The sequence below is a fragment of the Allobosea sp. GW823-FHT02B03 genome, assembly GCF_058797755.1.
This window is the reverse complement of record NZ_JBXAJY010000008.1, coordinates 1-57,671: the sequence shown is the minus strand read 5'-3', so window position 1 is coordinate 57,671 and position 57,671 is coordinate 1. Positions and strand designations below refer to the sequence as shown.

The 57,671-nt window shown below is 68.1% G+C and carries 47 protein-coding genes (1 of these 47 running past the window's edge); 27 read left to right on the top strand and 20 right to left on the bottom strand.

Going from position 1 to position 57,671, the window contains the following annotated elements:
* From AC1REK_RS25125 to AC1REK_RS25100, 6 genes are all read left to right on the top strand, one after another.
* A protein-coding gene (locus AC1REK_RS25125; RefSeq protein WP_492269876.1) for an ABC transporter substrate-binding protein crosses the window boundary here: on the top strand, positions 1-754 show its 3' portion. 212 nt of this gene lie to the left of the window's left edge; 754 of the gene's 966 nt are visible here — the last part of the coding sequence; the start codon falls outside the window, past its left edge; the stop codon is at positions 752-754.
* A gap of 4 nt (positions 755-758) precedes the next feature.
* Positions 759-1,568, top strand: a complete 810-nt coding sequence (locus AC1REK_RS25120) for an ABC transporter permease (protein WP_492269875.1) — start codon at positions 759-761, stop codon at positions 1,566-1,568.
* The gene (locus AC1REK_RS25115; protein ID WP_492269874.1) at positions 1,565-2,305 is read left to right on the top strand and encodes an ABC transporter ATP-binding protein; all 741 of its coding nucleotides are present in this window, start codon (positions 1,565-1,567) and stop codon (positions 2,303-2,305) included. Before AC1REK_RS25120 ends, AC1REK_RS25115 begins: the two co-directional genes overlap by 4 nt.
* Complete coding sequence (locus AC1REK_RS25110; protein WP_492269873.1) at positions 2,302-3,513, top strand: NnrS family protein; 1,212 nt, start codon at positions 2,302-2,304, stop codon at positions 3,511-3,513. Before AC1REK_RS25115 ends, AC1REK_RS25110 begins: the two co-directional genes overlap by 4 nt.
* 179 nt (positions 3,514-3,692) lie before the next feature.
* Positions 3,693-4,253: an HdeD family acid-resistance protein gene (locus tag AC1REK_RS25105; RefSeq protein WP_492269872.1), complete on the top strand. Its 561-nt coding sequence runs from the start codon at positions 3,693-3,695 to the stop codon at positions 4,251-4,253.
* Between the two features lie 45 nt (positions 4,254-4,298).
* Positions 4,299-5,786: an alpha/beta hydrolase gene (locus tag AC1REK_RS25100; RefSeq protein WP_492269871.1), complete on the top strand. Its 1,488-nt coding sequence runs from the start codon at positions 4,299-4,301 to the stop codon at positions 5,784-5,786.
* Positions 5,787-5,851: 65 nt separating this feature from the next.
* On the opposite strand, the gene AC1REK_RS25095 is transcribed toward AC1REK_RS25100, so the two are convergent.
* Genes AC1REK_RS25095 through AC1REK_RS25060 form a run of 8 tightly spaced genes read right to left on the bottom strand, consistent with a single transcriptional unit; the run spans position 5,852 to position 13,182 of the window.
* A complete protein-coding gene (locus AC1REK_RS25095; RefSeq protein WP_492269870.1) occupies positions 5,852-7,663 on the bottom strand; it encodes an SLC13 family permease in 1,812 nt (603 codons plus the stop codon).
* Positions 7,664-7,699: 36 nt separating this feature from the next.
* Positions 7,700-9,331 carry a complex I subunit 5 family protein gene (locus AC1REK_RS25090; RefSeq protein ID WP_492269869.1) on the bottom strand — a complete coding sequence of 544 codons (1,632 nt, stop codon included), beginning with the start codon at positions 9,329-9,331 and terminating at the stop codon, positions 7,700-7,702.
* On the bottom strand, positions 9,328-10,863 hold the full coding sequence (locus tag AC1REK_RS25085) for a complex I subunit 5 family protein (protein ID WP_492269868.1): 1,536 nt from the start codon (positions 10,861-10,863) through the stop codon (positions 9,328-9,330). The genes AC1REK_RS25090 and AC1REK_RS25085 overlap by 4 nt, the downstream gene beginning before the upstream one ends.
* On the bottom strand, positions 10,860-11,210 hold the full coding sequence (locus AC1REK_RS25080) for an NADH-quinone oxidoreductase subunit K (RefSeq protein WP_492269867.1): 351 nt from the start codon (positions 11,208-11,210) through the stop codon (positions 10,860-10,862). Before AC1REK_RS25080 ends, AC1REK_RS25085 begins: the two co-directional genes overlap by 4 nt.
* Entirely contained in the window at positions 11,207-12,148 is a 942-nt protein-coding gene (locus AC1REK_RS25075; protein WP_492269866.1) for a hydrogenase subunit MbhD domain-containing protein, read from the bottom strand. The genes AC1REK_RS25080 and AC1REK_RS25075 overlap by 4 nt, the downstream gene beginning before the upstream one ends.
* Positions 12,145-12,438: a monovalent cation/H(+) antiporter subunit G gene (locus AC1REK_RS25070; RefSeq protein ID WP_066479749.1), complete on the bottom strand. Its 294-nt coding sequence runs from the start codon at positions 12,436-12,438 to the stop codon at positions 12,145-12,147. Before AC1REK_RS25070 ends, AC1REK_RS25075 begins: the two co-directional genes overlap by 4 nt.
* The gene (locus tag AC1REK_RS25065; protein ID WP_492269865.1) at positions 12,435-12,725 is read right to left on the bottom strand and encodes a monovalent cation/H+ antiporter complex subunit F; all 291 of its coding nucleotides are present in this window, start codon (positions 12,723-12,725) and stop codon (positions 12,435-12,437) included. Before AC1REK_RS25065 ends, AC1REK_RS25070 begins: the two co-directional genes overlap by 4 nt.
* Positions 12,718-13,182: a Na+/H+ antiporter subunit E gene (locus AC1REK_RS25060; protein WP_492273829.1), complete on the bottom strand. Its 465-nt coding sequence runs from the start codon at positions 13,180-13,182 to the stop codon at positions 12,718-12,720. The genes AC1REK_RS25065 and AC1REK_RS25060 overlap by 8 nt, the downstream gene beginning before the upstream one ends.
* Before the next feature lie 399 nt (positions 13,183-13,581).
* On the opposite strand from AC1REK_RS25060, the gene AC1REK_RS25055 reads away from it, so the two are divergent.
* A complete protein-coding gene (locus AC1REK_RS25055) occupies positions 13,582-15,333 on the top strand; it encodes a metallophosphoesterase family protein (RefSeq protein WP_492269863.1) in 1,752 nt (583 codons plus the stop codon).
* Here AC1REK_RS25055 and AC1REK_RS25050 read toward each other — a convergent pair.
* The 11 genes from AC1REK_RS25050 to AC1REK_RS25000 all read right to left on the bottom strand — a co-directional run bounded on the left by AC1REK_RS25050 (position 15,323) and on the right by AC1REK_RS25000 (position 30,626).
* Positions 15,323-16,378, bottom strand: a complete 1,056-nt coding sequence (locus AC1REK_RS25050; RefSeq protein WP_492269862.1) for an AI-2E family transporter — start codon at positions 16,376-16,378, stop codon at positions 15,323-15,325. The two genes, AC1REK_RS25055 and AC1REK_RS25050, sit on opposite strands and share 11 nt — an antisense overlap.
* Before the next feature lie 42 nt (positions 16,379-16,420).
* The gene (locus tag AC1REK_RS25045; RefSeq protein WP_492269861.1) at positions 16,421-17,488 is read right to left on the bottom strand and encodes a patatin-like phospholipase family protein; all 1,068 of its coding nucleotides are present in this window, start codon (positions 17,486-17,488) and stop codon (positions 16,421-16,423) included.
* A 36-nt stretch (positions 17,489-17,524) separates the two neighbouring features.
* Entirely contained in the window at positions 17,525-19,261 is a 1,737-nt protein-coding gene (locus AC1REK_RS25040; RefSeq protein ID WP_492269860.1) for a hypothetical protein, read from the bottom strand.
* Positions 19,258-19,776 carry a DUF1269 domain-containing protein gene (locus AC1REK_RS25035; RefSeq protein WP_492269859.1) on the bottom strand — a complete coding sequence of 173 codons (519 nt, stop codon included), beginning with the start codon at positions 19,774-19,776 and terminating at the stop codon, positions 19,258-19,260. Before AC1REK_RS25035 ends, AC1REK_RS25040 begins: the two co-directional genes overlap by 4 nt.
* Complete coding sequence (locus AC1REK_RS25030; protein ID WP_492269858.1) at positions 19,776-21,338, bottom strand: leucyl aminopeptidase; 1,563 nt, start codon at positions 21,336-21,338, stop codon at positions 19,776-19,778. The genes AC1REK_RS25035 and AC1REK_RS25030 overlap by 1 nt, the downstream gene beginning before the upstream one ends.
* 89 nt (positions 21,339-21,427) lie before the next feature.
* Positions 21,428-22,576: an efflux RND transporter periplasmic adaptor subunit gene (locus tag AC1REK_RS25025; RefSeq protein ID WP_492269857.1), complete on the bottom strand. Its 1,149-nt coding sequence runs from the start codon at positions 22,574-22,576 to the stop codon at positions 21,428-21,430.
* Complete coding sequence (locus AC1REK_RS25020) at positions 22,573-25,656, bottom strand: efflux RND transporter permease subunit (RefSeq protein ID WP_492269856.1); 3,084 nt, start codon at positions 25,654-25,656, stop codon at positions 22,573-22,575. Before AC1REK_RS25020 ends, AC1REK_RS25025 begins: the two co-directional genes overlap by 4 nt.
* Positions 25,653-26,759: an efflux RND transporter periplasmic adaptor subunit gene (locus AC1REK_RS25015; protein WP_492269855.1), complete on the bottom strand. Its 1,107-nt coding sequence runs from the start codon at positions 26,757-26,759 to the stop codon at positions 25,653-25,655. The genes AC1REK_RS25020 and AC1REK_RS25015 overlap by 4 nt, the downstream gene beginning before the upstream one ends.
* 247 nt (positions 26,760-27,006) lie before the next feature.
* Positions 27,007-28,215 (bottom strand): MFS transporter, encoded by a 1,209-nt coding sequence (locus AC1REK_RS25010; RefSeq protein WP_492269854.1) that lies wholly within the window; start codon positions 28,213-28,215, stop codon positions 27,007-27,009.
* Positions 28,212-29,258: a helix-turn-helix domain-containing protein gene (locus AC1REK_RS25005; RefSeq protein ID WP_492269853.1), complete on the bottom strand. Its 1,047-nt coding sequence runs from the start codon at positions 29,256-29,258 to the stop codon at positions 28,212-28,214. Before AC1REK_RS25005 ends, AC1REK_RS25010 begins: the two co-directional genes overlap by 4 nt.
* 255 nt (positions 29,259-29,513) lie before the next feature.
* Positions 29,514-30,626, bottom strand: a complete 1,113-nt coding sequence (locus AC1REK_RS25000) for an alpha/beta hydrolase (protein ID WP_492269852.1) — start codon at positions 30,624-30,626, stop codon at positions 29,514-29,516.
* 416 nt (positions 30,627-31,042) lie between these two features.
* On the opposite strand from AC1REK_RS25000, the gene AC1REK_RS24995 reads away from it, so the two are divergent.
* From AC1REK_RS24995 to fabI, 19 genes are all read left to right on the top strand, one after another.
* Positions 31,043-32,593: an AbgT family transporter gene (locus tag AC1REK_RS24995; protein ID WP_327521809.1), complete on the top strand. Its 1,551-nt coding sequence runs from the start codon at positions 31,043-31,045 to the stop codon at positions 32,591-32,593.
* Positions 32,594-32,641: 48 nt separating this feature from the next.
* Positions 32,642-33,853 carry a M20/M25/M40 family metallo-hydrolase gene (locus tag AC1REK_RS24990; RefSeq protein WP_492269851.1) on the top strand — a complete coding sequence of 404 codons (1,212 nt, stop codon included), beginning with the start codon at positions 32,642-32,644 and terminating at the stop codon, positions 33,851-33,853.
* A 55-nt stretch (positions 33,854-33,908) separates the two neighbouring features.
* Positions 33,909-35,747, top strand: coding sequence for an SLC13 family permease (locus AC1REK_RS24985; protein WP_316020243.1), 1,839 nt, complete (start codon positions 33,909-33,911; stop codon positions 35,745-35,747).
* Between the two features lie 258 nt (positions 35,748-36,005).
* Positions 36,006-36,794, top strand: coding sequence for an enoyl-CoA hydratase-related protein (locus AC1REK_RS24980; protein WP_492269850.1), 789 nt, complete (start codon positions 36,006-36,008; stop codon positions 36,792-36,794).
* Position 36,795: 1 nt separating this feature from the next.
* Positions 36,796-37,632, top strand: coding sequence for an ABC transporter ATP-binding protein (locus AC1REK_RS24975; RefSeq protein WP_492269849.1), 837 nt, complete (start codon positions 36,796-36,798; stop codon positions 37,630-37,632).
* Entirely contained in the window at positions 37,632-38,510 is an 879-nt protein-coding gene (locus tag AC1REK_RS24970; protein WP_327521805.1) for a branched-chain amino acid ABC transporter permease, read from the top strand. The genes AC1REK_RS24975 and AC1REK_RS24970 overlap by 1 nt, the downstream gene beginning before the upstream one ends.
* Before the next feature lie 4 nt (positions 38,511-38,514).
* Positions 38,515-39,555, top strand: a complete 1,041-nt coding sequence (locus AC1REK_RS24965) for a branched-chain amino acid ABC transporter permease (RefSeq protein WP_492269848.1) — start codon at positions 38,515-38,517, stop codon at positions 39,553-39,555.
* 70 nt (positions 39,556-39,625) lie between these two features.
* The gene (locus AC1REK_RS24960) at positions 39,626-40,807 is read left to right on the top strand and encodes an ABC transporter substrate-binding protein (protein WP_492269847.1); all 1,182 of its coding nucleotides are present in this window, start codon (positions 39,626-39,628) and stop codon (positions 40,805-40,807) included.
* Positions 40,808-40,837: 30 nt separating this feature from the next.
* Positions 40,838-41,647, top strand: coding sequence for an ABC transporter ATP-binding protein (locus AC1REK_RS24955; RefSeq protein WP_492269846.1), 810 nt, complete (start codon positions 40,838-40,840; stop codon positions 41,645-41,647).
* An 11-nt stretch (positions 41,648-41,658) separates the two neighbouring features.
* Positions 41,659-43,482 (top strand): AMP-dependent synthetase/ligase, encoded by a 1,824-nt coding sequence (locus AC1REK_RS24950; RefSeq protein ID WP_492269845.1) that lies wholly within the window; start codon positions 41,659-41,661, stop codon positions 43,480-43,482.
* A gap of 12 nt (positions 43,483-43,494) precedes the next feature.
* Positions 43,495-44,676 carry a beta-ketothiolase BktB gene (gene bktB / locus AC1REK_RS24945; protein ID WP_492269844.1) on the top strand — a complete coding sequence of 394 codons (1,182 nt, stop codon included), beginning with the start codon at positions 43,495-43,497 and terminating at the stop codon, positions 44,674-44,676.
* 5 nt (positions 44,677-44,681) lie between these two features.
* A complete protein-coding gene (locus AC1REK_RS24940) occupies positions 44,682-45,350 on the top strand; it encodes a TetR/AcrR family transcriptional regulator (RefSeq protein WP_316020235.1) in 669 nt (222 codons plus the stop codon).
* A 248-nt stretch (positions 45,351-45,598) separates the two neighbouring features.
* Positions 45,599-47,899 carry a DUF3141 domain-containing protein gene (locus AC1REK_RS24935; protein WP_492269843.1) on the top strand — a complete coding sequence of 767 codons (2,301 nt, stop codon included), beginning with the start codon at positions 45,599-45,601 and terminating at the stop codon, positions 47,897-47,899.
* A gap of 8 nt (positions 47,900-47,907) precedes the next feature.
* Complete coding sequence (locus AC1REK_RS24930; protein WP_492269842.1) at positions 47,908-48,894, top strand: phosphate acetyltransferase; 987 nt, start codon at positions 47,908-47,910, stop codon at positions 48,892-48,894.
* A 3-nt stretch (positions 48,895-48,897) separates the two neighbouring features.
* Positions 48,898-50,112, top strand: a complete 1,215-nt coding sequence (locus AC1REK_RS24925) for an acetate/propionate family kinase (protein WP_492269841.1) — start codon at positions 48,898-48,900, stop codon at positions 50,110-50,112.
* Positions 50,113-50,234: 122 nt separating this feature from the next.
* On the top strand, positions 50,235-51,215 hold the full coding sequence (locus AC1REK_RS24920) for an HlyD family secretion protein (RefSeq protein WP_316020257.1): 981 nt from the start codon (positions 50,235-50,237) through the stop codon (positions 51,213-51,215).
* On the top strand, positions 51,215-53,953 hold the full coding sequence (rbbA, locus tag AC1REK_RS24915) for a ribosome-associated ATPase/putative transporter RbbA (RefSeq protein WP_327521798.1): 2,739 nt from the start codon (positions 51,215-51,217) through the stop codon (positions 53,951-53,953). The genes AC1REK_RS24920 and rbbA overlap by 1 nt, the downstream gene beginning before the upstream one ends.
* Position 53,954: 1 nt before the next feature.
* A complete protein-coding gene (locus AC1REK_RS24910; protein WP_492269840.1) occupies positions 53,955-55,139 on the top strand; it encodes an ABC transporter permease in 1,185 nt (394 codons plus the stop codon).
* Positions 55,140-55,143: 4 nt separating this feature from the next.
* A complete protein-coding gene (fabI, locus tag AC1REK_RS24905; RefSeq protein WP_492269839.1) occupies positions 55,144-55,920 on the top strand; it encodes an enoyl-ACP reductase FabI in 777 nt (258 codons plus the stop codon).
* A gap of 71 nt (positions 55,921-55,991) precedes the next feature.
* Here the strand turns inward: fabI and AC1REK_RS24900 are convergent, their stop codons facing one another.
* Positions 55,992-57,404: a short-chain fatty acyl-CoA regulator family protein gene (locus AC1REK_RS24900; RefSeq protein WP_492269838.1), complete on the bottom strand. Its 1,413-nt coding sequence runs from the start codon at positions 57,402-57,404 to the stop codon at positions 55,992-55,994.
* Positions 57,405-57,508: 104 nt separating this feature from the next.
* Between AC1REK_RS24900 and AC1REK_RS24895 the strand changes: the two genes are divergently transcribed.
* The coding region (locus tag AC1REK_RS24895; RefSeq protein WP_492270081.1) for a carboxyl transferase domain-containing protein at positions 57,509-57,671 on the top strand (163 nt) is incomplete at its 3' end.

Sequence of the window (57,671 nt, the reverse complement as noted above, 5' to 3'; positions counted from 1 at the left end):
CTCCTCCGGCACGATGAAGGCGGTGGTGATGCCAAGCTATGCCGCCGCCAATCTCCATAATCGCGGCCTCGGCCTGAAGCTCGTCAACATCCTGACCCACGGCCTGCTCAGCGTCGTCGCGCCTGCCGGCACGGTGAAGACGCTCGATGACCTCAAGGGCAAGCGGGTCGTCGTGCCGTTCAAGAACGACATGCCGGACTTCATCTTCCGGCGTCTGCTCGCCGCCCGCCGCATCGCGCCGGACGCACTGAGCATCGATTATTCCGGCACGCCGCCCGAGGCGGTGCAGCTCCTGCTCGCCGGCCGGGCCGATGCCGCGCTGCTCTCCGAGCCGGCATCGGCCGGCGCGCTCCTGCTCTCCGGACTGCGCGGCAAGGGACTGGAGCGCGCCATCGACACGCGTCTCGCCTGGCGGGAGGCGACCGGCGCGGAGAGCCTGCCGCAGGCCGGGCTCGCGGTCAGCGACGTGCTCGGCCGCGCGATCGGCGAGGCCGGCATCCGCGCCTTGCAGCAGGGGATGGAGGACGCGCTCGCCGCGGTGCTCGCCGATCCCGCCACTGTCGCCTCGGAGGCCGCGACATTGTTCCAGCTGCCGGGCCCGGTGCTGGCGCGCGCCGTGCCGTTCAGCAATCTCGTCGTCCAGCCCGCCTCGGCGGCGCGCCCCGATCTGGAGAAGCTGTTCGCGGCGCTGGCCGAAGGCGATCCCCGCATCATCGGCGGCAAATTGCCGGCCGACGGCTTCTACGCCCTCTGACGGCATGGCCTCGCTCCTCGCCTTCCTCGGCTGGCTCGGCCGCTATCTCTGGTCGGGCTGGGCCGGGGCCGCCGGGCTGTTCTGCCTCGCCGCCGCCTGGCAGGCCGGGCATGAGAACTACGGCTCCTTCGTGCTGCCATCGCCGCTGGAAACCGGGCAGGAGGTCGCCAAGCTGATCGGCGAGCCCGATTTCCGCGTCGCGGCGCTGGAGACGGCGCAGCGCGCCGGTCTCGGCTTCCTGCTCTCGGTGGCGATCGGCACGAGCGCCGGCATTGCCGCGGGCTATTCCTTCGCGGCGATGCGGCTGATGCGGCCGATCGTGACGGTGATCCTCGGCGTGCCGCCGATCGCCTGGATCGTGCTCGCCCTGATCTGGTTCGGCGCCAAGGGCGGGACTGCGGTGCTGACGGTGGTCGTCGCCTCGCTGCCGATCTCCTTCGCCGGCGGGCTGGAAGGCGTCGCGACGCGCGACCGGGCGCTCGAAGCCATGGCGAAGAGCTTTGGCGCCGGCCGCTTCATGCGGCTGCGCACGGTGACGGCGCCGCATCTCGTCTCCTATCTGTTTCCCGCCTGGACGACGACCGCCGGCTCGGCCTGGAAGGTCACGGTGATGGCGGAGCTGCTCTCCAATGCCGGCGGGCTCGGCGGCGATCTCGCCAGCGCGCGGGCGCTGTTCGACATTCCGCGCGTCACCGCGCTGGTGCTCGCCGTCGTCGGTTTCGCCCTCTTCACCGAATACGTCCTGATCCAGCCCCTGCGTGACCGGCTCGAGCAATGGCGCGAGGCCGGGCGGCCATGGGGCGTGAAGCGATGAGGCTTGCGCTCGAACGCGTCGGCCATGCCTTTCTCGGCCGCGCAGTCTTTGAAAATTTGACGCTCAATCTCGACACGGGCGAGGTGCTGGCGCTGGTCGGCCCGTCCGGCTGCGGCAAGACCACGGCGCTGCAGATCGCAGCGGGCCTCGTCGATCCGCTGCGCGGACGGGTGCGGCGCGACTATCGACGCCATGCCGTGGTCTTCCAGGAGCCGCGCCTGCTGCCCTGGCAGCGCACGGTCGACAACATTGCCTACGGGCTGGCGGCGCGCGGAGTTGGCCGCGAGGAGCGCCATGTCATCGCCGCGGCACGCGCCGCCGAGGTCGGCCTGCACCCGCGCGATCTCGACAAGTACCCGGCCGAGCTCTCCGGCGGCATGCGCCAGCGCGCGGCGGTGGCCCGTGCGCTCGCCGTCGATCCGGAGGTGGTCTTCTTCGACGAGCCGTTCACGGCGGTTGATGTCGGCCTGCGGCGGGTCCTGCAGGATCTCGTCATCACCGCCTCGGCGCGCGAAAAATTCTCGGCGCTGTTCGTCACGCACGATCTCTCGGAGGCGGCGCGGCTGGCCCACCGCATCGTCGTCATGTCCGGCCGCGACGGCAGCATTCTCGTCGACCGAACGATCGTAGGCACGCCCGGCGCGCGCGACGACCGGGCGATCTTCGAGATGGTCCAGGGCTGGATGCACGAGCCCGCCTTCGCCGAGCTGTTCGACCCGGATCGGGACAGGGCATGAGCCAGCACAGCATCGACGCTGCCACGGGCGTCCGCCATCCCCTGCTCGCCGAAGGGCTCAAGCTGTTCTTCCCGCTCGCGGCCGCCCATGCCGTGTTGCTGCCGCTCGCCTGGGTCGCGCTGTTCGGCCTCGGCCTGCCCTTAGCGCGGGAGGTTCCGCCCGGGCAATGGCACGCCCATGAGATGATCTTCGGCACCTATGGCGCGGCACTCGCCGGCTTCCTCGCCTCGGCCATGCCGGAATGGACGGATACGAAGGCCCGCAGCGGCAGGGCCTTGCTGCTGCTCGCCGGGCTCTGGCTTCCGGGCCGATTGATCGGTCTCGTCGGCGCCGATGCGCTGATCATCGTGGCTACGGCGACCGACCTTGCCTTTCTCCTGCTGCTGCTCTTCTTCGTCGTCGCGCCGCTGATCGCGCGCCGCAGCACCCGCCATGGCTCCTTCGCGCTCTGGGTCTTCCTCTTCGCGCTGCTCGAACTCGCGATCCGCGCCGCCTGGCTGACCGGCGCGACGGCGCTTTCCGGGCGGCTGCTGCATGCCGCGCTCGCCGTCTTCCTGGTCTTCCTCTCGCTCGCCATCGCCCGGATCAATGTCGTGGTGGTCAACCATGCGCTCGATCCGAGCGGCGAGACGACGCCCTATCGCCCGCATCCCGGCCGCCAGAACCTGACGGCCGGCCTGGTCGCGCTCCAGCTTGCCGCGGCGCTGCTCTGGCCGGACTCGGCTGTCCCGGCCTGGCTCGCTTTGGCGGCGGCGGCGGCCTTCTTCGACCGCCTGGCCGAGTGGTTCATCGGCCGCGCCGTGCTGCGGGCGGAGGTGCTGGCACTCGCGGCCGCCAACGCCTATGGCGGGCTCGGCTTCCTCGCCATCGGCCTTTCCGGGCTCGGCGCCCCGCTCTCGCCGACGACGGGCCTGCACCTCCTCTCGGTCGGTGCGCTCGGGCTCGCGGTGATGGCGGTCTTCGTCATCGCCGGCCTGCGCCATAGCGGACGCGACCTTGTGCTGCCGGCCTCCGCGAAACTCGCGCTGGCCGTAATGGCCGCAGCCGGCCTCGTCCGGACCCTGCCGGAACTCGGCATCGGCGCCGGCCTGGCAGGTCTGCACTACACGCTGGCGGCCTTGCTCTGGTCGGCCTCCTTCGCGACCTGGCTGATCGGCTTCTGGCCGATCCTCAATGCGGGCAAGGGCGAGGACAGTGGCTGCGGCTGAACGCAGGAGCTGCGCCGACCAAAACGGGACTCCGTGACTAGCTTTGGGATTCCCTGCTGATCCATCTTCAGCTGCGCCAGGCCATAACTGCAAAATGGCGGTATAATGCGCCCGAAGCTCGTTGCAGGTCGCGGCGGCTCGGCGGCGAGCCGGCTTGGCAACGGCAGATGGGGCAGATCATGGCGCAGCATTCAGGAAACCCATCTGGCGCAAGCCTCGCCCGGCTGGTCTCGGGCAAGCTGATCGCGCTCGGCATCGTCCTCATCGTCGCCGGCATCGCGGCGATCGCGAGCCCAGCGCTCTCGACCATGGCCGTGACCCTGTTCCTCGGCCTGCTGCTCGCCATCGTCGGGGCGCTGAAGGTGTTCCACGCCTTCTCGGTCAAGGAATGGGGCGGCTTCCTCTGGCAGTTGCTGATCGGCCTGGTCGAGCTGCTCGGCGGGCTCCTGGTCTATTTCAACCCGATGAAGGGGGCGATCGCCATCACCCTCGTGATCGCGCTGGTGCTGATGGCCGAAGGCATCGCCCAGCTCGGGCTCGCGATCAGGATGCGGGCGCAGAACGGCGTCGTCTGGATGTTCCTGTCGAGCATCGTCACCATCCTCGTCGGCGTCGTCATGGCGATGCAGCTCCCCGGCGGCGGCATCTACACGCCGGGCACGCTGGTCGGCGTCTCGCTTCTCTTTGCCGGCTGGGCCTATATCGCGATCGCGCTCGCCACGAGGCGGGCGGCGGCCTGAGCTTGGCGCCCAGCCAGCATCGACAAGGTCTCGAAGGTCCAGGGCATGCGCAGGTTCATCGGCAAGACGCTGAAGCGCGGGGGCGCGGTCCTCGCGATCGTCGCGCTGTCCCTGCTGGGGCTGCGGATCTATGACACCCAGAGGGGCGCGCCGCTCGAACCGTGGCACACCTTCGTGCCCGAAGAACTCTCGATCAAGCAACTCGACCGTGCCGGCTGGGCCGAGTACCTCAAGGCCGAGGACAAGGCCTTCGCCAGCGTGCGAGCCGAGGTGACGCAGAAGCTCGATCCGGAGGAGCGTGTCCCGGTCAACCGCTATTTCGACGGCAGCGCGATCCACCCCGCCCATTTCAAGCAGGACTGGAACCGCTCCTATGTGATGGAGCCCGACGGCAAGCCGGTCGGTGCCGCCGTCTTCCTGCATGGCCTGACGGATTCGCCCTACAGCCTGCGCCATGTCGCGCGGCAGTATCGCGACCGCGGTTTCGTTGCCATCGCCATCCGGCTCCCGGGGCACGGCACGGTTCCGGCCGGGTTGACCGAGGTCGAATGGGAGGACTGGCTGGCGGCGACGCGCCTTGCGGTCAGGGAGGCGCGCAAGCGGGTCGATGCCGCCGCGCCGCTGCATCTGGTCGGCTTCTCCAATGGCGGTGCGCTCGCGCTGATGTATGCGCTGGAAGCGCTCGAAAACAAGGAGATGGCCCGGCCGGAGCGGCTCGTCCTGATCTCGCCGATGATCGGCATCACCGCCTTTGCGCGCTTCGCCGGGCTGGCGGGCCTGCCTGCGATCCTGCCGGCCTTCGCCAAGGCGGCCTGGCTCGGCGTGCTGCCGGAGTTCAACCCGTTCAAGTACAACTCCTTCCCGGTCAACGGGGCCCGGCAGTCGCACCTCCTGACCCAGGCGCTGCAGCAGAAGATCATACGGCTCGGTCGGGAGGGGCGGCTGAAGGACCTCGCGCCGACGCTCACCTTCCAGTCGGTGATGGACTTCACCGTGAGCACGCGGGCGATCATCAACTCGTTCTATGCCCATCTCCCGGCCAATGGCAGCGAACTCGTGCTGTTCGACCTGAACCGCGCGGCCAAGTTCGGGCCGCTCCTGAGCACCACCTCGGACACGCTGCTGACCCGGATACTGCCCGCACCGCCGCGGAACTTCCGGCTGACGGTGATCACCAACGCCAGCGAGGATTCCAGCGACGTGGTCGAGCGCGTGACGGAAGCCGGCGCCTCGACCGAGACCGTGCGCGATCTCGGCCTGTCATACCCGTTCGACGTCTTCTCGCTCTCCCATGTCGCGCTGCCGTTTCCGGTGACGGACGGGCTCTACGGGCTGAAGCCCGACCCGGCCGAGGATTTCGGCATCAAGCTTGGCTCGGTCGCGGCGCGCGGCGAGCGCGGCACGCTGATCGTCAACCTCGATTCGCTGCTGCGGATGTCGTCGAACCCGTTCTTCCCCTATCTGATCGACAGGGTGGACGAGCAGCTGCGGGCGGGCGCTCCGGCCTCCACGGCGGTGCCGGCGAAGAACTAAGCCTTGTTCTTTCCGCACTTTCTTCGAGCGAACCGGTACCCGCTTCGCTTGAAAATGCTCTGGCCTCAGAAGCGCCAGACCAGCGGCACGTAGAACACCGCCATGATGAAGAACCAGATCATCAGGGGCGTGCCGAGCTTCCAGTAGCTGTTGAAGCTGTAGCCGCCCGGGCCCATCACCATCATGTTGGTCGAGGTCGCGATCGGCGTCAGGAAGGACGCCGCGCCGGCGATGCACAGGCTCATCAGGATCGGGCGCGGCGAGACGCCCATGCCGGCCGCCGCCGCCATGGCGATCGGGATGACCAGCATGGTGGTTGCGGTATTGCTCATGATCTGGCCGAGGCTGGCTGTCAGCACGAAGAGCCCGGCGAGGAAGACGACCGGCCCGGCCCCGCCGGTCAGGGCGACGAGATGGTCGGCGACGAGCTGCGCCGCGCCCGACTGCACCATGGCGGTCGAGAGCGGCATCATCGCGCCGACCAGGATCACGGTCGTCCAGTTGATGGCGCGGTAGGACTGCTCGACGGAAATCGTGCCGGCGAGGATCAACAGGCCGGCGCTGACGAGCCCGGCCACCGCCGGCGGCACGATGCCGGTGGCGAGCATGACGACGAGGCCGGCCAGCACCGCGACGGCGACGCCGGCACCGGCGCCCATCGGTACGGCCTGGCGCCGGACGAGGTCGGGCGAGTTGACGACGAGCACGTCGGGGTCGGCGAGATGCAGGTCGAGCGCCTTCCAGCTGCCCTCCAGCAGGATGGTGTCGCCGGGCTGCAGCACGTCCCCCGTTTCGAGATCGACGCCCGCGCGCTGCACCGCCAGCACTACGAGATCGCCGCTATCGGTGATCATGCCCGGGAACATGGCACGGCCGATCAGGGCGGAACGGGGCGGGATGACGACCTCGGCGAGGCCGGAGCGGCGGTTGAACAGGCTCGGCCCGGCTTCGTCCTCGGCACCCTCCTCGCGGAGAGCGAGATGCTTCTCGGCGGCGAGGTTGGCGATCGCCTCGGCCTCGCCCTTCACCAGGAGATAGTCGCCGACCGAGATGGCCGGGGCGCGCAGCGGCTTGCCCGTGGCGCCTTCCTGGACGGCGATGAGCTGGAGGCGCGGATCGCCGGCGAGATCGAGTTCGGCGGGCGCCTTGCCGAGATAGAGCGAGGTCGAGCGCACGCGCAGCCGGAAAACGCCGTCGCTGAGCCCGTAATGCTCGACGAGCGTCTGAGCGTGACGGCTGAAATCGGCGGGCAGCCGGGCGCTGGTCTGGGCCGGCAGCAGGTATTTTCCGAGCAGGAGGATGATCAGCATCGTGCCGGCGAGCAGCGGCAGGCCGACCAGCGCGAATTCGGCGAAGGCAAAGCCCTTCATGCCGGCATCCTCGAGCGCTTCCGAGACGAGGATGTTCTTCGGGGCGCCGGTCAGCAGCAGGTTCGAGCCGGCATGGGCGGCGAAGGCGAGCGGCATCAGGAGCTGGGAGGGTGACTGGCGCAGGCGGATCGCCGCCATCACCACGACCGGCATCAGCGCCGCGACCGCGCCGCCGCCGCTGATCAGCGCGCTGAGGCAGCCGACCGCCGCCATGATGATGACCAGCAGACGGGTGCGCCGGTTCTCGCCGGCTTTGGCAATGAGCAATTGCCCGGCCCAGGCGGTGACGCCGGTCTTCTCCAACGCGGCGCTGACGATGAACAGGCTGGCGATGAAGAGCACGGCGCGATCGCCGAAGCCGGCCATCGCCTGTTCGAGCGTCACCGCGCCGGTCGCCCATAGCGCCAGCGCGGCACCGATGGCGACGATGATCACCGGCAGCCTGTTCCAGGCGAACAGGGCGATCGTGATCGCGGTGACGACGGCTGTGCTCTCGATCGGGGTCAAATCGGGTCCAGTCCTGTACTTGCTCTGCGCGGTCCGTCAGGCCTGGAGCATCAAGGCGCCGCCGATGAGGATGGCGAGCGCCAGCAGCAACAGCCCGGCCACCGGCCAGCGGCGCAGATGAGCATCGGCCCGCTCGATGAAGGCGGCAAGACGGGTAATGGCGGGCGTCCCCGCTTCGGCGAGGACGACGATGTCGCCTTCCGGAATGGCTCCCGGCAGGCGCTCGAAGCGCCGGACGAGCAGCAAGGCGAGGGCGCCGAGCAGCATCGGCCAGATCAGTTTCCAGAGCGCATCGGGCTGGATGAGGCTGGCCAGCGGTTCTCCCGAGATCGCCGGGTAGAGCGACCAGGGCAGGATGAGCGAAGCGGCCGCAACCGCGAGCCAGGGGATGAGCTGTCCTGCCGGCGCGACCGAGGCTGGATTGTCCTTGACGTCGCGGGCGACGACCAGGGTGAAATGTAGCATCAGCATTGTGCTGCTGGCACCGGCCAGCGCCATGGCATGGCTGACGAGCCCGTATCCGAGCATCGGCTTGCTGGCGAGCTTGGCGAGCGCGCCGCTGGTCAGCGGCATGCCGCCGAGACTGAGCGCGAGGATGGCGGTTAGCAGGAGCACCGGCCGCAGCCGCGCCCCGCCGGTTGCGGCGAGGACGCCGACCGCCAGGAAGAGCGCGCCCTTCACCAGCGTGTGGTGCACGGCGTAGTAGGCGACGAGACTGGTCGCGCCCGGGTCGGCGTTCTCTACCCCTACACCGAGCAGCACGCCGAGCAGGCCCATCTGGCTGACCGTGGAATAGGCCAGGATCGTCTTGGCGCGGGTCTGGGTGACGCCGACGATAGCGGCGTAATAGGCGGTGACGAAGCCCGCGCCGATCAGCAGCGTGCCCCAGAAGGGCAGGCCGGCCTCGAAGGGCAGGAAGCGGATCAGCCCGATCGCGCCGGCCTTGACCACGACGCCGCTGAGCACCGCCGAAGCCGGCATCGGCGCGGCCGGATGCGCGAGCGGCAGCCAGACATGCAGCGGGACGAGGCCGAGCTTCAGGGCGAAGCCGAGGATCAGCAGTGTGACGATCGCGTCGCGCAGCGGCGCGGTGGGCAGCGTCGCGACCACCTCGCGGATCGCCGGGTTGGGATCGGGATGGCCGGCGGCGAGCATCACGAAGGCGAGCAGCAGGAAGGCCTCGGCGAGCAGCGCCAGCACGACATAGACGGTCCCGGCCCGGTGCGCGCGCGCGGTCTGCTCATGGACGATGAGGCCGTAGGCGGCGAGGCTCGCCAGGGTGAAGAGCAGGTAAAAGTTGGCGATGTCGCGGACGATGAACAGGCCGAGGCTGCCGGCGAGGGTGAGCAGCCACCAGACCGCAAAGCCCGCTTTGGCCGGGTCGCTGCGCATATAGGACGCGGCGAAGGCGCCAGCGGCACTCCACAGCAGAGCGGCGCCGCCGAGCAGGATCGCGCCCGGCCGGTCGAGCATCAGCGACAGGCGAAAGGGCGCTGGGAACAGGGCCGAGCTCCCGTCCGGCACCAGAAGCGCGGCGAGCAGCCCGGGGAGCGGGGCGAGGACGAGCAGGGACGGCGCCCGTGCCCGGAAAGGGCAGGAAAGGCAGCAGGTCGCCATGGCGAGCGGCAGCAGGATGGTCGCGGCGAGGAGCGAGCCGGAGACGGTCATGGCGCCACCGCCGTGGCCAGGCCGGAGCGGCCGATCTGCAGCAGGCCGAAAGGCTCGAGCGGGATGAAGCCGAGCAGCACGGCTGCCACCGCGAGGGCGAGCGCCGTCATCTCGAGTCGCCGCGGGATGACCCTTTGCGCGGCGAGCGGCAAAGCGGGGCTGGCGAGGGCGGTGTTGATCACCCGGAAGACATAGCCGCCGGCGAGCAGGCCGCCGGCCAGGATGGTGGCCGCGAGCCAGGGATGACCGTTGATCACGGCCGCGGTCAGCAGCAGGCATTTGGCGATGAAGCCGCCGCTCGGCGGGATGCCCATCAGCGAGAGGCCGGCGAGGCCGAAGGCGGCGGCGCTGAGCGGCAGGGCGCGACCGAAGCCGCCGAGATCGGCGATGCGGTCATGGCCGAAAGCCTCGGCGACCACGCCGGCCGCCAGGAACATCGCGGCTTTGGCGAGCGCATGCGAGACGAGCTGCAGCGTGCCGCCGGTCCAGGCGATGGTCTCCCAGGGTGGCATCCCGTCCGGCCCCGAGGCGAGCGGGAAGACGATGAAGAGATAGCCGATCTGCGCCACCGTCGAGTAGGCGATCATCAGCTTGAGCCGCGCCTGCCTGAGCGCCATGACACTGCAGAACAGGATCGACGAGGCCCCGAGCACGGCGAGGAGCTGTCCGGCGAAGGCTGCGGCCTCTGGCGGCGCGATATCGAGCACGAGGCGCAGGATCAGGAAGACCGGCGCCTTGATCACCAGCGCCGAGAGTACGGCGCTCGCGGCCGCCGGAGCTCCGGCGTGGGCGGGCGGCAGCCAAAGATGCAGCGGGAACAGGGCTGCCTTGGCGAGGAGCCCGGTGATCATCAGCGCCAGCGCAACGGAAAGGGCTGGGCCGCCGTCGCCGAGCCCGGACAGGATCCTGATGTCGAGCGTGCCGAAGGTGCCGTAAATCAGGCCGACGCCGAGCAGATAGAGCAGTGATCCGAGCAGCGCGAACATCAGATAGCGCAGCGCTGCCGCCATGGTCTCGGCCCGGCCGTCGAGGCAGACCAGCGGCACGGCGGCGAAGGTCAGCAATTCCAGCGCGACATAGAGGTTGAAGAGGTCCTCGCCGAGGAAGACGGCGTTCAGCGCGCTCCAGGTCGCGAGCAGCAGGGCCCAGAAGGTCGTCGCCGCCCGGCCATCGCGCGTTTCGGGCGAAAGATCCTGCATGCCCCGCGCGAACAGGCCGGTCGCTGAGATCACCAGCGCCGTCATTGCGATCAGCGCAGCCGAAAGCCCGTCGGCCCGCAGGGCGATGCCGAGCGGCGGCTGCCAGCCGCCGACGACATAGGTCAGCGCATCTCCGGTGCGCAGGAGCTCGGCGAGGATCGCGATGGCGACGGCAAGGCCCGCCGCCATGCTGGCCAGGGCGACCTGCCTCGCACGGCGCGGTGCGAGGGCCAGGATCGCCAGAACGCCGAGGACCGGCAAGGTCAGCGCCAGCACGAGCAGGTAGCCGCCCGGTGTCGCGACATGGACAGGGGCCAGGGCGAGCGGCGTCATGTATCGGCTCGCGGCGTTTCGCCGGCTGCCGGCGGTTCGAGCCTTTCGCGGCCGGTGAGATCGAACAAGCGTCGCAGCAGCGCCACGGCGAGTGCGCTGGCCGAGAAGGCGACGACGATGCCGGTGATCACCATGGCCTGCGGGACGGGATCGCCCGGCAGGCCGGCCGCCGCGCCGCGCCGCGCCACCGCCCCGAAGACCATGAAGATGCCGGCGCCGAGGATGTTGAAGCCGACCAGCCGGCGCAGCAGCCCGGGATGGGCGATCACGACGAACAGGCCGATGCCGGCCAGCGCCGCGCCGCACAGGCCGAACAGGGTCGCGGTGTCGTAGATGCCGGAGGTCACGGGGCCGGTGCCCTGTTGGCCGGGCCGGCGACGAGCAGGCCGAGCGCCAGCGCGATAGCGACCGTCAGGGCGGCTTCGATGCCGACGATCAGCGCCTTGGCCAGGGGCTCGGGATAGGCGAGGAAGCCGCCAGCGACGGCAAAGCCGAGGAAGCCGATCGCGAAGAATAGCGCTGGCCCGCCGACCAGGAGGAGACGCAGCATCAGGCTCCGCGTCTCGGGCGCCGGGCTGAGCCCGGCCAGCATGACGAGTAGCCACATCGCCGCCAGGATGCTGCCGGCCTGGAAGGTGCCGCCCGGCGCGTCGGCCCCGACCCAGACCATGTAGACGGCGATCAGAACCCCGAAGGGGGGCAGCATGCGGGCGAGATAGAGCAGCGGCTGCGGAGGGTTCGCCTCCTTCAGCTCAGGCGCGCCGCCCCAGAGATGATCGGGGGTGAGTGCCCAGACGCCGAGCAGGGCGAGCAGCACGACCACCTTTTCGAGCAGCGTATCGAGCGCCCGGTAGGCGAGCAGCACTGCCGTCACCGGGTTGCCGAGCCCGGTCGCGTCGATCGCCGCAAGCGCCAGCGGCGCCAGAGTCGGTGCTGGCGAGGGGAAGGCGAGCACGGCGAAGCCAAGGCCGAGGGCGACTGCGATGCTGGTCAAAGCAGCGACGATCGTCGTGACACTCTTGCCTTGGCGCGCGGTGCTGCCCGCCTGCCTGCCACGGCGCAGATGCGCTTCGGCACGCAGCAGCAGCAGGCCGGTGATGCCGCCGCCGATCGCCGCCTCGGTCAGCGCGACGTCGATCGCTCCAAGGCGTGTCCAGGCCAGGCCGAGCAGCAGCCCGAAGGCGATGAAGGCGATGATCGCATTGCGGTCGTCGCCGGTCCGGGCGACATGGATCGCCAGCACGACGAGCCAGGCGACGAGCGCGAGGTCGAGCAGCAGGGTCATCGGCCGGACTTGCGGCGATGGAGGGCGCCGGCGATCAGCTGGCTAGCGGTCGCGGCCGAAAGCTGGGCGAGCAGCCAGACGCAGACCAGCTTCAGCCCGCCAGCGATGCTGCCGACCTGGGGTAAGAGCCCGAGCACGATCAGGCCGAGGCCGAGATTGTCGGCCTTGCTGAGCGCGTGCAGCCGGCTCAGCGTGTCGGGAAAGCGCAGCAGGCCGAGCGTTCCGGCGAGGAAGAGCAGCGCGCCGCCGGCGACCATGACGAGCGTGAAGAGATCGGCGAGCGCGCTCATGGCTCGTCGCCCTTCGGCGCTGACGCGTCGCCCGGCTCATCCGATTGGCCGAGGGCGAAGGCGGCGCAGGAAAAGGCCGCGAGCAGCATCAGCAGCAGCGCGACATCGGTCATGGCCGGGGCGTTCGAGGCCGTGCCGAGCAGGAGGAGCGCGGCGGCGGCGCCGGTCCCGAGCAGTTGCACCGACATCATGCGTTCGACCGCGAGCTCCGAGCGCAGCACCCTGAACAGGCCGAGCGCCGTGACGGCCAGGATGAACAGCGCCGCGCCGGTGAGGAATTCAGCCATTGCGGCCTCCGTCCTGCAGCGTCTCGCAGAAGGCGGCCTCGTCGGCGGCGAGCTGCTCGGCAACGGGCTCGCGCAGGTCGAGGCAGTGGATGTGAAGCGTGCCGTCTGCCTCGGCCGCGACAGGGAGCTTGCCAGGTTGCAGGCTCATCACGGCGCAGCAGGCCTGGCGCGCCATGCCGGTGGGCAGGGCGGTCCGGTAGGTAACGAAGCCCGGCTGGAGTGGGGGAACGGGCGCGAAGGCGCGGCGCGCGACGTCGAGCCCGGCTGCGACCGACTGGGGCAGAAAGCGGACGAGGAAGCGCAGGATGCCGGGCAGGGACAAGCCGCCGCGCGCCGGCCAGAGAATCGCGCTCGTCCAGGCTGCCGCGGCTGCCGCGACGATCCCGACCGGCAGGTCCTTCAGGGCGGGGCCCATCAGGACCAGCCACAAGGCGAGAAAGCCAGCCCCGCGGGTCAAAAGCACATGCCTCGGGGCAGGACTGTCGGGCATCGGTGCCGTTTCTCGCGAGCCTTCATGCCGGCGCGTTGCCATGTCGAGCGCGACGGCGTCTGACCGAAGGTCTGCCGACGCTGCGTCAAACTGCAGCTTCACAGGCCGGGATCGGCCTGATGATCCGAGCCAAGGGTACCGTTCGGTCATGCCATGGGCATCAGCCCCCTGTCTCAATCCTGTGCCCGGCGTCCCATTCTCGCCTTCTGCCGTCCGGACGGGCGGCAGGGAGGTGCAACGCCGCGTGAGGCCGGCTATCCCTTAGCGCGTGCCGGTCGGAACGAGCGGCAGGCCGGGGGAGCGAGAGATGCGGATCAGACAGCCAGGCATGCCGGCCAGAGCCGATCATGGGCGGGGCGTCTGAGCATGGCGCCAATCATCGAGCCGCGCGACGGCGACGCCGAGGATGACTTCAGCAGCACCAAGAAGCGTTCGCTGCTGGCGATCGCGGGCAGCCTGCTCGGCGAGATCAACTTGCCGAAGCTGGCGTTGGCCTGGGTCATCCTCGCGCTGGTGCCGGGGGTGCTGCTCGGGCTGGCGCCCCTCGTCGCGACCGCCTGGTTTACCTCGGTCGCGGATCGGCTCTTCGCGCTCGCGGGCATCGGCTCGCTGCTGCTGCTCGCGCTGATCGCGGTGGTCGGCTGGTACGGTTTCAGGCCGCTGCTGCGCCTGGCCGAACGCAGCTTCTGGTCGCTGAACTCGCTCGCCGTGCAGCCGGTCTACGCCCTGTGCCGCGAGGGGCTGCGCCATCTCGCCGAAGGCTTCCTCTCCGCCGGCGCGAACGAGGACAAGCGAGCCTTCCTGCGGGCTGCGACCGCGGTCGGCGCAGGGCTGCTCGCCAGTGCGGGCGCCGCCGCCGTGGCGGGCCTGGCCTGGCCGGCGACACGCTGGTCCGGCGAGTTCGCCGACCTCGCCCAGCCCTTGCGGCTGATCGTGCCGTCGCTCGCCAATACGGTTACGGTCATGGCGGGCTATCTCGCGCTCGCCTCGCTCGTCTGGGGCCTGGCCGACGGGTTGATGGACCAGCCGCGCGATCTCGGCGGTTTCGACGAGGCTCCGGCGGGGGCGCGGCGCTGGCGGGTGGCGCATCTTTCCGACATCCATGTCGTCGGCGAGCGTTACGGCTTCCGGATCGAGAGCGGCCGCGCAGGCCCGCGGGGCAATGAGCGCCTCGCTTTGGTGCTGGACAGGCTGGACGCGATCCATGCCGAGGAGCCGCTCGACCTCCTGCTGATCACCGGCGACATGACCGATGCCGGGCGCTCGGCCGAATGGGCGGAGTTCCTCGACGCGATGGCGCGCCATCCGGCGCTGGCGGAACGTTGCCTGATCCTGCCGGGGAACCACGACGTCAACATCGTCGACCGCGCGAACCCGGCCCGCCTCGAATTGCCGACCAGTCCCGGGAAGCGTTTGCGGCAGATGCGGACGCTCTCGGCGATGGCGGCGATCCAGGGCGAGCGCGTCCAGGTGCTCGATCGCGAGCGGGCCGGGCTTGCAAGCACGCTCGCGGCTGCTCTGGAGCCGCACCGCGAGGCGATCGGCGTCTTCGCCGATGCCGGCACGCTGCGGCTGTCGGCGGGGCTTTCGGCGGTTTGGGCCGATGTCTTTCCGATGGTGCTGCCGCCGGCCGAGGAGGACGGGCTCGGCGTCATCCTGCTCAACTCCAATGCCGAGACGCATTTCTCCTTCACCAATGCGCTCGGCCTGGTGGCGGAGGAGGATCTGCAGGCGATGCTCGCCGTGCTGCGGCGCTTCCCGAAGGCGCGCTGGATCATCGGCCTGCACCATCACCCGGTCGAATACCCGCAGCCGGCCAAGGCCTTCTCGGAGCGGATCGGCACGGCCCTGATCAATGGCAGCCGCTTCGTGCGCCAGCTCAAGCCGATGGCGCACCGGCTGGTCGCGATGCACGGGCACCGTCATGTCGACTGGATCGGGCGCTGCGGGCCGCTGAAGATCGTCTCGGCGCCGTCCCCTGTGATGGAGGCGACGGATAACATGCCGACGGGCTTCTACATCCACACCCTGGCCGCTGCCGCCGATGGCGGGCTCGCCTTGCTTGCGCCGGAGCGGATCGAGATCGTGCCCCGGCCGGCCGCCACTCTCAGTCCCTGAGGGCGGCGGCTTCCGGTGCTTCGTCCTTCTCCGGCGATCCGAACAGCTCCGCGAGCCAGAGGCTCGACGGGTGCTGGGCGCAGAAGGTCAGGAAGGCGATGGTGATCGGCACGCCGATGAAGGCGCCGAAGACGCCCCAGAGATAGCTCCAGAAGAACACCGAAAACAGCACCATCGCCGGCGAGATCGAGAGCGCGCTGCCGGCGACGCGCGGCTCGATATAGCTGCCGACGGTGAACTGGATCAGGTTGAGGCAGGCGAAGACCCCGAGCATCGCCTGCCAGGAGCCGAACTGCGTCATCGCAAACAGGGTCGGGAACAGCGTGGCGACAAGCGGGCCAAGGAAGGGGATGTAGTTCAGCAGGAAGGCGATGAAGCCCCATTCCTCGGCGAGCTGCAGGCCGATGAGCTTGGCGAAGGCCCAGACCAGGACGCCGGTGATCACGCTCATCCAGGTCCGGACCAGCATGTAGCGGCGGATCTTGCGGGCGGTCGCCATGGCACCGCCGAGCAGGACCTGGCTGGTCTCGCGGTTGCGCATGCCGCGCAGCTTGCGGCCGAAATCGTCAACCTCGAGCAGGCCGAGGATCACATAGACCATCACGACGATCCAGAAGCTCATCGTGGTGTTGAGGCGCCCGGTGATCGTCTGGGCGGTGCGCAGCATCCAGGAGACGTTGAAGTTCTCCGACCAGACGCCGGCGACCGCGATGCCATGGCCTTCGAGCCAGAGCACACCCTGGTCGTAGAACATCTGGAAGCGGGCGGCATCATTGACGATCCAGCGGCCGACGCGGCCGAAGGCCCAGGCGATCAGCCAGCCGAAGGCGAAGAAGACGACGATCATCACGGCGATGCTGATCACGAGCGCCAGCATCCGCGGCAGCACGGACTGCAGGCGCTTCTGCAGCGGCCAGACCAGCGCGATGATGAAGAGCGCGAAGGCGACCGGCGCGAAGACCGAGCTCGCGATCGAGAGCGCGGCGACCGCCAGGATTGTGGCGATCAGGATCTGCGCGCCGTGAAAGATCTTGCCGGTCGTCATCTCTTGTCCTGGTTAGGCTTTTCGTTGCGGCGGGTGGGCGTTTCAGACGCCCTCGGTCAGCTCGTCGAGATCGAGTGTCGAACTCTTGCCGATAGCATCGCGGTGCTCCCGGTAGAAGGTTTCGGCTGAGCGCCGGCCTTCATTGTGGAGCATGGTGAGGAATTCCCATTCGGCGTTCAGCTTGGAGGAGTAGCCGAGCTGCGCCATGGTCTCGCCGGTGATGCGGTGCAGGCGCATGCGGGCCCAGCGCGCGCTCTCGCCGGTCGCGGCCTCCGCGCTCTGGCGCAGCAGCGCCATCATCCGCAGCTCCTTCAGCAGTACGGCGTTGAACGAGACCTCGTTGAGCCGGTTGAGGATATCGCGGGCGGTGCGCGGCGTGCCCGGACGCTCGACCGGGTTGATCTGGACGAGGATGGTGTCGAGAGCGTCGCTCTCCCGGATCAGCGGCGTCATCGTCGGATTGCCGGAATAGCCGCCATCCCAATAGCTCTCGCCATCGATCTCGACGGCCTGGAACAGGGTCGGCAGGCAGGCCGAGGCGAGCAGCACGTCGGGCGTGATCTCGGCATTGCGGAAGACGCGCCCGCGGCCGGTGCGGACATTGGTGGCGGTGATGAAGAGCTTGATCGGGCTTTTCGCGAGGCCGTCGAAATCGATGACCTCGGCGAGGATGTCGGTCAGCGGGTTGGTGCCGGCCGGGTTGAGGCTATAGGGCGAAACCACCCTCGACATCATGTCCATGGCGACGAAGAGCGGCGAATTGTCGAGCGTCCAGCGGCCGAGCAGGATGTCGAGCGGGCTGCGCTGGAAGGGGCTGAAGCGCGCCGCCTCGGAGACCTTGCGCCAGAACAGATCGAGCGCCTCGCGCGCGCCGGCCCGGCCGCCTCTGGCGAAGCCGGAAGCCAGCACCGCAGCGTTCATGGCGCCGGCCGAGGTTCCCGAGATCGCCTCGATCTCGAGCCATTCCTCCTCGAGAATGCGGCACAGCACCCCCCAGGTGAAGGCTCCGTGCGCCCCGCCGCCCTGGAGCGCGAGGTCGATGCGCAGGGAGGGGCGCGCGGAAGGCTTGCCGTTCTTGCCGGAGCGGGCCGGTGAAGGAGTGCTGGTCACGTCGTACCTATCCTGATTGCAGGGCTTGCCGGGGCCTCACGCTGACTTCACCAGACCGGAGAACCCGGCGACGGCGAGCAGGCTCAGCGCCCAGCCAACGACCGACTGGAAGTAGAAGTAGTTGATCGCTACGCGCCCGCCCGGCTTGGCGGGGTTCGGCCGCCAGAACGTCCGCTGTCCCATGTCGAGCACCGGCAGCAGCGTGTCGAGCGAGTACATCCAGGGGCTGAAGGCGGGATAGCTCGAGGCCTCCCAGCGCTCGCGGAAGCAGGCGAGCTGGGTCTGTCCGGGCGCTGCCAGCCCCTGCGTCTGGTTGCTGGCGAGGAGTGTGCGCTGCTCGCTGGTCTCGATGCCGCAGAGCGTCCATTCCGGGGCGCGCAGCACGACGGCGCTGTTGGGCATCACTGCGCCCTGGCGCTCGGCATAGGCGAAGATGCCGACCCCCAGAAGCCAGAACATGAGCAGCCAGACGAAGGCCAGCAACGGCTGACGGCCATAGGCGAGCGTGATGCCGAGAACGCCGTCGGTGGCGGTCAGCAGTGCCCGTAGAACCGGATTCTTCGCGCGCTTGCGCCTTGCCTGGCGTTGCAGGCGCTCCTTGACGATGAGCACGGCGCGCGCGTCCTCGCCATGGCCCATCTCTCGGAATACCGAGGCGAGCTGCTCATAAGGCTGCGGCCAGAAATCCTCGCTCCGGCGCTCTGGCGCCTGGCGCGCCAGCCATTCGAGCCGGCTTTCGGCATCGACCGGCCCGTCGATGAAGGCGCCGTAGCGGCAGCGGTTCAGCAGCAGGTCGCCCGGCCCCGGCCAGCTTTCGGGCTCGTCATGGATGGTCCCGATGGTGGCTCCGGTCAGCGCCAGGGTACCGTTCACGGCGGCGCCTTGGCGCAGAAAGAAGGCGCCCTTGATCATGCTGCGGCTCAGCTCCAGCGCCGTGCCGCCGGCAAGGCCGAGGGTCGCGCCGGAAGCGTCGACATCGCCGCCGATCTGCGCGACGCCCAGGCGCGTCTCGCCCTCGATGCGGGCGCTGCGCAGCACGACGCTGCCGCGTACCTCGACTTCGCTCGCCTCGATCGCCGCGCCTTCGTCGCGGGTGATCGCGGCGCCGGCGCAGTCGAGATCGGCCGTCAGGACCGCGCCGGAGAGATTGATCCCGCCGCGCATCGTCGCGCCGCGGGCAAGGACGTTGCGGACCTCGAGGCTCGCCGCGAGCAGGGCATAGCCGTCGGAGACGCGCAGGGTCGCGCCATCGCATTCGAGATTGCCGCCGAGGCGCGCCTGGACGAGGTTGACCTCGCCGCCGACCTCCGCGCCACGTAGATAGACGCCGCCGCGTGCTTCCAGCCGCTCGGCCTGCAGGCCCGGAAGCTGCGAGCCGTCGAGGAAGAGACGGTTGATGATCGCCGCCCGCAGCACCGGCGTCGCTTCGAAATGGCAGTCGTTGAGGCCGATGTCGCGAAAGACGCGGCAGGCTTCGAGATCGAGAATGTCCCTGATCCAGGCGCCACTGATCCGGACACCCTTCTCATGCGGCCGGCAGCCTTCCTCGCCGCCGAGCATGAGGAAGCGTAGGAAACCGGCGCGGACGACCCGCGCCGGATCGGGCTCGCTCGGGCGCGAGCCGTCGCCCAGCCGGTCGAAATTGCCGGTGAGCAGCTTGGCGACGACTTCCTCCTCCGCCGGCAGGAGCGGCCGAAAATCGTCGAGGCGCGCCGTCGGGTTGGCCCATTGGGCCAGCTCGCCTCCCGCTCCGGCGCCCCATTCCAGCGTCATGGATTGGAAGGCGCCGCCGTCTCGGTCGCCGCATGCGCCGCCAGCGCCTCGCGCAGCGCCGCTTCCTTGGTCTCGTCGAAGGAGGTGCGCATCAGCGTGCCGCCGACGCCCTTGAGATCGGCGAGAACCTTGTCGGTGGTCATCTTGCGGATCAGCAGGAAGAGGCCGGCCGAATTCGGCTGCAGCGCTGCCGCGGCATCCTTCATGAACTGGTCGTTGATGCCGACATCGCTGAGCTTGCCGCCGAGCGCGCCCGAGGCGGCGCCGAGCGCCGTGCCGAGCAGGGGAGCCAGGAAGATGAAGCCGATCAGCGTACCCCAGAGCGCGCCCGAGGCGGCGCCGGCGGTGGTGAGATTCAGCATCTGGTTGAGCTTGACCTGGCCCTTTTCGTCCTTGGTCACGACGACGGCGTCGCCAAGCTCGATCAGATATTCGCGCTGGAGAGAAAGGACCTTCTGGCGGACCTCCTCGGCCTTCTGCTCGGTCGGGAAGGCGATGAAGACGAGATCGCTCATCAGTGCAGCTCCATGTTTGCACGGGGGGGACGGCCCTGCATCGCCGCTCCGGCGGCGCGGCCGATGAGAAACTCGGCCAGCAGCGGGACTGGGCGACCGGTCGAGGCTTTGGCGGCGCCCGCGATCGAGGCGGTGCCGGCAATGTCGAGATGCGCCCAGGGATAGGCCTTGGCGAAGCGGGAGAGAAAGCAGGCGGCGGTGATCGCGCCCGCGGCCCGCCCGCCGAGATTGCCGGATTCGGCAGGACTGCTGCCGGGCTGGCCGAAATAATCGTCCCAGAGCGGCAGCTGCCAGGCGCGGTCGCCGGATACGCCGCCGCAGCGCAGCAGTTCGGCGGCCAGCGTCTCGTCATTGGCGAACAGGCCGCTCGCATGCGAGCCCAGCGCCACGACGCAGGCCTCCGTCAGGGTGGCGACATCGATCACGCAGGCAGGCTTGAAGCGCTCGGCATAGGTCAGCACATCGCAAAGCAGCAGCCGGCCCTCGCCGTCATGGGGGCGCAGTTCGATGGTCTGGCCCGACATCGAGGTCACGACATCGCCCGGCCTGCCGCCATGGCCGCCGGGAATGTTCTCGGCGGCCGCGATCAGCCCGACGACGTTGAGGGGCAGACCGAGACGCGCGACGGTGCGCAGCACGCCGAGAACGCTGCCGGCCCCGCTCATGCTGAACTTCATGCCCAGGGCATCGCTGCCCGGAGCCTGAGAGGGCCGTTCGCCGTCGCAGGTCACGCCCTTGCCGACGAGCACGATTGGCTTGCCGCTCCCCTTACGGCCATGGGGCTGCATGACGATGAGCTTGCAGGGGTTTGCCGAGCCGCTGCCGGCCTGCAGAAATGCCCCCATGCCGAGCGCCTCGAGCTCCCGGCGTTCTAGCACCTCTACCGCGAAGCCGAATTCCTTGCCCATATCCCTGGCGGTCTTGGCGAGGAAATCCGGGGTGCAGATGCTGCCGGGCAGGTTTCCGAGATCCTTCGCCAGGGCGACGCCTTCCGCCACGGCGATGCCTTGCCGCAGCGCGAGCACGAGTTCCGAGGTGAGGGTTTCGGGTAGGAGCAGCATGATGCTGCGCATCGGGCGGCCCCGCGCCCTCTGCCCTGGCGCATTGGGGCCGGCCAGGAAGAAGTTATAGCTGCCGTCGGCGAGATGCTGCCCGGCCTGCTGGACCCGCCAGCTGAGCGAGCGCCGCGGCACTTCGTTTTCCGCGAGCGTTACGACCGCCTCGGAGACTACGTTCTCGGTGATGATCTTCGCCGTGGCGGCGAGGGCCCGCCAATAGGCCCGGTCGGAGAAGGCCTCGCGCCTGCCGAGGCTGACCAGCAGCGTGCGGGCGGCGGCCGAGCCCGGCAGATGGTGGAGCAGCAAGGTCGCGCCGGGTGTCTCGTCGAGTTCGCCGCGTGCGACGACCCGCGACAAGCGGCCTGCTGTGGCGTCATCGAGGCGGCGGGCCGAGCCGCTCAGCGGTCCGGAGCTGAACAGGCCGATGACGAGCAACTCCGTCCTCAGTCTGTCCGCATCACCGACTGCGGGGATGATCTCCAGAGAATGTCTCCACGAGGGCATCGTTGCATCGCTTGATTGAGAGGGGCTTTCGCCGGGGAGGGCGGATAAAGCGCTGTTCTCCACGCGCTGCGGAGCGAGGGTTCCTCCTGCTACGAGGGGGGAACTGCCGGGCGTCCGGCCGGCCGCTCCGCTGCCGCGGTACGGCCGGGGGCAGCCGGCGCCGGAAGCTGGCGAATGCGCTGCCCCGGCAGCAGCGCCTGGATGCCGCCGCTGACCACGATCTCGCCGGGAACCAGGCCCTGGGAGACGATCACCTGGTTGGGATCGAAGCGCAGCACGTCGACATTGCGCAGGGAAACCGTCGAATTCGCGGGATCGACGATCCAGACCGCCGGAGAGACGCCCTGCTGGGTCAGGGCGCTCGCCGGAATCGCGATGATCGCGGCCGTGGCCGCCTCGATGGTTCCGACCACGGTCGATCCCAGCCGCATCGCCTCCGGCGGGTCGATCAGCCCGACCCGGACGGCGAATGTGCGCGTCATCGGGTCGGCCTGCGGCGCGATTTCGCGGACGCGGCCGAGCGCGGTCACGGCAGGGGCATCGGCGAGGGTGACGCGGACCGTGGTTTCGCCCGACTTCTTCTCGAGCAGGCTGGCGGGAATGTTGAAGACGGCGTCGCGGCCGTCGTCGCGGGCGAGCTGGGCGATGACCTGTCCGGGCTGGACGACTTCGCCCGGCTCGACATTGCGCGCGGTCACCGTGCCGGCGACGCCGGCCCGCAACTCGGTGAAGCCGAGCCGGTCCTGCGCCAGTTCGAGCTGGGCCTCGGCATTCTCGAGCTGGGCCTGGGCCGCCTCCTGCGCCTTGAGCGCCTGGTCGAAGCGCGGCCGGGTGGTGAAGCCCTGGGCCATCAGCCGTTCCTGGCGCTCGAAGGTGCTGCGCGTGGTGCTGACCTCGCCCCGGGCGGCTTCCAGCGCCGCCTTGGCCGCCGTCAGGGCGTTGCGCTCGAGCGTCGGGTCGAGGCGCGCGACGATCTGCCCGGCGGCGACACGGTCGCCGACATTCACCGGCCGCTCGGTGACGCGGCCGCCGATGCGGAAGGCGAGGCCGACATTCTTCTCCGCTTGGATCTCGCCGCTGAGCTGGATCTCGTTGGCGAGCTTGCCGGCTTCGACCGTGACGACGCGGACGAAGCGCCCTTCGGCCGGCGCGGCCGGCTCGTTCTGGCAGGCGGCCAGCGAGAGCAGGAGAAGCGCTGCGACCGCCGGGCGAAAGCGCGATGCCGAAGGATGGGTCATGACGCAGAAGCCCCCGCGACAGATTTGGCACCGGGCTTTTCCGCCTTGGGTGCGGCAGAGCCACGGGCGAAGACGGCGACATAGAGGACCGGCAGCAGGATCAGCGTCAGCAGCGTCGCGACCAGCAGCCCGCCCATGATGGCGAAGGCCATCGGCCCCCAGAACACCGTCGGCGCGATCGGGATCATGCCGAGCACGGTCGAGACCGCGGTGAGCATGATCGGGCGGAAGCGGGTCGAGGCTGCGTCGAGCGCCGCATCGGTGATGCTCTTGCCGCTCTCGCGCTCGCTCTCGATCTGGCCGATCAGGATGACCGCGTTCTTGGTGATGATGCCGATCAGCGCGAGGATGCCGAGCAGGGCGACGAAGCCGAGCGGCATGCGCGAGAGCAGCAAGGCGCTGACCACGCCGATCATGCCGAGGGGGGCGATGCTGAGCACGATCGCCAGCAGGCGGAAGCTGCGCAATTGCAGCATCAGCACCGTGAACATGATCAGCAGCATCACCGGCACGACGGCGATCACCGAGGCCTGCGAGGTCGCGCTTTCCTCGACCGTGCCCCCGAGCGCGATGCCGTAGCCGGCGGGCAGGGTCTTGCGCAGCTCATCGATGCCGGATGCAAGCCCGTTGACGACGGTTTCCGGCAGGATGCCCGGCTTGACGTCGGCGGCGACCGTCAGGGTCGGGACGCGGTCGCGGCGCCAGATCAGCGGTGAATCGAGCCCATAGCTGAAGGTGGCGAACTGCGAGAGCGGAACCTGCCGCCCGCTTGGCAGCGCGACCTGCATGGTGCGCAGCGTATCGAGCGAGAGGCGGTCGGCGTCCTGGGCCCGCACGACGACGTCGACGAGATAGATGCCGTCGCGAACCTGCGTCACAACCGTGCCGGAGACGACCGCGTTGACGATGCTCGCCAGGGCCTGCGAGCTCAGGCCGAGCCGGCGCGCCTCGTCCTGGTCGACCCGCAGGCGCAGCTCGCGCATGGGCTCGATCCAGTCGAAATTGACCATCTCGGTCTTGGGGTTGGCAGCGATGACCTGCCCGACCTTCATCGCGATGTCGCGCACCTCGGCGATGTCGGGGCCGCTGACGCGGTACTGCACCGGCCAGCCGACGGGCGGACCGAGCTCGAGCGGCGACACGCGCGAGACGACGTTCGGGAAATCCTTGGCGAGCAGCGCCTCCAGCTTCTTATGCAGGCGTTCGCGCGCGGCGATGTCCTTGGCGACGACCACGGCCTGGCTGAAGAACTCGTTCGGCAGCTGGGCGTTGAGCGGCAGGTAGAAGCGGATGGCGCCGCGCCCGACATAGGTGCTCCAGCGCGCGACGTCCGGATCGTCCTTGAGCGTGGCGTCGAGCCGGCTCGCGATGGTCTCGCTCGCATAGATCGAGGCGTTCTGCGGCGCGGTGAGATCGACGAGCAGCTCCGGCCGGTCGGAGGCCGGGAAGAACTGGCGCGGCACCAGGGGCAGCGCCAGGATAGCAGCGGCGAAGAGCCCAAGCGTGACGGCGATGGTGAGCCAGCGCAGGCGGATCGCCCCCGCGAGCAGGTTGCGGAAGCCGCGCTCGACAGGGCCCGGGCCTGCGGCTGCCTTCTTTGGCGCCCGCAGCATGGCGACGCCGAGCACAGGGGCGAAGACGACCGCGATGAAGAAGGAGACGATGAGCGCGATCGTCACCACCGCGAAGAGCGAGAAGGTGTATTCGCCGGCCGAGCTCGCGGCGAAGCCGATCGGGACGAAGCCGGCGATCGTGACCAGCGTGCCCGCCGCCATGGCGGTGGCGTAGCGCTCGAAGGCGAAGGTCGCCGCCTTCTGCTTGTCCTCGCCGGCCGCCAGCCGCGTCACCATCGCGTCCGTCGTCGTCATCGCATCGTCGACGAGCAGCGCCAGCGCGATGATCAGGGCGCCGAGCGAGATGCGCTGCATGTCGATGCCGACGATCAGCATGCAGGCGAAGACGACCGCGAGCGTCAGCGGAATCGAGAGCGCGACGACGAGCCCCGGCCTGACGCCGAGGCTGATGAAGCTGACGACCAGGATGATCGCGATCGACTGCCAGAGCGAGGTCATGAAGTCGGCGATGGCGTCGTCGACGGTGACGGCCTGATCGGCGACCAGATGCGGCTCGATGCCGAGGGGCAGGTCGGCGGTGATCTTCGTCATCGCCGTCTTGATGTTGGCGCCCAGCGCCAGGATGTCGCCGCCGTCGCGCATCGCGATGCCGAGGCCGATGGCCTCGCGGCCGTTGACGCGGAACATCGGCTGCGGCGGGTCGGCATGGCCGCGGCGCACGGTCGCGATGTCGGAGAGGCGGACCATGCGGTCGCCGACCGGGAAGTTGACCTGGAGCAGGTCGGCCTCGGACTGGAAGGCGCCCGAGACACGCAGCGAGATGCGCTCCTCCGGCGTCTGGATCATGCCGGAGGGGCGGACGATGTTCTGGGCCTGCAGAGCGCCCAGGAGCGCGCCGCGATCGATGCCGAGATTGGCGAGTTCGCGCACCGAAAACTCGACGAAGATGCGCTCGTCCTGCGCGCCGATGATCTCGATCTTGGAAACGTCCGGCACGAGCAGCAGGCGCGAGCGCGCCGCCTCGACATGGTCGCGCAATTCGCGGCCGGTGAAGCCGTCGGCGGTAAAGCCGTAGATGATGCCGAAGGTGTCGCCGAAGCGGTCGTTGAAGAACGGGCCAAGCGTGCCGGCGGGCAACGTATGGCGCATGTCGGCGACGAGATTGCGCACGCGGTACCAGGTGTCCTGCACCTCGCGGCCGGGCACGGACTGCTTCAGATTGACGAAGATCGTCGTGACGCCCGGCGTGGTGTAGCTGCGGACGTTGTCGAGCCCCGGGGTCTCCTCGAGCTGCCGCTCCAGGCGCTCGGTGACCTGGCTCAGCATGTCCTCCATGGTCGCGCCCGGCCAGGCTGCCGAGACGACCATGGACTTGATCACGAAGGACGGGTCTTCGTTGCGGCCGAGGCGGATGAAGGCGAAGATGCCGGCCAGTACCGAGATGATCATGAGATAGATCACGACCGAGCGGTTCTTCAGGGCCCATTCCGAGAGGTTGAAGCTCATCGCGATTCCGTCCCGGCCAGGCGTACCTGCTGGCCTTCCTTCAACAGGCTGACCCCGGCGGTGACGACGATGTCACCAAGTGCGAGCCCCTTGCCGATCAGCGCCGTCGCCGGGTCGGCACTGATCACCTCGAGCTTGCGCAACGACACGGTGAGCTTCGCGGGGTCGACCACCCAGACGCTTGCAGCAGGACCCTGCTGCGCCAGCGCCGTGGCGGGAATGGCGATCGCCGAGATTTCGGCTCCCCGGATCGCGCCCGACACCGCCGTGCCGAGCCGGAAGGCTTGCGGAGGCTCGGAAAGACCGACCCTGACCCTGAAGGTCCGGGTCACCGGATCGGCCTGGGGCGCGACCTCGCGGACGCGGCCATTGGCGGTCACGGCCGGATCGCCGGCGAGCGTGACATGGACGCGCGCATCCGGCGGCAGCGCGCGCACGATATCGGCCGGCACCTCGAAGACAGCATCGCGTCCCTCGCGCCGCGCGAGCTGGACGATCATCCGGGCGGGCGCGACGACCTCGCCTGGCTCCGCACCGATGCGGGTGACGACGCCCGGCGCATCGGCCTTGAGGGTGGTGAAGCCGACGATGTCCTCCGCCGATCTGACGCGCGCCTGGGCCGCGTTTACCTGTGCCTGCGCCGCCGTGCGCCCCTGTTCAGCGGCCTCGAAATCGGCGCGGGTCGTGACATTGCGCTCGAGCAGGTGGGTCTGGCGCTCGAACTGGTTCTCGGCCTTGCGCAGCAGGCCCTCGGCGGCAGTGAGGGCGGCGCGGGCGGAGCGCAGCTCGTTGAGCTCGTTCTCCGGGTCGAGGCGGGCGACGACCTCGCCCTCGCGCACGTTCGCGCCGACGCCGACATTGCGTTCGGCGAGCCGGCCGCCGATGCGGAAGGACAGCGCGGCCTGATCCTGCGCCTCGATGTGGCCGGTGAAGCTGATGTCCTTGGCCTCGCGCGGCGCTTCCACCGTGATGGTGCGGACGAGCCGGACGGCAGGCGGAGCCGCCGCCTGCTCGGATTGGCAGCCGGCGACAGTGAGCGCGATTGCCGCGAGCGCAGCCCCCTGCAGCAAGCGGGCGGTGCGGGACTTGTCAGGCGTGCCCATGCTACCGGCCCATGCGCCGAAACGGCCGCTTGCTGCGAAAAAATCGCACCGGTGTCAGCGCGCAAGCAGACCTGATGTCCTGCAAGCCGTTAAAAGGCATCATCTTGTTCCTCTGGCAACCGCACGACGACGGCGCGGAACCTCGCGCCGGGCAAGGTCCGTCGCACCGCGCGCTTCGGGTGACGGTAGGAACGCTACCAACAGAGCGGCAGGGGCGGATTAGCTCAGAATCCCAACTCTGCGCTGGTCATCCCAATCTTTGGACCGGCTGCTCGGCATCGCCTGCGAGGGGCAAGCCGAGCGAAGTCCTGCCCCTGAAGCCAAGCGCGACCGGGATCAGCAACAGGAAGCCGGCAGCCGAGACGGAGGCCATCAGGCAGTAAACATGCTCGCCCCATTCGCCGTAGAGATAGCCCGCCAGCGTGGTCAGGACGGCCATGATCCCGGCCCAGCTGGCTGCCAGCCAGGCTTGCGCCTGAGCCAACATCCCCGCGGGAGCGATCCGCGCGAGCAGGAAGACGCTGCTCAGATGCGTCGCTCCGAAGGTCAGTCCATGGGTGAACTGGAGGAGGACCAGGAAGCCGATCTGCGGATCCTGAGCCATCCCGGCCCAGCGCAGCGTCGCGACCGCCGCGCTGGCGGCGAGCAGGGCGGCCGCACCGGCAGAGCCTCGTACGACATAGCCGAGCAGGCTGAAGAAGGCGATTTCCGAGACGATGCCGGCGGCCCACAGGGAGCCCATGGCTCCGCCGGATATGCCGAGGCTTTGCCAATGCAAGGTGCTGAAACCGTAGACCGCGGCATGGCTTGCCTGGACGAGGCTCGCTCCGGCGATGGCAAGAACGAGCAGATGCGGCCTTTCAAGTTTCCCGACCGGTTGCATCGGGGTAACCGCGCGTTCCGGGACGCGCACGACCGCCACGGCAACGGCTGCGAGCGCTGTCACCAAGGCCGACAGAAGCAGCATTCCGATAATCGACGCGGCAGGAAGCCAGTCCAGCATCCAGCCGACAGAGAGGTTCGCGATCGCGAAGCCGGCCGAGCCCCAGAGCCGGATGCGCCCATAGCGCAGTTCCGGAGTCTGCAGCTCCTTGAGGCTTCGCAAGGTGACGGCGTCGGTCAGGGCGATCAGCGGCCCTTGGGCGAGCGCAATGGCGATGACCAGCAGGAGGATGGGCAGGAAGCCGCCGGCAAAGGCCAGCAGCCCCGTGCCGATGGTGACCGTCACCGCACAGATGACCAGGGCGGCTCTCGCCCGCCCGCTGCGGTCGGCCAGCGCGCCGACGACCGGGTTCGCGATGATGCGGGCGAGGAGCGGCGCGGCCAGCACGATGCCGATGGCTTCGTCGCTGAGCGCTTGCGCCCGCAGCCAGAGCGGGAAAAACGGCAGGTTGACGCCGAGCTCGAAGAACAGGGCGGCGTAGAGAAAGGAAAGGCGGCCGGTGGCCGCTTTCATGCCTCTTGCTCGGCGTCGACCGGGCCGGTCTCGGGCGGGCGGACGTCGAGGGGCGTGGCGGACAGCTTCGTCAGGCTCCGCTCGCGCGCTTCGCTCGGACTATGGCCGAACTCGCGGCGGAACGCCCGGCTGAAGGTCGAATGGTCGACGAAGCCGACCTCGTTGCCGATGATGTGGATCGAGGGAGCATCGCGGTGTGAGCTGAGCCGGCGATAGGCTTCGCGCAATCTTTCGCGATTGATGAAATGGGCGACGCCGCCAGTGCTCTCGAAAAGACGATAGAGCTTCGAGCGCGACATCGCCATCAGGCGGGCCAGTTGCTCCGGGCCGAATTCGGGCGAGGCCATGTTCTGGCGCACGACGAGACGGGCGCGGTCGATCAGGAGCGAGCTGAGGGACGCGTCGGCCGTTTCGGAGCGCTCGGCGCGCGGGGCGATGCAGGCTGCGACGAGGGCTCGGGTCGCCGTGGCCAGGCCCTGCGCCTGTGCGGGCGGGATGTGCGGCAGCTGCCGGGCGAGGTTGTCGATATAGCCGGCGAGCAGCGCTCCGAGCTGGGGGTTGATGTCGAGATCGTGGGCCTGATCGAAGTCCTCGAGCTCTTCCCGGCAGAAATCGCGCGGCAGAAACAGCGTCAGCACCTCCGTATCCTCAGCCTGGCCTTCGAAGGGCAGGGCGAGCGAGCGGAAGCTGAGGCTCTCCTGTCGCGTGGCCTCGTGGGATGGCGAGCCGTTCCGAGGCGCATGCGAGCGCGCCAGCACGACGCACCAATGGTCGAGGAACGATCGCGGCCGGTGCCGCCAGCGGCGGGCAGGCGCGTTGGCGTACAGTGTCCGCGTCAGGACGACGTTGCCGAACGTCCAGGACGAGAACTCGGCCGCGAAGCTCTCTGAAGCCTCAACGGTCGGCAGGAGATCGATCGTGTCTGCGAGCAGGTCACGCCAGGCATCGAACTGATCTTGCGGCGGAAGATCCCTGGTCGAGAAACTCTGGGCGAAGACTGGCATGACCGAGCGTCGCGGGTTGGGGTTTGAGAGTGCTGTCACGGCATCTTCCTCCCAGCCGCGTGAAGCCAATCTATAGCGTGATGATCAATGTTGTCGGTGCTCAAGGGAAGGCCAAAAAATGGGCCGTCCTGTATTGGCGTCTGCAGATGCTCAACTTTCGATCAATTTGATTTTCTTATTCTAATTCCGAACCTTCAACTGCGGAAGGCCAGAGTCCGATCGCATACGTTCTCTATCAAACGTTTAGAGGGAGGAAGCAACCGTCGGGTCGGCTCGACCTGACGTTGCTCGCTCCTAGCGTATCGATGCCGCGTCGAAGATCCGGATCGGCGCGGTGACGAGCAGGCTTGCCGCCGAGCCGAGCGCATCTGCCGCGGCAAGCGGCGGCGAAACATCCGAATCGGTGACCACCTGTCCCTGCAGCAAGCGGTCGCCGATCAGGCGGACCGCCTCAGGGCTGGCGGCATAGAGATCGTGATTAATGCGGTCGCCGGCATTGATGGCGGTGAGATCGAGCACGGTGATGCCCGACAGCCCGGCCAACTGCTGCTGGTATTCGTCGCGGGTCAGGTCGATGCCGCCGAGGCGCGTGGCACCCCTGGAGATGAAGCGCGAGAGCTGCAGCGCCCGATCGTGCTGTGCGACGAACAGGGTGATCTGCGGCCGCCGCTTGCCCATGTCCTCGACCTGGCGCCGGAACACGCCGACATCGAGATCGGGCGAGGCGAGGATGAGGTTGCTGATCTTGCGGGGCACGCCGCCTTGCTCGAGCGCGAGCTGGCGGATGGCCTCGACGGCCGGCCAGCTGCCCATCGAGTGGGCGAGAATGACGATGTCGCTGACGGACGGGCTGTTCGCAGCGGCCTTCAAGAGATAGGCGAGGTCCGAGCGCGAATAGGAGGCGTTGTCGAAGTCGCGGCTGTAGTCGAGCAGATGGCCGCGCGAAGGCCAGGAGAAAAGGGCCGGGAGCGCATTCGCATCGGCATCGTGCGCCAGTTGCGCGAAGCGGAAGACCGCCCGGTCGAAGGGCGTGTTGAAGCCGTGCACGAAGACGAAGACGCGCCGCTTCCGGCCATTCGCCTTGTTGAACCAGGACGCCAGCTGCGGCTTGGCGATCGGCGTCACCGAGCTCACGGTGAAATCCGTCTCCGGATTGCCCGGGACGGAACGCGGCAACTGGATGGTGCCGACCTCGCGGTCGCGCGGGATCGAGACGACGATGTTGGAAAAGGAAACCGTGTCTCCGCGTTCGCCGCTGAACAGGACGCCCGGCTCGGCGGATGGCGCACGTGTCGTCGCGGTGAGCATGTTGACCCGGTCGGTGCCGGGCACGGGCGGCACAGTCTGCAGCATGCCGCGCGGCGTCCCGGCGCAGGCGCCGAGGCCGAGCGCGCAGCTCAAGGCCATGACGGCGTGTCGCCAATGGCGACGGTTCTGACCCGGTGTCACCGCCATGCCTTGGGACGTCGACGCCGGGCGGCGGGAGCGTGAGATAAACAGCACAAGAGAGCTTCGCTTCGATTTCCGCGCATCGGTGTCACTTCGGCCATCCGCGCTGCGGCTGTGAATCGGAGGCTCACTCAAGGTCATGACAGGATAAAGAAGCCATCCCGCAGCAGCAAGCGCGTGGAAGCCGAGCTTTGGCAGGCTCTCGGCGATAACTTTGGGACAGGCGGCCCACTTTTTGGGATTCTGTGCCGATGCCCATTCCGCAAGGCGATCTAAGTTCCCGAGGACGTGCATCGGGCCTGCCCGGTCGTCACGATCCTTACGACGCAGTCCTTCCAGGGTGCGCCAATGCCAGGCTCGGGGGAAAAGGCACCATGACTGTCGAGAGCACCGCACCCAAGACGACGATGCAGCGATTTCTCGATACGGTCGAGAAAGTCGGGAACATGGTGCCCCATCCGGTCATCATCTTCCTGATCCTGATCGGTATCGTGATCGTGCTCTCCGCCGTGCTGAGCCTGTTCGGCGCGGCGGTGACCTTCGAGCGGATCAACCCCGACACGCACAAGGTCGAGACGGCGAGCACGGCGATCCGGAGCCTTCTGAACGTCGAAGGCATCCGCTTCATGTATTCGTCGCTGATCCCGAACTTCATGAGCTTCACCGCGGTGGGGCTGATGATCGTCGCGATGATCGGCGCCGGCGTCGCCGAGGAATCGGGCCTCGTCACCGCGCTGATCCGCAAGCTCGTGATCGTCTCGCCGGCCTGGGCGCTGACCTATATCCTCGCCTTCGTCGGCATCCTCGCCTCGATCGCAGCGGACGCCGGTTATCTCGTGCTGATCCCGCTCGCCGGCATCGCCTATCTCGCAGTCGGGCGGAATCCGCTGGCGGGTCTGGCGCTCGGCTTTGCGGCCGTCGCCGGCGCCTTCACGGTCAACATGCTGATCAAGCCGCTCGACGCGGTGCTGGTCGAGTTCACCAACGACGCGGCCCGCCTCGTCGATCCCAACCGGACGATCGGCCTCGCCTCCAATCTCTGGTTCTCGATCGCCTCGGTGATCTTCCTGACCGTCGTCGTCGCCTTCATCACCGACAGGATGATCGCACCGCGCCTGGGCGCCTATGATCCCTCAAAGGCGGCCGAGGGCACCACGACCGAGCAGGGTGCCGTGCTCTCGGAATCGGAGTCGCGCGGCCTGCGCTATGCCGGCTTCGGCATGCTCGCGCTGATCGCGGTCTTCCTGGTGCTCACCATCCCGTCCTGGGCGCCGCTCCGCAATCCGACGACCGGCGAGCTGATCGGCAACTCGCCCTTCATGAACGGGCTGATCGCGCTGATCATGCTGATGTTCCTGGTCAGCGGCTGGTGCTACGGCATCGGCGCCGGCACGCTGCGGACCCTGACCGAGGTGATCGCGGCGATCGAGAAGTCGATCAAGAGCATGGGCGGGACGATCTTCCTGTTCTTCGTGCTCAGCCAGTTCGTCGCCTATTTCACCTACACCAATATCGGCACGGTGATGGCGCTGAGCCTGTCGGGCGTCCTGCAGGCGGCCAATATCGGCGCATTGCCGCTGCTGCTCGGCTTCATCGTCGTGGTCGCGATCATCGACCTCCTGCTCACCGGCGCGATCGCCAAATGGGCGATCTTCGCGCCGGTCTTCGTGCCGCTGCTGATGAAGCTCGGCGTCGAGCCGGAGGCGGTGCTGGCGGCCTATCGCGTCGGCGATTCCCCGATGAACGCGATCACCCCGCTCAACGCCTATTTCGCGCTCGTCGTCGGCTTCGCCCAGAAATACGACCGCAATGCCGGCGTCGGCACCATCGTCTCGCTGATGCTCCCCTATGTGGTGTGGATGTTCGTGCTGTGGACCGCCCTTTTCGCGGTCTGGAAGGTGCTGGGCTTGCCCTGGGGCCTCTGATCGAACGCCAGTTCCGCACTGAAGAGCCAATCCAGACCCAAACCTCGGATGGATGTCATGAGCACTGCCAATATTCCCCTCGACGTCGAAGGCGCGATCGGCCACCTGATGAACTTCCTCTCGGTCGAGGGCGTCACCGGCGAGGAGGCCGCAATCGCGGCCGCGGTCAGCGAAGCGCTGAAGAAGGCCGGCGTGCCTGCTTCCGCGATCCGCTTCGACGATGCCAACACGCGCATCCCGGTGCCGACCCAGACGGGCAACCTGATCGTCGATCTGCCGGGCACCAAGACCGGCCCGCGGCTGATGTTCTCGACCCATCTCGACACGGTGCCGCTCTGCGCCGGCGCCAAGCCGAAGCGCGAGGGTGACCGGATCGTCTCCGATGGCACCACAGCGCTCGGCGGCGATGCCCGCACCGGCGTCGCGCTGCTCGTCGTGCTGGCCGAGACGCTGATCAAGCACAAGCTGCCGCATCCGCCGATCACGCTGCTGTTCACGGTTCGCGAGGAGAGCGGTCTGCACGGCGCGCGCGAGCTCAACCCGGCCGAGCTCGGCGGGCCGGTGATGTGCATCAATGTCGACGGCCAGCTCGCTTCCGAGCTGATCATCGGCGCGGTCGGCCAGGAGAACTGGGAAGTCGAGATCAAGGGCAAGGCCTCCCATGCCGGCGTCGCCCCGGAAAAGGGCATCTCGGCGACCCTGGTCGGCGCGCTCGGCCTCGCCGAGGCGAAGCGCACCGGCTGGTTCGGCAAGGTCGTCAAGGGCGACGAGTTCGGCACCAGCAATATCGGCATCTTCGGCGGCAAGAACGGCAAGCCGGCCGGCGACGCCACCAATGTCGTCACCGACTATGCCTTCCTGAAGGGCGAGGCACGCAGCCCCGAGCTCAGCTTCGCCACCAAGATCGTCGACGGCTACGAGGCGGCCTTCGCCAAGGCCAAGGCCGAGGTGACCGACCATGAGGGCGAGACCGCCGAGGTGACCTTCCGCCGGGCGGCTGCCTATCCCCCCTTCAAGCTCGCCGACGACGCGCTGGTCGTGAAGCGCGCGACCAAGGCGCTCGAGCTGCTCGGCATCAAGCCGACCTATCTGTTCTCGAATGGCGGGCTCGACGCGAACTGGCTCGACAAGGCCGGGATCCCGACCATCACCATCGGCGCCGGCCAGGCCGAGATCCATACGATCAAGGAATACGTCAAGCTCGACGAATACGAGAAGGGCTGCCGTCTCGGCATCCTGATGGCGACGCTCGAAGACTGAGACGGATCGAGCGGGACGGTGACGGCCCAAGCAGACGCAACAAGGAGCTGAGCGCGTGAGCCCGATTGCCTATACCGCCCTGATCATCGCAGTCGCGGTCGTCCTGTTCGTCACGAACAAGGTGCCGGTCGTGCTGGTGGCAATGGGCACGGCGCTCTCGCTCTGGGCGACCGGCGTGCTGACCCTGCCGCAGGCGCTAGGCGGGCTCGGCGACCCCGCCGTGATCTTCATCGCGTCGCTCTTCATCATCAGCACCGCGCTCGAGGTCACGGGGGTGACGGCCTGGGCCGGTCAGCTTCTGATCAAGGGCGCGGGCGAGGAGAGCCGAACGCGCCTTCTCCTGCTGACCATGACCCTCGTCGCCCTGCTGACCGCGCTGATCAGCGTCAACGGCGCCGTCGCGGCGCTGATGCCGGTCGTCGTGGTCATCGCGGTGCGGCTGCGGCGGAACTCGTCGCAGCTCTTGATGCCGCTCGTCTTCGCGGCCCATGCCGGCTCACTGCTGGCGCTGACCGGCACACCCGTCAACGTGCTCGTCTCCGAGGCGGCGGCCGATGCCGGCGTCGGCGGCTTCGGCTTCTTCGAGTTCGCGCTCGCGGGCATCCCGCTGCTGCTCGGCTCGATGGCGATCATGATCCTGTTCGGCGAGAAGCTGCTGCCCCAGCGCAACGGCGCGACCATGCCGGCCGACTTCAGCCGGCATGCGCGCACGCTGGTCGAGCAGTACGGGCTCGCAAGCGGCGTCTTTCAGCTCCGCGTGCGTCCGACCTGCCCCTATATCGGCCAGCCTGCGACCGCGGTCGATGTCAGCGGCTTTCCCGGCTTGCAGTTCGTCGCGATCCAGGAAGGCGAGAGCGGCGGCCCGCTACGCCGCGGGACGATCGCCGAGGGCGACTTCATCCTCCTGCGCGGCGAGGCCGAGGCGGCCGCTAACCTCTCGGTCAAGATGCACCTCGCCTTCCGCGACGAGGGTGCCGCGGCCGGCGAGGGCGAGGAGACGCTGTTCAACCGCCGCTCCGGTCTCGCCGAGGTGGTGATCCCGCCGCGCTCGGGCCTGATCGGCCAGAGCGTGTTCCCGGGCATGGTCACCGAAAGCGGCGACCTGATCATCCTCGCCGTCCAACGCGCCGGCAACGAGGTCGTCGCCGCGAGCGCGACCAGCGATGGCGGCGGCATCGTACTTCAGACCGGCGACACCATGCTGCTGCAGGGCACCTGGAAGGCCCTCGACACCCATCTCGACGATCCCGACGTGCTGGTCGTCAGTTCGCCGGAGCTCGTCCGGCGCCAGGCGGTGCCGATGGGCCCGGGCGCCAAGCAGGCGATCGTCATCCTGTTCGCGATGGTGCTGATGCTGGCGACGGGCATCGTGCCGCCGGCGGTGGCCGGGCTGCTCGCGGCCGGCGCCGTCATCCTGTGCGGCATCATGAATGTCGAGCAGTCCTATCGCGCGATCTCGTGGACGACGGTCATCCTGGTCGGCGCGATGATGCCGCTCTCGACCGCCATGGTGGAAACCGGCGCCGCCAAGATGCTGGCCGAGCGGCTGGTCTACATGGTCGGCGATGCCGGGCCGATGGCGCTGCTTGCCGGACTGTTCGTGCTGACCGCGATCATGGGCCAATTGATCAGCAACACCGCGACGGCGCTGATCGTCATCCCGATCGGCGTCGCGGCCGCGGCCAGCATGGGCATCTCGCCGCGCCCTGTGCTGATGAGCACGGCGGTCGCGGCCGCCGGCGCCTTCCTGACCCCGATCGCCACACCGACCAACCTGATGGTGATGGGGCCGGGCGGCTACGCTTTCGGCGACTACTGGAAGCTCGGCCTGCCGCTGCTGATCTGGTTCTTCGTGGTCGCGGTCTTCATCGTGCCGCTGATCTGGCGCTTCTGAAGCGCGGCTGCCGCGGCAGCTGCCGATCTGCCTCCCATCGCCGGCCGGCGCGAACACCGCGCCGGCCGTTTGCTGTTTGCCGCTGGGGCATGAAGTTGACCTCCGGCTCGTTCCCATTCGACAATCTTCGCCGTGCGGAAATGCGCATAGCGCGGTGCGTGCTGCTTTGGCTTACTCGCGAGTAAGGTCATGAACAGCGAGTACGAGCGCTGGAGATACCGCGGCGATCAATGATCGCGGGCTCGACGGGAGGATGCGATGAACGAAGCCGGGGCTCCTGTGCTCCTGGCGGTCGAGGGGGCCGTTGCGGTCATCACCCTCAATCGCCCGCAAGTGCTCAACGCGATCGACGCGGCGACCGCGCGCGCCTTCGGCGAGGCCGTGGCTGATATCGCCGGCAATCCCGCCGTGCGCTGCGTGTTGTTGCGCGGCGAGGGTCGGGCCTTCTGCGCCGGCGGCGATGTCTCCCGTTTCGTCGATGGCGACCCGCTCGGTGCGGTCGAGGCGATCATCGATCCGCTCCATGCCGCGCTGAAGCAATTCGATTCCCTTTCCGTACCGACGGTCGCCGCGGTGCAGGGCGCCGCCGCTGGCGCCGGCTTCAGCCTCGCCCTGGCCTGCGATCTCGCGCTCGCCGCCGACGATGCTGTGTTCACCCTGGCCTATGCCCGCATCGGAGCGAGCCCGGACGGCTCGGCGACCTACCGGCTGCCGCGGCTGGTCGGGCCGCGCAAGGCGCTCGAACTCGCCATGCTGGCAGAGCCGGTCAGGGCGCCCGAGGCGCTCGCGCTCGGCCTGGTCAACCGCGTGGTGCCCGCCGCGGCGCTGCAGGACGAGGCGCTAGCGCTGGCGAAGCGGCTCGCCGCCGGTCCGACCGGAGCCTATGGCCGGATCAAGGACCTGATCGGCCATTCGCTCGACAATGCGCTCCCCGCGCAGCTCGACCGCGAGCGCGAAGCCTTCCTCGCCGGTGTGCGCACCGCCGACTTCAAGGAGGGCGCGAGCGCCTTCCTGGCGAAGCGGCCGGCCCGGTTCGAAGGGCGCTGAGATGATGGCATTGCAGGCGGGCCCGGTAGCTCGGCCCATTCTGGAGGTCGCGGGCGTCTCGCTCGCCTTCGGCGGCGTGCGCGCTTTGACCGACGTCTCCTTCCAGGTGCCGGAAGGCTCGATCACCGCGGTGATCGGGCCCAATGGCGCTGGCAAGACCTCGCTGTTCAACACGATCTCCGGTTTCTACCGGCCGCAAGCCGGGCAGATCAGTTTCGCTGGTGAGAGCCTGACCGGCGTGCGCGCCCCTGAGCGCGCCGCTCGCGGGCTCGCCCGTACCTTCCAGAACATCGCCCTGTTCCGCGGCATGACCGTACTCGACAACATCAAGCTTGGCCGGCACGCGCATCTGCGCACCGGCGTGCTCGACGCGCTGTTCTACTGGGGCCGGGCGCAGAAGGAGGAGCTCGAACTGCGGGCCGAGATCGAGGAGCGGATCATCGACTTCCTCGAGATCCAGCACATTCGGAACGCCTCGGTCGCCACCCTGTCCTACGGGCTGCAGAAGCGTGTCGAGCTCGCCCGGGCGCTGGCCATGCGCCCGCGCATCCTGATGCTCGACGAGCCGGTCGCCGGCATGAACCGCGAAGAGACCGAGGACATGGCCCGTTTCATCCTCGACGTGAAGGAGGAATGGGGCGTGACCATCCTGATGGTCGAGCACGACATGGGCATGGTGATGGACATCTCCGACCATGTCGTCGTGCTGAACTTCGGCCAGGTCATCGCCAGCGGCACGCCGCGCGAGGTCCAAGGCAATGAGGCGGTGATCGCGGCCTATCTCGGCGCCGGCGATATCGGCGAGCTGTCGCGCCGGATCAAGGCGGAGGCGGTGTGATGGACACGCTCTTCCTCTTCGAAGTCACCTTGGCCGGGCTCGGCGCCGGCGCGCTCTATTCCCTCACCGGTGTCGCCTTCGTGCTGATCTACAAGGCGACCCGCGTGGTCAACCTCGCCATCGGCGAGATCCTGATGCTGGGCGGCTATGCCTTTCTCGGCTTCGCCGCCGGGCTCGGCCTGTCGCCCTGGCTCGCTCTGCCGCTCGCCATCGCCGCCGGCGGTGTCCTCGGCTGGCTGGTCGAGCGCACCATGATCCGGCCGATGCTGGGCGAGAGCCCGATCTCGGTGTTCATGGTGACGATCGGCCTCGGCTCGATCCTGGCCGGCGTCGTCCAGCTCGGCTGGGGCGCCGATCCGCTGCGTCTGCCGGAGTTCCTGCCGAATGCGCCGATCTTCATCGGAGAGGCCTATCTCGCGCCCAAGGTCGCGTTCGGCTTCGCCGCGGCGGCGATCGTGATCGGGCTCTTCCTCGCCCTGTTCCGCTTCTCCCGCGGCGGCGTCGCGCTGAAGGCGACGGCGGCCGACCAGGGCGCCGCCTATTCGGTCGGCATCGATGTGCCCCGCGTCTTCTCGGTGGCTTGGATCCTTGCCTGCGCGACGGCAGCCGGCGCGGGCGTGCTGGTCGGGGCGATCGGCGGAATCTCGCCGACCATGGGCGTGTTCGGCCTTTCGGTGCTGGTCGTCGTGATCATCGGCGGGCTCGATTCGATCGCCGGGGCGCTGGTCGGCGGCCTCCTGATCGGGCTGGTCGAGGCGCTGGCCGGCGCCTTCCTCGGCGGCGAATTCAAGCTCGTCGTCACCTTCGCTTTGCTGCTCGTGCTGCTGATGGTCCGGCCCTACGGCCTGTTCGGCACGCATGAGATCGAGAGGCTCTAGCGCCATGCGGATCGGCACGCTCAAGACCAGCTATGCCGCCGACGAGGCGCTGTTCGATAGCTCCGTGCAGCGCACGCTTCTGGTGCTGCTCGCGCTCGCTGCGGTCGTCTTCCCCTTCGTCGCGAGTCCGTACTGGCTCTTCCTCGCCTGCCTCTGCGCCATCAATGTCGCGAGCGCGACGGGGCTGAACCTGCTCACCGGCTATACCGGGCTCGTCAGCCTGGGGCAGGCGGCGTTCATGAGTGTCGGCGCCTATACGGTCGCGGTGCTGGAGATCCGGCTCGGCACGCCGTTCCTGCTCAACCTGCTGATCGGCGCGGGGCTCGCTGCGATGATCGGCATCCTCGTCGGCATTCCCAGCCTCAAGGTGAAGGGGCTCTATCTCGCCATCGCGACGATCGCAGCCTCGGTCATCCTGCACTTCCTGTTCTCGCACTGGTCGCTGACAGGCGAGGCACGGGGCCTGTCTATGCCGCCGGCGCGGTTGTTCGGGATCAGCCTCGACCAGCCCTTCTCGCTCTACTGGCTGATCATGCCGGTGACCTGCCTGATGGTCCTCGGCGCCGCCAACCTGCTGCGGACCCGCATCGGGCGCGCCTTCATCGCCATCCGTGACCGCGACATCTCGGCCGAGGTACTCGGCATTCCCCTGCTGCGCTACAAGCTGACCAGCTTTGCGATCTCGTCCTTCTATGCCGGCCTCGCCGGCGGGCTCTGGGCTTATTTCTTCCGCGTCGTCACGCCGGAGAGCTTCCCGCTGGTCAACTCGATCTTCTACCTCGCCGCGATCATCGTCGGCGGCATGGGGACGATCCTCGGCGGCATCCTCGGCGCGGTCTTCATGACACTGGTGCCCGAGCTTCTGAAATTCGTCGCGAACTGGGCGACGCCGATCTACCCCGATGCGCTCGCGGCGCTGGCGCCGGTGCGCACCATCGTCTTCGGCGGGCTGATCGTCGGCTTCCTGATCTTCGAACCGCGCGGCCTCGCCGAAATCTGGCGGCGGGTGCGGCGCTTCTTCCATCTCTGGCCCTTCAGGACCTGAAGGCGCACGGGTACGTGCCTTTGACGAAACGGCCGTCGCCAAGAACGGCCACATCAGCGGGAGGACGATAATGAGCAAGATGAAGTTGAACAGGCGGGAGCTTCTGGCCGGGACGGCGGCAACGGCCGCGATGGCCTTCGGAATGGGGCCGCTCGCGGCGCAGGAGGGCGGCGACATCGTGCTCGGCGGCTCGATCCCGCTGACCGGCGTCTTCGCCTTCGCGGGCGTCGGCATCCATGCCGGTATCCAGGACTATCTCAAGATCCTGAACGATGGCGGCGGCATCAAGGGCCGCAAGATCAGGTATGTCGCCGAGGACACCGCCTACAAGGTCGACGCCTCGGTCGCCGCCTTCAACAAGATCACAAGCCAGGAGAAGGTCTCGCTCTATTATGGCGACTCGACCGGTTTCTCGAAGACGATCAATCCCGAGCTCGAGCGCCGCGGCACCATGATCATGGCCGGCGCCTCCTTCGCGACCGAGCTCAACGATCCCAAGAAGTACCCGCTGCAGTTCATGGCGGGGCCTGACTACACCGAGATGTTCGGCATCCTCCTGCGCTACATCGCCAAGGAGAAGCCGGGCGCGCGCGTCGCCTTCGTCTACTCCGACACCGAGTTCGGGCGCGACCCGATCGTGCCGGGCGAGGCGGTCGCCAAGGAGCTGAAGCTTACCGTCGTCGAGAAGATCGTGACACCGCCGGGCAGTGTCGACGTCTCGACCGAGGTGCTGAAGCTGCGCCGTGCCAATCCCGACTTCACGATCTTCCACGGCTATGTGCTGGCGCCGATCCCGGAATTCGTCACCCAGGCGAAGCAGATGGGCATGAAGAGCCAGTTCATGGGCACCTTCTGGACCATGGACAACTCGACGGTGCAGCGCATGGGCGACGCCGCCGACGGCTTCATGGGCGTGATGCCCTATCGCTACTATTACGACAAGGACGGCACCTCGCCGATGCTGGAGAAGATCCGGCAGATGCGTACCGAGTACCAATCGACCGGCTATCTCCAGGGTTTCGTCACCGCGATGCTGATGGCCGAGGCGGTGAAGCGCACGCTCGACGCCGGCAAGGAGCTGACGGGGGCGCACCTCAAGGCCGGGCTGAACAGCATCAAGGACTTCGACACCGGCGGCCTGTTCGGCGTGCCGATCTCGATCCCTGGCAATTCCGTGCCGGTCGGCCGGATCTATCGCTTCGACAGCAAGGCCAAGCAGATGCTGCCGGCCTCCGACTGGATCAAGCTTTGATCCTCAGGCGCAGGGCGAGGGGCTGAAGGCATGGCCGGGACCGCGGTGCTCGACGTCAACAATGTCGAGGTCGTCTACAACAGGACGGTGCAGGTGCTGCGCGGCCTGTCGCTGCGCGTGCCGCAGGGGCAGATCGTCGCCCTGCTCGGCTCGAACGGTGCCGGCAAGTCGACCCTGCTCAAGGCCGTCTCGAACCTGCTCGCGCTCGAGGATGGCGCCGTCACCGGCGGCGCCATCCATTTCCAGGGCGACGACATAGCGAGCCTTGCCCCGCACGGCCTCGTCCGGCGCGGCCTGTTCCATGTCATGGAGGGGCGGCGCATCTTCGAGGACCTGACGGTCGAGGAGAATCTCACCGCCGCGACCTTCGCGCTGACCGGGCGCAAGCTGCCGGCGGCGGATTTCGATCTGGTCTACAGCTACCTTCCGCGTCTGCACGAGCGCCGAAAGGGGCTGGCGGGCTATCTCTCCGGCGGCGAGCAGCAGATGCTCGCCATCGGGCGAGCTTTGATCGCCAGGCCCTCGCTGATCCTGCTCGACGAACCCTCGCTTGGCCTCGCGCCGAAGCTGGTCGAGGAAATCTTCACGATCATCGCCCGGATCAATGCCGAGCAGGGCGTCTCGATGCTGCTGGTCGAGCAGAACGCCGCGGTCGCCTTCGCGGTCGCGAATTACGGCTACATCCTCGAAATGGGCAAGGTCGTGATCGACGGCCCGGTCGAGAAGCTGGTCCGCGACCAGGATGTGCGCGAATTCTATCTCGGCCTCGGCGGCGCCGGGGGCGAGCGCAGCTATCGCGATATCAAGCATTACAAGCGCCGCAAGCGCTGGCTTTCGTGAGGTCGGCAACGATGCGCGAGCTTCCCAATCTCACCCTGCCGCAGATGCTGCGCGAGAATGCGCGGGCGATGCCCGAGCGCGTCGCTCTCAGGCAGAAGGATTTCGGCATCTGGCTGCCGATCAGCTGGGCCGAATATGACCGCCGCGCCCGGCATTTCGGGCTCGGCCTGCGCGCGCTCGGCCTCGCCGAAGGCGGGCATGTCGGCATCCTCTCCGAGAACCGGGCCGAATGGGTGGTCGCCCAGCTCGGCGCCGGGATGGTCGGGGCGGTCGCGGTCGGCGTCTATGCGACGAGCCCGGCCAACGAGGTCGCCTATGTGCTGGGGCACGCGGAAGTCGAGGTCGTGGTCTGCGAGGACCAAGAGCAGGCCGACAAGGTGCTGGAGCGGCTGGAGGAGCTGCCGCGGCTGAAGCGGATCGTGGTGATCGACCCCAAGGGGCTGCGGCACTACGGTTCGGAGCTGATCACGTCCTTCGCCGATGTGCTGAAGAGCGGTGCGGAATACGAGACCGCGCATCCCGGCCTGGTCGAGGCCTGCCTTGCCGCCCAGACCCCGGCCGATATCGGCCTGATGGTCTACACCTCCGGCTCGACCGGCAAGCCGAAGGGCGCGATGCTGAGCTACCGCAACATGCGGGCCCAGGCTGCCGGCGTCGTCGAACGGCTCGGCTACGATGCCGACACCACCAACCTGTCCTATCTGCCGCTCTGCCATGTCGCCGAGCAGATGCTGAGCACGATGGCGCCGATCTATTCCGGCTCCTGCGTCTCCTTCGGCGAGTCGATCCGTACCGTGCAGGAAGACCTGCGCGAGATCGCGCCGAGCCTGTTCCTCGGCGTGCCGCGGATCTGGGAGAAGCTGCACGCTGCGATCCACATCAAGCTGATGGAGGCCGGCGGCTGGCGCCGGCGCCTGTTCGAGGCGGGCCTTGCCGCCTGCGAGCCCTTCGCCACCAAGCCGCCGGCTGCACGCAGCCTGCGCGAGAAGGCGGTCGCCGGCTTCTACCATCTCGTCATCTTCCGGGCGCTGCAGAACTTCATCGGCCTGCGCAAGGTGAAGGTCGCGCTGACCGGCGCCGCGCCGATCCCGCCGCGGATCGTGCAGTTCTTCCGCACGCTCGGCGTTCCGCTCGTCGAGGTCTATGGCCTTACCGAGACTTCCGGAATGTCCGTCGGCCAGCGCCGTGAACGCCTGCTGCCCAGTTCGGTCGGCGAGGCCGTCGCCGGCGCCGAGCTGAAGCTGGGCGCCGAGGGCGAGCTCCTGCTGCGCGGCGACATCGTCTTCGAGGGCTATTTCCGCAATCCCGAGGCGACGGCGGCCGTGCTGCGCGATGGCTGGCTGCACACTGGCGACGTCGCCGCGATCGAGGACGGCCAGACAAGGATCGTCGACCGGCTGAAGGACATCATGATCACCGCCGGCGGCAAGAACCTCAGCCCGTCCGAGATCGAGAACACGGTGAAGGGCAGCGCCTTCATCAAGGAGTGTATCGTCGTCGCCGATGGCCGGCGCTATCCCTCGGCGCTGATTCAGATCGACGGCGAAACCGTCGGCAAATGGGCCGAGGAGAACCGCATCGCCTTCACCCATTTCCGCAGCCTCGCCGAGCATAGCCGCGTGCGCGAGCTGGTCGCCGCCGAGATCGAGCGGGCCAATGCCCAGCTCGCGCCGGTCGCGCAGCTCAAGCGCTTCCACCTCCTCGTCAAGGAACTCGACCATGACGATGACGAGGTCACCGCGACGATGAAGGTGCGCCGGGCCAACATCGCGAAGAAATACGCCGCCGAGATCGAAGGGCTGTACAAGCCCGAGCGGCAGGCCGAATCCGCCTGAAGGAGCAGTTTCATGAGCCGACATGTCGTCATCACCGCGGGCGTCCGCACCGCTATCGGCACCTTTGGCGGGGCGCTGTCCGGCCATGCGCCGTCGCAGCTCGGCGCGCTCGTCGTCGGCGAGGCGCTGAGCCGCGCCGGCCTGCCCGCTGCCGAGGTCGGCCATGTCGTCTTCGGCAATGTCATCCTGACCGAATCGAAGGATGCGTACCTTGCCCGCGTCGCGGCGATCGAGGCCGGGATTCCGGTCGAGATCCCCGCGATGACGCTGAACCGGCTCTGCGGCTCGGGCGTGCAGGCGATCATCTCGGCAGCGCAGGCGATCATGCTCGGCGATTGCGAAGCCGCCGTCGCCGGCGGCGCCGAGACGATGAGCCGGGCGCCGCATCTGCTCGCTACCGCCCGCTTCGGCCAGCGCATGGGCGATGCGGTCGTCGCCGACCATCTGACCGGCGTGCTGACCGACCCGTTCGGCAACGGTATCATGGGCATCACGGCGGAGAACGTCGCCGAGCGCTACGGCATCGACCGCGGAGCGCAGGACGCCTTCGCCGCCGAAAGCCAGCGCCGCGCGGCCGAGGCGATCGCTGCCGGCCGCTTCAAGGAGCAGATCCTGCCGGTCGAAGTCCGCAAGGGCCGGGACACGATCAGCTTCGATACCGACGAGCATCCCAAGCCCGCGACGACAGCGGAGTCGCTGAAGGGGCTGCGACCGACCTTCAAGAAGGACGGCACAGTCACCCCCGGTAATGCATCCGGCATCAATGACGGCGCTGCAGCCATGGTGCTGATGGAGGAGGGCCGCGCCGGCCGCGAGGGCAAGCCGGTGCTGGCGCGCCTCGTCGGCTACGCCCATGCCGGCGTCGAGCCGGGCGTGATGGGCATCGGCCCGGTCCCAGCGGTGCAGGCGCTGCTCAAGCGCACCGGGCTCGCCCTCGGCGATTTCGACGTGATCGAGTCGAACGAGGCCTTCGCCGCCCAGGCCTGCGCGGTCGCCAAGGAACTCGGCTTCGACCCGGCCAGGGTCAACCCGAATGGCGGGGCGATCGCGCTCGGCCATCCCGTCGGTGCGACGGGCGCGATCATTACCCTCAAAGCCGCCTATGAGCTCCAGCGCACCGGCGGTCGCTACGGGCTCATCACGATGTGCATCGGCGGCGGTCAGGGCATCGCGCTGGCCATCGAGCGGGCCTGAGCCGGATGGCGGCGCCACTCTGGAAAACGCAGGCGCAGCGCGAGCAGGAGCGCGCGCTGAAGCGCGAGGCCGTGCTGCGGGCTGCGGCGCGCGCCTTCAGCGAGCAGGGGTTTCACCGGACCTCGCTCGACGATGTCGCAGAACGGCTCAACGTCACCAAGCCGACCATCTACCATTACGTCCGCAGCAAGGACGAGATCCTGTTCGAATGCGTGCGGATCGGGCTGGAGCGGCTCGATTCCGCTTCGGCCTCCGCCGAGGCGCAGCGCGGCGGCGGCTGCGGGCTCGACCGGCTGATCGTGCTCTGGACCGAATATGCGCGGATCGTCACCGAGGATTTCGGACGCTGCCTCATCCTGGTCGGCGAGGACCCGTTGCCGGCCGAGACGCGCAAGGAGCTGCGCGCCCTCAAGGGCAAGATCGACAAGCGTTTCCGCGGACTGATCGAGCAGGGGATAGCCGACGGCTCGATCCAGCCCTGCGATTCCAAGCTGCTCGCCTTCGCTGCGGCTGGCGCGCTGAGCTGGATCGCCCGCTGGCACGACCCGGCGGGCTCCTTGCCGGTCGACGAGATCGCCCGGCAGACGATCGGCTTCTTCGTCAACGGCATCGGGCTGAATGGCGCGGGAGCGGGGCGCAGCCGCCATGCCGGGCAGCACGCGAGCGCGGTCTAAACGGGCGCTTCGCCCTGCCTGGATCGTGGACTTTTCGAGCCGTATGACGGCTTGGCGCGGCGGCACGCTCTCCCCGCGGCTAAAATTCTAGATTGATTGACATCAATTACGCGTGTTCCCGAACACCGCATTGAGGCGGGCGACGGCCAGGGTCGTTGCTAAAGCGTCTTACGCTGGCGATAGTGCAGTGCGGCAAGCTGCTGCGACGCTCCGACGTACAAGCCCTGTGGCGCGTAGGGAAAAGCGATATGACCGGCCCCTTCTCGGTGAACCCGTCCGCCGGTGCCAAGGCGGAAGCGCTGTTTCGCTCCGATCTCGGCGACTATCTGATCGATGTCGCCCAGCGCAATGTCCTGATGCTCGATGTGCTGCGAAGGCGCGGCGACAATTATCTCGAGCATGTGGCGATGATCGCCCCTCATGTCCTGGGCTTCAGCTTCGAGCCCGTGATGAGCGGCCGCAACCTGCCGCGCCCGGTGAACTACTGGCTGGTCCGGATCGTTCCGCCGGAGGGCGTCGTCACCAACGAGGCGTCTCGCCCCTTCATCGTCGTCGATCCGCGCGCCGGCCATGGGCCGGGGATCGGCGGGATGAAACCGGACAGCGAGATCGGCGCGGCGCTCGCAGCCGGCCATCCCTGCTATTTCATCGGCTTCCTGCCGGATCCGGTGCCGGGCCAGACGATCGAGGATGTCGGCTGCGCCGAGGCCGCCTTCATCGAGGCCGTGATCAAGCGCCATCCCGATTATCCCGGCAAACCCTGCGTCATCGGCAACTGCCAGGCCGGCTGGGCCGTGCTCGGGCTCGCCGCCGCCCGCCCCGATCTGATGGGGCCGATCATGGCGGCGGGCGCGCCGCTGGCCTATTGGAACGGCAAGGACGGCCTCAACCCGATGCGCTATTCGGGCGGCATGCTCGGCGGCTCCTGGCTGGCCTCGCTGACGGGCGATCTCGGCGCCGGCATCTTCGACGGAGCCTATCTCGTCCAGAATTTCGAGAGGCTGAACCCGGCCAATACCTGGTGGGGCAAGCTCTACGATGTCTGGTCGCAGGTCGACACCGAGGCCGAGCGTTTTCTCTCCTTCGAGAAATGGTGGGGCGGCCATGTGCTGCTCAACCGCGAGGAGATCGAGTTCATCGTCGAGGAGCTCTTCGTCGGCAACAAGCTGACCAAGGGCGAGGTCAGGCTGTCCTCCGGCAAGACGATCGATCTGCGCGAGGTCACCTCGCCGATCGTGGTGTTCTGCTCCTGGGGCGACAACATCACCCCGCCGCAGCAGGCGCTGGGCTGGGTCACCGATCTCTATGCCAGCGATCTTGCCCTGATCGCGGCCGAGCAGACCATCGTCTACTGCATCCACCCGCAGGCTGGCCATCTCGGCGTGTTCGTCTCGAGCTCGGTTGCAAGGAAGGAGCACACCGAGCTCACCGAGAACATGGACCTGATCGACATCCTGCCCCCGGGGTTGTGGGAGGCGGTGATCACCCCGCGCGAGCCCGGGCAGGACTATGCCGACCTCGCCGCCGGCAAGCATGTGCTGCGCTTCGAGCCGCGCAAGCTCGACGACATCCGGGCATTGGGGCTGAACACGGCCGAGGATGACCGGCGTTTCGCGACCGTTGCAAAGCTCTCGGAGATCAATGCCGATCTCTACAAGACCTGGCTGCGTCCCTGGGTGAAGGCCGTCGCCAACGCGCCTTCCGCGGAATTGTCGCGCCGGCTCAATCCGCTGCGCTCGCAATTCGAGGCGTTCTCGCACAACAACCCGTTCCTGCGCGGCGTTCCGGCCTTGGCGGAGCAGGTCCGCCGCAATCGCCGCCCAGCGGCTGCCGGCAATCCGTTCCTGGCCTGGCAGCAGATGGCTTCGCAGAACGTCGCCGCTTCGCTGGACCTGTTCCGTGACATCCGCGATTCCGCGACCGAACTCCTGTTCAAGCAGGTCTATGGCTGGCCGGCCCTGCAGCAGGCGCTCGGCGTCAGCGACGAGACGGCGCGGCCCGTGCCGGCCGACCGCGAACGCGGCGTCGCCGAGCTGGAGGCCGGGCTTGCCGGCTTGCGCCAGCGGGTCAGCGATATCGATGCGAACATTGCCGTGCTGCGTGCCTTCATGTTCGTCCTGGCGGCAGGCAAGAGCCTGGACGAGCGCATCTTCGCCGCTCTTCGGCGCCTGCAGAAAAAGCACCAGAGCCTGGAAGGCACGACGCTCTGGCAGTTCAAGGCCAAGGTCCGGGAGCAGTTCTTCATGCTGCGCTTCGACCGGGAGGAGGCTGTCGCCGCGATCGCGCGCGTTCTGCAGAAGCAGGCGCCGCCGATCTCGCTGGAGGAGTTCCACGGCATCCTGACCGCTGCCGGCCCGCTAGAAGGGGAAGCGCTCGCCCGCTACGAACGCGTCAGCAGGATGTTCCCGGATCACGCGCCGGGGCGCGAGCCACCGGCGCCGGCGGCGGGAACGCCGCCCCCGACGGTTCGCGCAGCTCCGCCCAAGCCGGCAGCGCAGCGGCGCAGGCCCGGCACCGGAACGCGCCGTCGTACCGCCCCGCAGAAGTGAGCCCAACGATGGCCCAGACCTCCACGCTCGCCGCCGAAGCCGGTCAGCCCCGGCGCTCCGCTGCCAATGGCGACAAGTATGAGCGCCTGATCGCCAAGGCGCGCGAGATCCCGCCGGCATTGACCGCGGTCGCGCATCCCTGCGACGAAGCCTCGCTGAGGGGCGCGCTCGACGCGGCGGCGCAAGGCTTGATCACGCCGATCCTCGTCGGCCCCACCGGCCGGATCATCGCGACCGCGAAGCAGGCCGGCCTCGACATCGCCGGCTTCGAGATCGTCGACACCCCGCACAGCCATGCCTCGGCGGCCAAGGCGGTCGAGCTGGTGCATGCCGGCAAGGCGGCGCTGCTGATGAAGGGCAGCCTGCACACCGACGAATTGCTGGCCGAGGTGACCAACAAGGAGACCGGGCTGCGGACGGGCCGGCGCATCAGCCATGTCTTCATCATGGACGTGCCGACCTATGCCGAGCCGCTCTTCATCACCGACGCCGCGGTCAACATCTTCCCCGATCTCGAAGCCAAGCGCGACATCATCCAGAACGCGATCGACCTGCATGTCGGGCTCGGGCTCGGTACGCCGCGGGTCGCGATCCTGTCGGCGGTCGAGACCGTGACGACCAAGATTCCGAGCACGCTCGAGGCGGCGGCCCTCTGCAAGATGGCCGATCGTGGCCAGATCTGCGGCGGCCTGCTCGACGGGCCGCTCGCCCTCGACAATGCGATCAGCCCGGAAGCCGCCAGCATCAAGGGCATCGTCTCGCCGGTCGCGGGCAAGGCCCAGATCCTGGTGGTGCCGGATCTCGAAGCCGGCAACATGCTGGCGAAGAACCTGACCTTCCTGTCGGGCGCCGATGCCGCCGGCATCGTGCTCGGCGCGCGCGTACCGATCATCCTGACCAGCCGTGCCGATAATGTCCGCACCCGGCTGGCCTCCTGCGCCGTCGCCGGGCTCTATGCCCATGCGCTGGCCCAGACGCGTCCGATCGGAGGCTAGGCGGTGAGCGAGGTCCTGTTCGTCGTCAATGCCGGCAGTTCGAGCATCAAGTTCAAGCTCTACCGGGTGGTCGGCGAGGATATCGCGCTGGTCTTCGGCGGTGCCGTTGATGGCATCGGGACGAGGCCTCGGCTCAAAGCGAAGGACCATGCCGGCGAGACACTGATCGAGCGTAGCTACGCCGCGGATGAGGTCGCGAACTCCTCACAGGCGCAGCGCATCATCGCCGACTGGGTCGGCGGCGAGATGAAGGACGCGCAGCTCATCGGCATCGGCCACCGCGTCGTCCATGGCGGCCCGGTCTACTCCGCGCCGGTGCTGGTCGACGACGCCGTGATGCGGACGCTGGAGACCTTCATCCCGCTGGCGCCGCTGCACCAGCTCAGCAATCTCGACCCGATCCGCGTGCTGCGCGAACGCCGGCCCGATCTCCCCCAGGTCGCCTGTTTCGATACCGCCTTCCATCGCGGCCATCCCGAGTTGTCGGACCGCTTCGCCCTGCCGCGCGGGCTCTATGACGAGGGTGTCCGGCGCTACGGCTTCCACGGCCTCTCCTACGAGTACGTTTCGCAGGCGCTGCGCGGCATCGCGTCGGAGATCGCCGAAAAGCGCGTGATCATCGCCCATCTCGGCTCCGGCGCCTCGGTCTGTGCCCTCGAGGGCGGCCGCAGCATCGAGACGACGATGGGCTTCACCGCGCTTGACGGCTTGCCGATGGGGACGCGGTCCGGCTCGCTCGACCCCGGCGTCGTGCTGCATCTGATCGAGCAGAAGGGCATGAGCCCGGCCGAGGTCGGGCATATGCTCTATCATGAGAGCGGGCTGCGCGGCCTGTCCGGGATCAGCAATGATGTCCGGGCGCTGCTCGAGAGCGACCGGCCGGAAGCGGCGATGGCGATCGACTTCTTCAGCCTGCGTGTGGCGCAGGCCTTCGCCAGCCTCTCGGTCTCGCTCGGCGGCTTCGACGCGCTCGTCTTCACCGCTGGCGTCGGCGAGAATGCCCATCAGGTCCGCCGCAATGTGGTCGAACGCCTGCATTGGGCCGGGTTGGCGCTCGATGACGGGGCTAACAGCCGCAACGACCGCCGGATCGAGGCCAGCGACAGCCGCGTTCCGATCCTCGTCGTCCCGACGGATGAAGAACGCATGATCGGCCAGCACACGCTACGCCTCTTGCGGCAACCGAAACTCGCAGCCGGTCTCGCCGCTCGGCCGTAGGATTGGATGACGAAGCAGGCCGGGGCCCCGCGCCGGCCCGAGCTCGGAGAACGAAAATGAGATTCGCAGGCTTATCGACCGCGACGGCCCTGGCCGTGACGCTCCTGACCTTCGGCAGCGTCATGACCCCGGTTTCTCACGACGTCTCGCTGAGCACCTCGGCGCAGGCCCAGTCGCGGATCAAGGAGTTCCTGCAGCGCCTGCGCAGCGGTTCACTGCCCGCCGGCATCGCCAAGTCGAACGGTCGTATCGAGGCGACGCAAATCGACGTCGCGGCGAAATATGCCGGGCGCCTGTCGCAGGTGCTGGTCAATGAGGGCGACGACGTCACCGCCGGGCAGGTCGTCGCGAAGATCTCCTCGCCGGAATACGAGGCGCAATTGCGCGGCGCGCAATCGCAGGTGCTGAAGGCCAAGCAGGGGCTGGCCGAGGCGAACGCCCTGATCGTCCAGCGCAAGAGCGAGATCACCCTCGCCCAGGCCGAGCTGGAGCGCGGCCAGCAGCTCGTCGACAAGGGCTATCTGACCCGCCAGACCTTCGACCAGCGCGTCGCCAAGGCCGACACGGCGAAGGCAGCGCTCGTGGCGGCGGAGGCCCAGCGCGACCAGGCTGCGTTCGCCATCAAGAGCGCTGAGGCCGAGGTCGACCGGATCGAGGCCGTGCTGGTCGACATGACCCTGGTCGCCCCGCGCAGCGGGCGCGTGCAGTACCAGCTCGCCCGGGCCGGCGAGGTCGTCGGCGCCGGCGCGCGCATCCTGACGCTGCTCGATCTCAGCGATGTCTACATGACAATCTATCTGCCGGCCGCCCAGGCCGGGCTGCTGGCGCTCGGCGACGAGGCGCGGATCACCGTCGACCCGCTGCCGAACTACGTCATCCCCGCCAATGTCAGCTTCGTCGCGGCCGATGCGCAGTTCACGCCGAAGAGCGTCGAGACCGCGGATGAGCGCGAGAAGCTGATGTTCCGCGTCAAGCTGCAGATCGATCCGCGCGTGCTGAAGAAATACCACCGGCAGGCCAAGACCGGCGTGCGCGGCATGGGCTTCGTTCGCACCAGCGCCTCGATCCAGTGGCCCGAAGACCTCAGCGTGAAGCTCCCCTGATGAGCGACGGTTACATTGCCAGGGTCGAGAACGTCTCGCACCGCTACGGCAAGACGGTCGCGCTCGACGACGTCTCGATCGCGTTCCCAGCGCGCCGCATGGTCGGCGTCATCGGTCCCGACGGCGTCGGCAAATCGGCGCTGCTCGCTCTGGTCGCCGGGGTCCGCCAGATCCAGACCGGCGTCGTCACGGTCTTCGATGGCGACATGGCCGACAAGGCGCATCGTGAGCAGCAGGGCGCGCGCATCGCTTATATGCCGCAGGGCCTCGGCCGCAATCTCTATCCGACGCTGAGTGTCTTCGAGAATATCGACTTCCATGGACGGCTGTTCGGCCAGGGCGAGGCCGAACGGCGACGGCGCATCGACGAATTGCTGCAGGCGACGGGGCTCGACCCGTTCGAGGACCGGCCGGCCGGCAAGCTCTCGGGCGGCATGAAGCAGAAGCTCAGCCTGTGCTGCGCCCTGATCCACGATCCCGATCTCCTGATCCTCGACGAGCCGACCACCGGCGTCGATCCGCTCTCGCGCGGCCAGTTCTGGGACCTGATCAACACGATCCGCGGCAGGCGTCCTCAGATGAGCGTCATCGTCGCGACCGCCTATATGGACGAGGCCGAGCGCTTCGACTGGCTCGCCGCCATGGACGACGGCAAGGTGATCGCCTCCGGGCCGGTCGGCGAAATCCTTGCGAAGACCGGGCAGAAATCGCTGGAGGCGGCGTTCATCGCGCTGCTGCCCGAGGCGAAGCGGGCGCATCATCAGGAGGTGGTCGTGCGACCGCGCCCGGCCAGCGACAGCGATGTGCCGGCGATCGAGGCCGAGGGGCTGACCCGCCGCTTCGGCGATTTCACCGCCGTCGACCATGTCAGCTTCCGGATCCAGCGCGGCGAGATCTTCGGCTTCCTCGGCTCGAATGGCTGCGGCAAGTCGACGGTGATGAAGATGCTCACCGGCCTGCTGCCGGCGAGCGAGGGCACGGCCAAATTGTTCGGCAAGCCGATGGGCTCGAACGATATGGAGACGAGGCGGAACGTCGGATACATGTCGCAGGCCTTCTCGCTCTATACCGAGCTGACGGTCCGCCAGAACCTCGAGCTGCACGCCAAGCTCTACCATCTCCCGAGCGAGGAGATCGAAGGCCGCATCGCCGAGCTGCTCGAGCGCTACGATCTCAAGGACGTGGTCGATGCCCGTCCCGACAGCCTGCCGCTCGGCATCAAGCAGCGCCTGCAGCTCGCCGTCGCGGTGCTGCACCGACCGGCCATGCTGATCCTCGACGAGCCGACCTCGGGCGTCGACCCGATCGCGCGCGACGCCTTCTGGCGCACGCTGATCGACCTCTCGCGCGATGACGGCGTCACGATCTTCCTCTCGACCCATTTCATGAACGAGGCGGAGCGCTGCGACCGGATCTCGCTGATGCATGCCGGCAAGGTGCTCGCCGTTGGCACGCCGGAGGAGCTGGTCAAGGAACGGGGCAGTGCCTCGCTGGAGGACACCTTCGTCGACTATCTCGCCGAGGCTGCCGGCATCGACCGCGCAGCCAAGACGGAGGCGCCCGATCCGAACGCTCCGATGCCGGCGCCCGAGCCGATCCGCCCGCCGCGCCGCTTCGATCCCAAGCGGCTCTGGGCCTATTCGCGGCGTGAGACGATGGAGCTCTTGCGCGATCCGATCCGGCTCGCCTTCGCCTTCCTCGGCCCGCTCGTCCTGATGATCGCCTTCGGATTCGGCATCTCCTTCGATGTCGAGAACCTGCGCTTCTCTGCGCTCGACCACGACAACACGCCCGAAAGCCGGCAACTGATCGAAGCCTTCTCCGGCTCGCGCTACTTCGACGAGCGCCCGCCACTACGCAGCTCCGGCGAACTCGACCAGCGCCTGCGCACCGGCGAATTGCAGCTCGCCATCGAGATCCCGCCGGGCTTCGGGCGCGACCTGCAATCGGGCCGGAAGCCCGAGGTCGCGGTCTGGCTAGACGGGGCGATGCCGTTCCGCGCCGAGACCACCAAGGGCTATGTCACCGGGCTCGCCGCGCAATACGCCAAGGAATGGCTGGTCCAGAACAGCACCGGCACGAGCGCGGCCAGCCTGATCAATATCGAGACGCGCTTCCGCTACAACCAGGCCTTCAAGAGCGTGAATGCCATGGTGCCGAGCGTGATCATGCTGATGCTGATCCTGATCCCGGCGATCATGTCGGCTATCGCGGTGGTGCGCGAGAAGGAGACCGGCTCGATCGCCAATTTCCAGTCGACGCCGATCACGAAGTTCGAGTTCCTGTTCGGAAAGCAGCTGCCCTATATCGCGATCGCGATGATCAGCTTCGTGCTGCTGGTGCTCCTCGCGCTGTTCCTGTTCGGCGTGCCGATCAAGGGCTCGGTCGCGCTGCTGGCCCTGGGAACGCTGCTCTACGTCACGGCGACAACCGGCTTCGGCCAGCTGATCTCGACCTTCACCAAGACGCAGGTCTCGGCTGTGTTCGCGACCGCGATCCTCTCGATCATCCCGGCGGTGAACTTCTCGGGGCTGCTCGTCCCCGTCGCCTCGCTCTCGGGGGGGGCGCGGCTGATCGGGCTCGGCTTCCCGACGGCCTGGTACCAGCCGATCAGCGTCGGTGCCTTCACCAAGGGGCTGGGCTTCGACGACCTCGCCTTCAACCTTGTGATGCTCGCGGGCTTCGGGCTGCTCTTCCTCGCGCTATCGCAGCTGCTGCTGCGCAAGCAGGAGCTCTGAGATGAGCGCCGAAACCTCCAGGGCGACCCCGGCTCCGGCCCAGCGGCCGCTCTCCGGTCTGCGTGTCCATCTGGCGAATATCTGGCAGCTGGTGATCAAGGAGCTGCGCAGCATCCGCGCCGATCCGGTGATGCTGATTCTCCTGGTCTATTCCTTCAGCATTGCCGTCTACACGGTGGCGACCGGTGCCTCGACCGAGGCGAAGAACCTCTCGGTCGGTATCGTCGACGAGGATCGCTCGGACCTCTCCCGCCAGATCCGCAACGCGCTGAACCCGCCGCTGTTCAAGAGCGCGGTGCTGATCAGCGCGCGCGAGATCGACGAGGAGATGGACCATGGCAGGCTGGTCTTCGTGCTGGAGATCCCGCCATCCTTCCAGGCCGATCTGCTCTCCGGCCGGCGCGCTTCGGTGCAGCTCAATGTCGACGCCACCGCGATGACGCAGGCCGGCAACGGCGCGGTCTATATCCAGTCGATCATCGCTCAGGAGGTGACGAACTTCCTGGCCGGCCGCGAGACGGTGACCAGCGCCCCGGTCAATGTGGTGATCCGCGCCAAGTTCAATCCGAACCTGGATTCCGCCTGGTTCACCTCGGTGATGCAGGTGATCAACAGCATCACCTTGCTGACGGTGATCCTGACCGGCGCCGCCCTGATCCGCGAGCGCGAGCAGGGCACGGTCGAGCATCTCCTGGTGATGCCGGTGGTGCCGACCGAGATCATGCTGGCGAAGATCATCGCCAACGGGCTCGTCATCCTGGTCGCGGCCGGGCTGTCGCTGGCGCTCGTCGTGCAATGGTGGCTGCAAGTGCCGATCGCCGGCTCGTTGACGCTCTTCCTGGCCGGTGCCGGGCTCTATGTCTTCGCCGTCGCAGCGCTCGGCATCATGCTCGGCACGCTCGCGACCACGATGGGGCAGTTCGGGCTGCTCGCCATCCCGATCCTGGTGCTGATGCAGCTGCTCTCTGGTTCGAGCACGCCGATGGAGAGCATGCCGGTCTGGCTGCAATATACCATGCAGGTGATCAGCCCGACGCCGCATTTCGTGGCCTTCGCGCAGGGGGTGCTCTATCGCGGCGCCGGGCTTTCGGTGGTCTGGCTGCAGCTCGTCGCGCTGATCGTCATCGGTGGCGTCTACTTCACCTACGCGCTCAGCCGTTTCCGCCGCGTGATCTTCGGAGACTGATCTCATGACGCCGATCGGTGAACTCGTCCGTGGCAAGAAGGGTCTGATCGTCGGCATCGCCAATGAAGGCAGCATAGCCTTCGGCTGCGGAAGGGTGCTGCACCGGCTTGGTGCCGAACTCGCCGTGACCTATCTCAACGCCAAGGCCGAGAAATGGGTCAGGCCGCTCGCCGAGGAACTCGCCAGCCCGATCATCATGCCGCTCGATGTCGAGGTCCCCGGCGAGCTCGACGCGGTGTTCGCGGCGATCGCACGGCAATGGGGCAAGCTCGACTTCGTCATCCATTCGATCGCGTTCGCCCCGCGTGACGACCTGCATGGCCGTGTCGTCGACGTCTCGCGCGAGGGCTTCGAGCAGGCGATGCGGGTGTCCTGCTACTCGCTGATCGAGATGGCGCGCGCCGCCGAGCCGCTGATGGCGGCGGGCGGCACGATCCTGACGATGAGCTATTACGGCGCCGAGAAGGTGCTCGATAACTACAACATCATGGGACCGGTGAAGGCCGCGCTCGAGAGCACGACGCGCTATCTCGCCCATGAGCTCGGCCAGAAGGGCATCCGCCTGCATGCGCTCTCGCCGGGCCCGCTGAAGACGCGCGCCGCCGGCGGCATCGCCGGTTTCGACGAATTGCTGTCTCAGGCCGCCGCCCGGGCGCCGCAGGGGCGCGTCGTCACCATCGACGAGGTCGGGCAGGTCGCCGCCTTCCTGATCAGCGACGCGGCCACGGGCATGACCGGCAACACGATCTATGTCGATGCCGGCTACCACATCATGGGGTAGGGCATCGGACCGAAAGTGGGACGCACTTTTCGGATCAACCCGATGCTCCGGCAAAGCGATCGGCCGCCGTCTCAGCCGAGGCGGTAAGGCAGGATGCCGCGCTCCCAGGGGTCGACGATCACGGCGCGGTCGAGCGGCGGCATGGCGCGCTGCGGGCAGCCCGGCCGCTCGCAGAGCCGGCAGTTGATCCCGATCTCGGCGATCTTGCCGCTGCTACGGATGGCATCGGCGTAGATCAGCTCGTCGGCATAGGCCATCTCGCAACCGATACCGATGGCATAGCGCGAGCGCACGGCGTCGAAGCGCGACTCGCCCTTGCTGATCGCCCGCGCGATCGAGAGGTATTGCCGGCCATCCGGCATTTCCGCCCGCTGCACCAGAAAGCGGTCCGGCATCTCGAAGGCCTCGTGGATGTTCCAGATCGGGCAGGCGCCGCCATAGCGGGCGAACTGAAAGCGCGTCGCGCTATGACGCTTTGTGATGTTGCCGGCACGGTCGACGCGCAGGAAGTACATCGGGACGCCTTCCTGCCCGGAACGCTGAAGCGTCGAGAGGCGATGGCAGACCTGTTCCAGGCTGGCGCCGAAGCGGATCGCGAGGCGCTCGACGTCGTGCCGCATCCGGCGGGCCTCGTCGCGAAAGGCGCCATAGGGCATGGTCAGCGCGCCCGCGAAGTAGTTGGAGAGGGCGGCCGAGCAGACGAGCGCGCTGTCGCGGTTGAGGAAGCCGGCCTGCTCGACGATGGCGTCCGCTGTCTCGCCATGAGTGAGCCGGGCGACATGGCGGGCGAGGGCGAAGACCTGGCTGGAGACCGGCAGCGCCTCGTTCAGCGTGATCCTGCCGGCTTCGCGCTCCAGCCGGCTCTGGGCGGGATGGCTGTCGGGCGGGCATTCGACGACGCCGAGCCCGTGCTCGCTGGCGAGATAGGTTTCCATGCGCTGGCGCGGATCGCCGGGGATCTCGGAAATCCGCGTCGCCAGCGCCTCGGCGGCGAGGTCGAGCGCATCGACGTAATTGCCGATGAAATGGAAATAGTCGCGGACCTCGTCGAAGGCCGAGATCGGCCGGCGCGGCTGCGAAGGCTCGGGATGCACGGCCTCGTCGAGGGAGCGGTAGCGCGCCTCGAGGCTCTGGTACTGCGCGTGCAAGTCGAGCAGGGCCCGGCCGATCTGCGGCATCTGGACGGCGGCGGTACGGAGTTCGCGCGGATTGACCTCGATCGCGGCAAAGAGCGGGTCCGCCAGCGTCTCGCGCAGATTGGCTGCGAGGCGGTCGCCGAGATCGTCGGTGAAGATCGAGAGATTGACCCTGAAGACGCGGGCGAGGTCGACCACCATCGTGCCGGACAGGCTGCGCTGGCTCGCCTCGATCTGGCTGAGATAGCTCGGCGAGATGTTGAGGCGCCGCGCCAGTTCGAGCTGGGTCCAGTCGCGTTCCTCGCGCAATCTGCGAATGGTCGCGCCGGCGAAGAGCTTGCGTCTCAACTTTTCAGTTGGCGAACTTGTTAATTTTGCCATTTCGCAATTTTGCACAAAATCCCTTGCCGTCACAAGGCGCACGACGGATAGGGCAGGCGAGGGAGACGGCCATGCAAGACATCCTGAACGATCTCGAAACCCGCCGCGCGGGGGCCCGTCTTGGTGGCGGGGAGCGGCGGATTTCGGCGCAGCATGGGCGCGGCAAGCTGACGGCGCGCGAGCGGATCGAGCTTCTGCTCGACAAGGACTCCTTCGAGGAGTTCGACATGTTCG

What these genes read in the sequence shown, in the direction of transcription:
- AC1REK_RS25115 (WP_492269874.1), top strand. Translation starts at nt 1,565, where the DNA reads ATGAGGCTTGCGCTCGAACGCGTCGGCCATGCCTTTCTCGGCCGCGCA.
- AC1REK_RS25105 (WP_492269872.1), top strand. Translation starts at nt 3,693, where the DNA reads ATGGCGCAGCATTCAGGAAACCCATCTGGCGCAAGCCTCGCCCGGCTG.
- AC1REK_RS25025 (WP_492269857.1), bottom strand. Translation starts at nt 22,576, where the DNA reads ATGACCCATCCTTCGGCATCGCGCTTTCGCCCGGCGGTCGCAGCGCTT.
- AC1REK_RS25085 (WP_492269868.1), bottom strand. Translation starts at nt 10,863, where the DNA reads ATGACGCCGCTCGCCCTGGCCCCTGTCCATGTCGCGACACCGGGCGGC.
- AC1REK_RS24990 (WP_492269851.1), top strand. Translation starts at nt 32,642, where the DNA reads ATGGATGTCATGAGCACTGCCAATATTCCCCTCGACGTCGAAGGCGCG.
- AC1REK_RS24955 (WP_492269846.1), top strand. Translation starts at nt 40,838, where the DNA reads ATGGCCGGGACCGCGGTGCTCGACGTCAACAATGTCGAGGTCGTCTAC.
- AC1REK_RS25000 (WP_492269852.1), bottom strand. Translation starts at nt 30,626, where the DNA reads ATGGCCTTGAGCTGCGCGCTCGGCCTCGGCGCCTGCGCCGGGACGCCG.
- AC1REK_RS25020 (WP_492269856.1), bottom strand. Translation starts at nt 25,656, where the DNA reads ATGAGCTTCAACCTCTCGGAATGGGCCCTGAAGAACCGCTCGGTCGTG.
- rbbA (WP_327521798.1), top strand. Translation starts at nt 51,215, where the DNA reads ATGAGCGACGGTTACATTGCCAGGGTCGAGAACGTCTCGCACCGCTAC.
- AC1REK_RS25065 (WP_492269865.1), bottom strand. Translation starts at nt 12,725, where the DNA reads ATGGCTGAATTCCTCACCGGCGCGGCGCTGTTCATCCTGGCCGTCACG.
- AC1REK_RS24935 (WP_492269843.1), top strand. Translation starts at nt 45,599, where the DNA reads ATGACCGGCCCCTTCTCGGTGAACCCGTCCGCCGGTGCCAAGGCGGAA.
- AC1REK_RS25070 (WP_066479749.1), bottom strand. Translation starts at nt 12,438, where the DNA reads ATGAGCGCGCTCGCCGATCTCTTCACGCTCGTCATGGTCGCCGGCGGC.
- AC1REK_RS24930 (WP_492269842.1), top strand. Translation starts at nt 47,908, where the DNA reads ATGGCCCAGACCTCCACGCTCGCCGCCGAAGCCGGTCAGCCCCGGCGC.
- AC1REK_RS24950 (WP_492269845.1), top strand. Translation starts at nt 41,659, where the DNA reads ATGCGCGAGCTTCCCAATCTCACCCTGCCGCAGATGCTGCGCGAGAAT.
- AC1REK_RS25050 (WP_492269862.1), bottom strand. Translation starts at nt 16,378, where the DNA reads ATGACGACCGGCAAGATCTTTCACGGCGCGCAGATCCTGATCGCCACA.
- AC1REK_RS25100 (WP_492269871.1), top strand. Translation starts at nt 4,299, where the DNA reads ATGCGCAGGTTCATCGGCAAGACGCTGAAGCGCGGGGGCGCGGTCCTC.
- fabI (WP_492269839.1), top strand. Translation starts at nt 55,144, where the DNA reads ATGACGCCGATCGGTGAACTCGTCCGTGGCAAGAAGGGTCTGATCGTC.
- AC1REK_RS24920 (WP_316020257.1), top strand. Translation starts at nt 50,235, where the DNA reads ATGACCCCGGTTTCTCACGACGTCTCGCTGAGCACCTCGGCGCAGGCC.
- AC1REK_RS24960 (WP_492269847.1), top strand. Translation starts at nt 39,626, where the DNA reads ATGAGCAAGATGAAGTTGAACAGGCGGGAGCTTCTGGCCGGGACGGCG.
- AC1REK_RS24970 (WP_327521805.1), top strand. Translation starts at nt 37,632, where the DNA reads ATGGACACGCTCTTCCTCTTCGAAGTCACCTTGGCCGGGCTCGGCGCC.
- AC1REK_RS24980 (WP_492269850.1), top strand. Translation starts at nt 36,006, where the DNA reads ATGAACGAAGCCGGGGCTCCTGTGCTCCTGGCGGTCGAGGGGGCCGTT.
- AC1REK_RS25120 (WP_492269875.1), top strand. Translation starts at nt 759, where the DNA reads ATGGCCTCGCTCCTCGCCTTCCTCGGCTGGCTCGGCCGCTATCTCTGG.
- AC1REK_RS24995 (WP_327521809.1), top strand. Translation starts at nt 31,043, where the DNA reads ATGACTGTCGAGAGCACCGCACCCAAGACGACGATGCAGCGATTTCTC.
- AC1REK_RS25090 (WP_492269869.1), bottom strand. Translation starts at nt 9,331, where the DNA reads ATGACCGTCTCCGGCTCGCTCCTCGCCGCGACCATCCTGCTGCCGCTC.
- AC1REK_RS25075 (WP_492269866.1), bottom strand. Translation starts at nt 12,148, where the DNA reads ATGACCCTGCTGCTCGACCTCGCGCTCGTCGCCTGGCTCGTCGTGCTG.
- AC1REK_RS24975 (WP_492269849.1), top strand. Translation starts at nt 36,796, where the DNA reads ATGATGGCATTGCAGGCGGGCCCGGTAGCTCGGCCCATTCTGGAGGTC.
- AC1REK_RS25110 (WP_492269873.1), top strand. Translation starts at nt 2,302, where the DNA reads ATGAGCCAGCACAGCATCGACGCTGCCACGGGCGTCCGCCATCCCCTG.
- AC1REK_RS25055 (WP_492269863.1), top strand. Translation starts at nt 13,582, where the DNA reads ATGGCGCCAATCATCGAGCCGCGCGACGGCGACGCCGAGGATGACTTC.
- AC1REK_RS24965 (WP_492269848.1), top strand. Translation starts at nt 38,515, where the DNA reads ATGCGGATCGGCACGCTCAAGACCAGCTATGCCGCCGACGAGGCGCTG.
- AC1REK_RS25030 (WP_492269858.1), bottom strand. Translation starts at nt 21,338, where the DNA reads ATGCCCTCGTGGAGACATTCTCTGGAGATCATCCCCGCAGTCGGTGAT.
- AC1REK_RS24910 (WP_492269840.1), top strand. Translation starts at nt 53,955, where the DNA reads ATGAGCGCCGAAACCTCCAGGGCGACCCCGGCTCCGGCCCAGCGGCCG.
- AC1REK_RS25035 (WP_492269859.1), bottom strand. Translation starts at nt 19,776, where the DNA reads ATGAGCGATCTCGTCTTCATCGCCTTCCCGACCGAGCAGAAGGCCGAG.
- bktB (WP_492269844.1), top strand. Translation starts at nt 43,495, where the DNA reads ATGAGCCGACATGTCGTCATCACCGCGGGCGTCCGCACCGCTATCGGC.
- AC1REK_RS25010 (WP_492269854.1), bottom strand. Translation starts at nt 28,215, where the DNA reads ATGAAAGCGGCCACCGGCCGCCTTTCCTTTCTCTACGCCGCCCTGTTC.
- AC1REK_RS25040 (WP_492269860.1), bottom strand. Translation starts at nt 19,261, where the DNA reads ATGACGCTGGAATGGGGCGCCGGAGCGGGAGGCGAGCTGGCCCAATGG.
- AC1REK_RS24940 (WP_316020235.1), top strand. Translation starts at nt 44,682, where the DNA reads ATGGCGGCGCCACTCTGGAAAACGCAGGCGCAGCGCGAGCAGGAGCGC.
- AC1REK_RS25015 (WP_492269855.1), bottom strand. Translation starts at nt 26,759, where the DNA reads ATGGGCACGCCTGACAAGTCCCGCACCGCCCGCTTGCTGCAGGGGGCT.